We start from the raw sequence: 52,700 nt of genomic DNA, 5'->3' as shown, positions 1-52,700 counted from the left end.
ACGCTCGACAAATAAGAAAGTCGTACCGCTCGGATTGGGGGCAGGTGCAATTGATGCAGGATTAAACGACTATGTTGCTGCACATTACAAAGCACATCACATGAGCTGGCTGCACAGTTTCTGGGGAGTCGGAGCCACTATTGGCCCAATCATCATGGCCCAGTATATTGCAGGGGGAAACTCCTGGAGCAATGGGTATTTTGCCATTGCTGGAATACAATTTGTGCTGGCAATCATCCTTTTGCTGACTTTTCCTTTATGGAATAAAGGAAAGAATAATAATAAAGCTCTAAGTGAAGAGGCGGAAGAATCAGAAGCGAGATTGGATCATGCCGAAAATGTAAAACCGCTCCAAATCAAAGGAGTTAAATTAGCTTTAATTTCTTTCTTGTTTTATTGCAGTGCTGAAGCCACCATGGGACTTTGGGGAAGCAGCTTTCTGGTAAGTGTGAAGGATCTGCCGGCAGCGATTGCTGCCCAATGGGTTTCCTTTTATTTCGCAGGCATTACAATTGGCAGATTTATTACTGGCTTCATTACGTTTAAAGTGAATAATCGTACTCTTATTCGGATGGGGCAAATTCTTGCACTTGCTGGTGCCATCATTCTTTGCCTGCCATTGCCATCCGATTTCGCGCTTGCAGGGTTTATTTTGGTTGGATTAGGATTGGCCCCGATCTTTCCGTGTATGCTGCACGAAACGCCAGCGCGTTTTGGGAAGAAGCATTCCCAGACTATCATGGGATATCAAATGGCTGTTGCGTATACAGGCAGTACCTTTATGCCGCCTGTTCTAGGCTTCATTGCCTCTCATTCAACAATTGGGATTTTTCCGATATGTATTGTTCTTCTTGCTGCAGCAATGTTCTTAAGCTCTGAAAAACTGAATCGCCTGCTGAATAAGAAAGAGATTAAAAGCTCAGCAGATGCAACCCTTTCACACAATTAGATAACGTTGAAAGAAGGAATTTAAATTGAAAACAGAAAAAGAGAAAATGCTGGCTGGAGAAATGTATGATCCTGCCGATCCGATATTATTAAAGGAACGTGAAGAAGCAAGACGAAAGGTCAGAATTTATAATCAAACTCTGGAGACTGAAGGAGAGAAAAGGACAAAATTATTAAAGGAAATGCTCGGTTCAACTGGAAAAAACGTATATATGGAGCCAAATATCAGATTTGATTATGGCTATAATACGCATGTAGGAGAAAACTTTTTTGCGAACTTCGACTGCACCATCTTAGATGTCTGTGAAGTGCGTTTTGGAGATAATTGCATGCTTGCACCCGGAGTACAAATTTATACGGCAACACACCCGCTTCATGCTGCTGAACGCAATTCAGGCAGAGAATATGCTAAGCCGATCCTGTTTGGAAATAATGTATGGATTGGCGGAAGTGCCGTAATTAATCCAGGTTTAACAATTGGGAACAATGTTGTGATCGCATCAGGTGCGGTTGTTACGAAAGATTTGCCTGATAATGTAGTAGTTGGCGGAAATCCAGCTAAGATAATTAAACAAATTGAGCTTTAATTCTCCTCAGCATCCATAAAATGAAAAGCCATTTCACCCATTGTAGATTTGGCCTTTTTTATGTTTCAGTGCAGGGAATCTGACTTTATTTTTCAAGCTTCCGTTATTCTTAACTACAGTGGCTTCTTGCATGAATATGAGGGGGAATAGCTCATTAGAAGCTATTGCAATGTGAATCTCCCTAACACGAATAATATTGCTCACCTAAGATAAAACTTTTAAATAAAACATTGGAGGAAAGACATGAGAGAAAAGAAAGAAAAGCCGCTCGAGGATATCCAAAAAAATGCTCAGGATTTATATGAGATAAGCAATACAGAATACGGACTTGAATCAGTTGCTGAAGGCTGTGATTTTGCTGAGGGGGAAAAGGATAAACCTCTCCAGTGTGACGGGTTATAGTGTCAGCCGCTTGGAAAACTTCCTGAAAATGAAACTGACATTTATTTGGCTTTATAAAAAAGAAGGAGGCGAACCCCCTCCACGATTTAGGGGGATCGCCAATAGGTTATTCATCCTTCTTTTGTTTTTTTGCCACAATTGTCCGCAGTTCGTTAATGTCCTCATCAGACAGGGAGTCTTCCTGGATGAATTGGACTAGCATGGATTTCACCGTTCCGCCATAGATTCGCTTGATAAAGGATTGAGCTTCAGCCCGCTGGCATTCATCCTGTGAATAGAGCGGGAAAAAGGTATAGATTTTCTGGTTTTTATTTACGCCGACTACATTCTTATGGACAAGCCTATCCAGAAGAGTACGGATTGTTTTGGGCTTCCAGTCTGTACTCTCTTGTAAGGATAGAATGACTTCATTAGCCGTTTTGGGTGCGCCGTGCCAAAGAACTGTCATGACTTCCCACTCGGATTCTGAGATGCTGGGAATCCTATCAGTCATATTAGCGCCCTCCTTCTTTAGTGAGATGAACCAATTAATAAATGCCTTTCTGCTTCAAAATGGATAATGTAATTTCAGCTGCTTTACTTCCATTAGAGTCATCTTCATTCTGTATATTTGTAGCAAAAAAGTATGTGTCCTGCCCTGACTCAACATATCCAATGAACCATCCATTGATGTTTTTTCCATTTACAGTGCCTGTACCTGTTTTCCCTGAAAGGAGGGCTCCCTCTTTTCTCTCTAGTTTAATGGAATCCTTCACTGTTTGGATATTCTTTTCTTTAAATCCAAATTGATTTGCATAAAATTTTTTAAGCAGCTGAACTTGTTCCACTGGAGAAATTTTAAGGGAAGATTCCAGCCAATATTCCTCAATCCCACCGGATAGATCACGATTCCCGTACCTGATTCGGTCTAAAAAAGTTTGAATCCTACCGGGCTGCACCTGCTGGTCTAATGACTGAAAATACCATGTAACGGAATTTCTTATTGCAGAAGTTAAATCCTGATCCGCATTCCAGGAATCAATAGGATACTGAAGTCCGTTCCATTTGGCCGACGAGTTTTCAACCGTTATGGTGCCTGATTCTAAACCAAGCAGAGCACTATAAATCTTATAAGTGGAATTTGGTGAAACCCTTAATGTGCTTTTATTCGGATTATGAATAAGATATTGGTCTGCTTCTTTATCATACAACACAAAGCTTCCATCAAACCCTGCAAAATAATTGCCTAAATCCTCATAAATAATGTTATCATCCTTAAAATTATAGCTGCTATTTTCATGAGCCATTACAGAGATAAATGGAGCTTGGCCTGCAATAAATATCCCCGCAAAAAGGAGTACTGCCGCACTTTTCCATCTCAGCAGTTTTGATTCCGGTTTAAAACAGGCAATTTTTTCGATTCTCGTTTTGATCTGTTTCTTTGACCCGTTTAAATGGTTTGCCAAATCGACAGTCACTGCCCTTGAGGCTTTATGGGCAAAATGAATAATGCTGTTTCCATACTCCATATAAGCCTTCTCATCCAAAGAATTTAAAACCTTAGCATCACAGGCGATTTCGCGATCCAGCCTCATTCTCCTAATAGCAAGCCAAACTAGAGGATTAAACCAATATAAAACTTGAAGAATCACCATAAAATAATTGACTGCAAAATCTTTATTTTTATAGTGGCTCAGTTCATGTAAAAAGATAAATTCTATATCCTTTTCAGAAAGCCACTCGCCAAAATGGCGGGGAAGCACCACATAAGTCTTTAAAAGGCCAAACGTCATTGGGGTTTTAACGAGAGATGACTCTCCGACAATAATACATCCAGTAATCTTCAGTTTGTGTTTGCAGTCCTCGAATAATGATAAAAGCCCGTTATTTCTCAGGTTGTTTGTGTGTTTCTTTATTTTACTGATCTTAAGCATTGCGAGCAGCGTAAATACAGTTAAAATAGCCACTCCGGAAATCCAAATAAAGAATAAAGCATTATTTAATAATGTTAAATCATAGCGTTCTACCGAGACGGTTATGTCCTCCATCCAATTATTTTGCCTTAATGGAACCTCTGCAGATGGCGCAGTTTGGGGTTGAAGGCTGCTATTGCTATTCCAAAAGGATAATGAATCCGCAAATGGCATGAATTGTAATGGAATAAGAGGCAGTGGCAGAGCAAGCAATACTAGAAACCAAAGATTATAGTGAGCTTGGGCTGTTAAATGTTTCTTTAAAAGTCTTTTTAATAGAAGAATGACTCCGATTGTAAAAGAAGACACCAGCAGACATTCCAAAAAAACAGATAAGAACTGTGAGCTTGTTATCATCCTCAGACCTTCCTTCTAAAATTTTACATCTAGTTTTAATTCCCTGGATAAAATGAAAACCAATCCTGCTAGCATTCTATTTTTACTTTATAAAATCATGTGATCTTGTGAAACACCATAATATCATGGTTTTCTAAAGGTTGACAAAATAAGATTACAAATGTAGTATTGTATTACGATTGTAGTCTATATATGTTGTTTAAAAGTAAAAATCTTAAAATTATTATGGAGAGAGGTAATAAACATGAGGAAACAATATCATTCTATTTTTAGTAAGAATAGGTTAAAAGCAGTCTGGCTGGTCAGTTTGGTTCTGCTTCTTGCCCTGACTGGCTGTGCAAATGGCAATTATCAATCAGATGTCAGTGCGGCAGAAAACTCCAAAAAAGCTTCTGTAAATACAAACCAAAAATTTAAACAGCTGGAGAAGGAGTATGACGCACGGCTTGGAGTGTATGCATATGACACAGGAACGAAAAAGACAATTACTTACAGGTCTGATGAAAGGTTTGCTTACGCATCTACATTCAAGCCGATAGCAGCTGCAATATTGCTGGAGAAAAAATCACTGGAGGAAATGGATGAAATCATTACATACACAAGTGATGACCTGGTTACATATTCTCCGGTTACAGAAAAGCATGTAAAGACTGGCATGACTTTAAGGGAACTCTGTGAAGCAGCAATCCGCTATAGTGACAATACAGCAGGCAACTTAATTTTAGAGGAATTAGGAGGGCCTGAAGGATTCGAAGCAGCTTTAAAGGAAATGGGAGATACTGTCACAAAGCCTGAGCGCTTCGAGACGGATCTGAATGAGGCAGAGCCAGGGGACATCCGGGATACAAGTACACCTGAAGCACTTGCAGCAAGCCTTCAGAAAGTTTTAATTGGCGATTTTCTGACTGAAGAAAAGCGGAACATTTTAACCGATTGGATGAGGGGTAACGTTACTGGGGATCCATTAATCCGTGCTGGTGTGCCAAGCGGCTGGGAGGTAGCTGATAAGAGCGGTGCAGCAGGCTTCGGAACACGTAATGACATTGCGATTGTGTGGCCGCCGAACAGAGAGCCGATTATCATGACGATCCTGTCCAGCCGGGATTCAAAAGATGCCGAATATGATAACGCTCTGATTGCAGAGGCAGCGGAGATGACAATAAAGGCTTTGGATTAAAACATTTACCAGCTGGGAAGATTCCCCCCCCCCGCCGAAAAATGTGATAGGGTATTTTTATTCAGTTTCAAATAGCCGTTTTGTAAAAAAACATAAGAATAAAGGCTGGTTTTTGTTAACATGATCTTTATTTAGCCATAAAAATAATCACACACCCCTTAAACATTCCTTTTCTAGAATATGGTTGAATACATATTTTAGATAGGAGATGGAGAGCATGAACAAAAAATTAATAATCGGTACAGGGTTGGCTTTTTCACTGCTATTCAGCCCAATCAGCCAGGCGTTCGCAGCAGGACCGGCAACAGGGGAAAGGAAACAAGTGGAAAATATAGCGCACCGCGGTGCCACAGGGTATGCACCGGAGAATACGGTAGCCGGCTTTGATCTGGCCGTTAATATGAAAGCCGATTATATCGAAATTGATGTTCAAAGAAGCAAAGATGGTGAATTAGTGGTAATCCACGATACAACTGTGGATCGTACAACAGATGGAACAGGAAAAGTGGGGGATTTAACGTTTGACTATTTAAAAAGTCTTGATGCCGGCAGCTGGAAAGGGGAACAATTTGCGGGGGAACCGATCCCGACATTTGAAGAGATTCTGGATCGCTACCATGGTAAGGTTGGAATATTAATAGAATTGAAGGCTCCAGAGCTTTATCCCGGCATTGAAGAACAAGTGGCAGATGCATTAAAAGAACGAAATCTTGATAAGCCGCAAAATGAAAAAATCATTATCCAGTCTTTTAACTTCGACTCTATGAAAACAATGGATCAGCTTCTTCCTAAAGTCCCCATTGGTGTATTGACCTCTAACCGTGCCGATACTACAGCGGAAGCTTTACAGGAATTTTCAGCTTACGCAGATTGGTTCAATCCAAGCTATGGAATTGTCACCGAAGAATTAGTAAATCAGGTTCACTCTCTTGGCATGCAAATTGGGTCATGGACAGTGCGCAGCCAGGAAACTGCCGACTTCCTGTTCGAAATGGAAGTTGACGCCATCATTACTGATTATCCGGATTATGTTGATCCTAGAAACTAATATCAGGAAAAGGAGCAGCTGCCGCTCCTTTTTTTTATCTGGAATTTATTTGCTGAATAAGGAGAGGGATTATTTGTATTTCTATGGAATATAAACGTTATCCTTTTTCAGAGGTGAAGATAATGAACATAAGAAAAGCCGTTTTAGATGATTCAAAGGGTATTGCGAAAGTACATGTTGATAGCTGGAGATCAACCTATAGAAATATTATTCCTGATGCATTTTTTGGAGAAGCTATCATATGACAGGCGTATGGAATTATGGAATGAGAATATTATAAAAGAGGGAAATTATGTGTTTGTCGCAGAAAATAGCGATGGTGAAATCATCGGATTTGCTGATTGCGGCAAGAGAGATAGTAATCATATTACCGAGTCTGGTGATTTAACTGCGATTTATCTCCTAGAGGAATATCAGGGTAAGGGAGTTGGCAAGAGGCTCTTAAGGAAGGTTTTTCTGCAATTTGAAGAACTTGGCTTCAATAGGATTTTTGTGGAGGTATTAGAAGACAATAAAACCTGCTATTTCTATGAGTATTATGGTGCAGAATTAAATAAAGCAAAAAAGATTACTATTGGAGGTGCTGAATTGAATCTTCTTATATATGAATGGAATAACATTAGGGATGTATTAATTAAATAGTAATCCAGGAAACCCGTCATATGACGGGTTTTTATTTACTCTCATGTTCTATTTGATTTTTAAAATAATAATATTATTTTACCAAACTAAATAAAAAACAAGCGTCATACAAAAACTGGAATGACATCGCTTACACAAAATTTTCAATAATTTAAATTGACTGAAAAGTATAATTGTATTATTATTCTAACAATATATATATTTTTCGCAACACGAATGAATAGGTATTCATCTTAGAGAAGGGGATGGGAATTATGTCACAGTTATTAGCTTTGGTTATTCTATTACTTATTTTATTTATTGGAGATCTGGTTGCGGTTCGCACAAAGGCGTGGGTGCCATCCATTTTCGTCTGTGCCGTACTGTTCCTTGCAGGTTATTGGACATTCTTTCCTCAGGATATCGTAGCATTGGCAGGGGTTCCGCCGGTTGTGGCTACGATGATGATGTACTTATTGATTACCAATATGGGAACATTGCTATCGATTCAGGAATTGAAAAATCAGTGGAAGACGATTGTGATTGCTTTATCAGGGATTTTGGGAATTATCGCAGTGTTATTAGGAATCGGAACATTTATTTTTGGTTTTAAGACAGTAGTTGTAGCCATCCCTCCTTTAGTTGGCGGTGTGGTATCTGCCCTGATCATGTCGGAAGGAGCGAAAGAGGCGGGCCTTGCTTCTTTATCGGTCTTTGCGATCGTGATTTATGTTATGCAGGGATTTGCGGGATATCCGCTTACTTCCGTTGTCCTGAAAAAAGAAGGAAAGCGGCTTTTACAGCAGTACCGAAGCGGAAAGCTTGCTTTTAAGGCACAGGGCATGGCAGCTGAAGAAACGGCTGCAGCAGCAGAGGCAGTTCCAAAACCTGAGCTTAAGCTTTTTAAAAATATGCCGGAGAAATATAATACAGATTTCTTCAAATTTTTAAGATTGGCTGTTGTATCCTACCTTGCTTATCTGACATCGACACTGCTTGCTCCAGTTGCCAGTGTCAGTCCATTTGTCCTTTGCCTATTGTTCGGGGTTATTGCTACAAGTATTGGCTTCCTTGAAAAGCAGGTACTGCAGAAAGCAAACGGCTTTGGCTTTGCGATCATGGCCCTGATGCTCTTTATTTTTGACGGGTTAAAGCAGGCTACACCAGGGATGATGCTTGAGATTATTTATCCGCTGGCAGGAAGCATTATTCTAGGCGTAATGGGAATGTATATCTTCTCATTCATCGCAGGGAAAATTTTAAAGGTGAGCAAGGAAATGGCCTTCGCTGTTTCGCTGACAGCACTATATGGTTTCCCGGCTGACTATATTATTACGAACGAAGTAATTAAATCTTTAACGGAAGATGAAAAAGAGAGGGAAATGCTGACGAGCAATATGCTGCCGCCTATGCTTGTCGGGGGATTCATCACCGTTACCATTGTGTCGGTGGTATTGGCCGGAATTTTTGTCGGACTATTATAAGAAAGGGATTGGATCGAAATGAGTGAAGTTCAAACAGGGAAAAATGTGAATCTGGAAAAAGTACAGGCGCGGATCGAAAATCATATTGACACCTTAAGCACTTTTACAGCGACTCCAGGCAGAGGAACAACCAGGCTGACGTATAGCCAGGAGGATCTGCTTGCACGGCAGTATATTAAGGCGGAAATGGAGAAAGCGGGCTTGACTGTCCGGGAAGATGGATTGGGCAATATCTTTGGTAAGCTTGAGGGGTCCCTAAAAGATGCACCAAGTGTTCTGATCGGCTCTCACTTTGATTCAGTCCCGAATGGGGGATCCTATGATGGACCTGCAGGAGTTGTAGCAGGTCTTGAAGTGGCTGCACTTTTGACTGAGATTGGATTAACGCCAAAATATCCGTTGGAGGTTATAGCCCTTATCGAAGAGGAAGGCTCCAGATTCGGCGGCGGCTTAATGGGGTCACGCGGAATGGCCGGTTTGCTGAGTGAGGAAGACTTCAAATCTTTGAAGGATAAAGGTGGCATTACGACCGTTGAAGCCATGGAGAAAATCGGGCTAGATCCTTCTCTTCCGAAAGCAAGAAGCCAGGAGTCAGTAAAGGCTTATCTGGAATTGCACATTGAACAGGGCCCTATATTAGAAGAAAAGAATATCCCAATCGGGGTAGTCGAAGCGATTGTCGGCTTAACGCAATTGGAAGTAACTGTAAAAGGGCAGGCCGGTCACGCAGGGACCACTCCAATGGACAGGCGGTCTGACGCGCTGGTTGCGGCTGCCGGGATGATAACTCAATTTCCCGGGCTGGCTGCGGCTGAAGGAGAAGGGACCGTAGTGACAACCGGGCAATTGCAGGTATATCCAAACGGAGCCAATGTGATTCCGGATCAAACGGTCTTTTCTGTAGATATTCGCTCCGGCAAGGAGGAACATGTCCAGAATGTCGTTCAAAAAGTGAAAGAATTAGCAGATTCCTATTGTGATAGCGGAGTAGAAATAACTGTCGAACAGCTTTTATATATTCAGCCAAAAGAGATGAATAAAGAGATTGTCACCCTGTTAAAGGAGAAAAGCAGTGAACTTGGTTTCACTTCATACCCCATGAATAGCGGCGCCGGGCACGATGCAATGGTTTTCGCTGATTACACAAGTACTGGGATGCTGTTTATTCCAAGTAAGAACGGTTTGAGCCATTGTCCGGAAGAATGGTCTGATTCCCGGCATATTGCCGAAGCTGTCCAAATCCTGTTTGAGGCAGCAATAGAGCTAACGGAGGCGGAATAAGCAATGATTCATAACGGTCTAAAAGAATTGATTGGGGCATATAGTGATGAATTAACGGAACTGCGCAGAAAATTGCATCGTGAACCAGAGGTGTCATGGGAGGAATACAAAACCACGCAATTTATATGTGAGTATCTTAATGGTCTGGACATCCCCTTTAAAAGAACGGAACCAACTGGTGTCATTGCTGAAATAGCAGGCGTGAAGCCTGGAAAGACGGTAGCTTTAAGGGGAGACATGGATGCGCTGCAGGTGGAGGAATTGAATAAGAATCTTCCTTATGCATCTCTGGAAACTGGCAAAATGCATGCATGCGGGCATGATGCCCATACCGCCATGCTGCTGATTGCCGCCAAGGCATTAAATGAGATAAAAGAAGAATTGCCGGGAACTGTCCGGCTTTTGTTCCAGCCAGCTGAAGAGGTAGCGGAAGGGGCAAAGATGATGGTGGAACAGGGAGCGATGGAAGGCGTGGACAATGTCTTTGGCATCCACATCTGGTCGCAAATGCCGACACATAAAGTCTCCTGTACACCCGGGCCATCCTTCGCATCAGCTGATATATTCAAGGTGACATTCAAAGGGAAAGGCGGGCATGGGGCGATGCCGCATGATTGCATTGATGCCGCTATAGTGGCATCTTCCTTTGTCATGAATGTGCAGAGTGTTGTGTCCAGAACCATTGATGCCCAGCATCCTTCCGTCCTCACCATCGGAAAAATGGTGGTCGGCACAAGGTTCAACATCATCGCTGAAAATGCCGTTATTGAGGGAACAGTCCGCTGTTTCAATCCTGAAACAAGGGACTATATAGAAAAGCAGCTTCAGCACTATGCTGAAAACACGGCAGCTATCTACGGTGCAAAAGCAGAGGTGGAGTACGTCCGGGGGTCGCAAGCGGTAATCAATGATGAATACAGTGCACAATTAGTACAAGAAGTTGCATCTGAAGCTTTTGGAGAAAATGTTCTATTTAATGAAAAGCCCACAATGGGGGCTGAAGATTTCAGTTTCTTCCTGGACAAAGCACCTGGCAGCTTCGCCCTCATTGGCAGCGGCAATCCTGAAAAAGACACAGAGTGGGCTCACCACCATGGCAAATTCAATATTGACGAAGACGCCTTATCGACAGGTGCAGAGCTATATGCACAATATGCCTGGGCATACTTGAACGAATAAGAGTAAAGCTGATCTTAAAGAAAAATCCGTTCCTCGTATTTGGAGGAGCGGATTTATTTTTGATAAGTTTCAGAACTTCTTATAAATTTTAAAAGCCACGGCAGGAAAAAGGCATAAGCAATGAAGTGTACAGGGGTTGACCACCAAGTATTCCAGCGTTTCATTAATCCTACCTTAACGGTGAGCCACTCCAGGATGAGAGATAAGATGACAAATAAAATAACCCAGAACCATTTGCTTTCGTTTTTGTAAAAGTTCAAATAGATGACTGATAAACAAGAGGGGATGATACCAAAAAGTAAAAGCTCAGGCAGTCCTTCTTTTTGCGGGTCACCGATGTCAAAAAGATCTAATGGAACGGCTATTGTGATATCAACCATCCATACGATATAACCGATTAGACCAAAGATTATGTATATTTCCTTCCAGCATATTCTTTTCTTTGACATGAAAATCACAATCGAAATTAGAACCAAACCAAGAATGGCAGGATACCACCAGCCTTGAGTTAAAGCGAAATCTGGCTGCTCCATCTTATTCCCTCCATTGTCTTAGAATTGGTTAGAATAATCGTCTTTATTCAATAGTAAAGGAGGGATCTGAAAAAATAATGGAAACTCAAAAATCCGCTTTCAATTCCAGGCGGTTTTACTTTCACGCAGCTGGTTAAACAGGAAAATATAAAAAAAGAAAGCAGTTAATAAACTCTGCTCCCCATCGATAAAAAATTGACTGTGACCAAGTGGTGGGAATAAGTGTTAGTCGATGGAACTCTAATATTTGTGCAGGTAATTCGGCGGAATGGAATTTAGGGGCAGTGGCCTTAAGATTACTTTAATATCAGTGGGCATTTCAAAATCCTGCTGTGCTTGTTTTAAATAATGATACATAGCTTTCCCGCCTGCGGAATTGGCAGAGTGAACAGTTATGCGATCCGCAAATAACTGTTTTTGAACCATTAAATGAACAAGCATAAGACCATTTCTCGATTTACTTACTAAATCATGGTCTAAAGACAAGTGGTCAATTTCAAAGGTCTGAAGCAAATGGATACACTCATCAATGGTCTCAACTAATACATGACCATCAGGCGCTTTCCGATAATCATCCAGGAATACGCTTATTTTCTCCAATTTTATCCCCCTTTCGAAGGGGTGACTAAGAAAAGTCAAGTTGACCCTAAGGGTTTGATTCACCTTTCATTGTAACATACATATGTAAGTAAAGATACCGAAGAGGGATTAATTGGAAGAAAATTGACTACGGTTTTAAAAAAGAGTGTCCGCAGGTATTTGCTTTCAAGTCTGGCAGCAGAGGTTTCCTTCGCCCTTTTCAAGAGCTGATTTTAAACTGTCCAGTACACCTGACCAGGCCATTTGATGCCAATTAATTGCTTCAATCCAATCATCGTGACCTTTAAATCCCCTATGTTCAACTATCACCTTTGCTGAATTTTCATTGATTGCCTGAAAACTGACATGAACAGTTGTTAATTCATCCTCATTATTCATTAAATCCTCAAATTGGTCTGGGCCTTTCCATGTGAACTCAAGCTCATTTTCAGTAGTAAGCTTAGTGATTTTACATCCCTTCGTATTCATGCCCGTACTATTTCCGGGAATAAAATAAAGCTCATAAGTTCCGCCTTCCTTAGCTTCTACTTTCGCTTCAGGTGCAAACCATTCAGATACCCTATCAGAGATTGTCCAAGCGAGCCATACCAGATTGAGTGGTGAATTGATTGTTGTCTCATTAATAATGGCTTTCTCAATTGCAGTGGTTTTCAAAATAATCCCCCCAAGTGTAAAATTATTACATTTAAATAATAACATTATTTTGAAAATTAAGATATTGTTAACTGAAGAAAATTCGGAGAGATAGATTATTTGTAAAAGAGGAAAGCCCAAAAGGAATAAATTCCTTCTGAGCTTGAAAGATTTATCTGCCGCCGTTTGTTTCATTAATAAACCGCTCAATTACTTCCTCAATGCTCATCACACAGATATTTCCCTCTTTACGTTTTCTCAGTGACAGGGATTGCTGCTCCATTTCTTTATCACCAATCACCAGCATGTAGGGAACTTTCTGTTTTGCGGCTTCCCTGATCTTGAGTCCCATTTTCTCTGTTCTAAAGTCGGCTTCAGCACGGATGCCTGCTTCTTCCAATTGTGATTTCACATAGTCTGCATATTCAGCATGCGAGTCAGAGATTGGAATGATCTTTGCTTGAACGGGTGACAGCCACAGTGGGAAATCGCCTGCAAAATGTTCAATTAGAATAGCCATGAAACGTTCAACTGAACCAAAGATTGCCCTGTGAATCATAATGGGAAGGTGAAGTTTGTTATCTTCACCAACATATGCACAATTAAACTTTTGCGGCATTTGAAAATCAAGCTGGACAGTACCGCATTGCCAGCTTCTGCCGAGCAATTCCAATATATGGAAGTCAATTTTCGGCCCGTAAAACGCCCCATCACCAGGATTAATCTGATAGTTTACTCCTTTGTTTTTCAAAACAGATTCCAAAGCTCCTTCAGCACGTTCCCACATTTCTTGTGATCCCATGTATTCCTCCGGGCGTGTTGAAAGTTCAACTTTATAGTCAAAACCGAAATGGGAGTAGAACTCATCAATTAGGACAAGTATTTTATCAATCTCGGCTTCAATCTGATCAGCCATCACAAATAAATGGGCGTCATCTTGAGTGAACGACCGGACTCTTAACAGTCCATTCAAAGAACCTGAGAGTTCGTGTCTGTGGACTAATCCCAGCTCCGCATAGCGGAGAGGCAATTCCCGGTAGCTTCTCCGTTTGCTATTGAAAACCAATATCGCACCCGGGCAGTTCATGGGCTTTATCGCATAATTTTGCTCATCCACATTTGAGAAATACATATTTTCATGATAATGATCCCAATGGCCGGATTGTTCCCAAAGTTCCTGTTTCATCATAATCGGTGTCTTAATTTCCTGATAGCCTGCCCGCTGGTGTTTTCGTCTCCAATAACTTTCAAGTTCATTTCGCATCACCATTCCATTTGGCAGGAAAAAAGGCATTCCTGGGGCTTCCTCCATGGATGTGAAAAGCTCCAGCTCTTGACCTAACTTTCTATGATTTATTTTTTCTGCTTCCATTTCAATTCCTCCTGATTTTTAGTTATAAAAAAAGACCACACTCCTCCCAAACATAGGGACGAGTGTGGTCGTGGTGCCACCCTAATTCCATAAAGCAATCGAAAGACTGTTTTATGCTCAAAAAGATAACGGATTCCCCGATTATGGATACTCTGATATAGATCATTTCCCCATAATAGCTCCAAGGCGGTAAATCATTCCCTTTTCTTCAGGGCTTGCAGCCGGTGACCCTGATCTCTGGAAAGAAAATAAAGAATGATTCATGTCCTTATCAACGCTAATTATATAGTTTTAATTAAAATAAAAAGCCGCACTCATCCCTGCAAAAGGGACGAGTGCGGCCGTGGTTCCACCCTAATTCCATAAAGCATGCCGAAAGACTGCTTTATGCTTAAAAAGATAACGGATTCCCCGATTATGGATACTCTGGTATAGATCATTTCCCCATAATAGCTCCAAGGCGGTAAGTCATTCCCTTTTCTTCAGGGCTTGCAGCCAAATGGCCCTGATCTCTGGAAAGAAAACAAAGAAAGATTCGTATCCTTATCATAGCTCATATTAATATTTTTACTGATTTTATTACACATTTTGGAAAAGGTCAAGAGGGTTAATAAAACTTTTAGACTCTAATGAAACAACCCCGATTCCTTTGATTTTTTAATCAGCGCTTTTGTTTTTCTGCTTAATGGCTCTTTCAGGAAGGTTCCAATTAATAGTGCAATGAAACCGAATAGCGTCAGGACCAGAAGGTCTCTGTAAACTCTTTCCCAAACAATGCCTCCAACAGCTTCTCTCATTAAATCAATGGCATAAGAGAAGGGCAGGAAGGGGTGGATGGTTTGGAAAAATTCAGGAAGCAAGGCGGTCGGATAGGTTCCGCCAGCACCCGCAATCTGAAGCACCAGCAAGACAATCGCCATGGCTTTTCCTACATCGCCAAATACAGATACTAATGTATAAACAATTAATATAAACACTAAACTGCTTATCAGTCCAAACAGGATAAACCATACTGGTTCAGCTGCATCCACTCCGAGAATTAAGATATTCCCTATTGTCACTACGAGGGCAGCTGCTTTAGTGCTGTTCCGATAGTCTCAATATTCTGAAGTGAACCCGCTATCTGCTCTTTGATTTGATTGCTAATTTCCTTTCCCTGGTCCAGGTTCAAATCAGAGGATAGAACCGAAGAGATAAAATTGTTCACCTTTACAGCCATATTCTTGACCTTCTCCAGATTCTCCTGAATTTGGGGTTCCATTGCATTCAGACGATTCTCAGCCTCATTTATAAATTTCATCGTTTCATTAATGGTCTGCAGACCGCTGCCTGTTGCGCGTTTGGCATCAGGAATGAGTGCTTGTGCCTTATCAATCATTTTTTTTGCATTTTCCGCATCAGACAGGGAGCTGCTTAATAAGGAATGAATATCAGGAAGCTTTTCCTCTATCTGAAAAACATACTCTTCGAACCGCTTTATATCCGGGAGGTCTCTTTCAATCTCCAGACCCAATTCATTAAACTTCTCAAAAATAGTGCCGTTAACGGTTGAGATGAAATTGCTTGTAACCGTATCGACTATCCCGCCTGCACCTTTTTCTGTGATTTTAGGTGCAATGGCATTGACTTTTTCATTCACATAATACTCGATTTTCGCTTTTTCGGGCTGGTCTTCAATGACGGTTCCCAGCTTCTGGGAGAAATTATCCGGAATCACAATGACAGCAAAATAGTCGCCGTATTCCACCTTATCCATCGCGTCTTTACGGTTATCAAAGTGCCAGTCCATATCATCGTTCTTCTTTAATTCCTTGACGATGTCATCTCCAATATGTATTTCCTTATCACGAACCACTGCTCCGGCATCTTCATTCACGATTCCTACTGGAAGCTGATCCGTTTGACTATAGGGATCCCATGAAGCCTCGATGTTAAACCAGGCATATAAAGAAGGCAGTAACGTCAAGCCTCCGATTAATACTGCCGCAACCCAATTAGTAAAAATACTTCTAATATCCATTTTGTAAATTTTCCACATGCTGTTCAGTCCAATCTGCTTGTCTTCCTATAGATTTTGTGAATAATCCATTAAATATATTCAGGACCGCTGTTAACAACAATTTTATACCTTTAAAAAAACCGGGTAAAAACAGAAGGGGGAGGGAAATTCAATTAGGGGCTAAAGGAGCAGGCTCATTCGGACAAGAGGAGAAGAAACCTGAGCGAACGAGTCCGGACTTGGCGCTCCTTCAGACAGGGGGGAGCTGCGAGCGAACAAGTCCGATTTTTGGTGCTCATTCAGAAAGTTAAATGATCCAGCTTCCCTGCTTAAGAACTCATTACTTTTATAAAATCTTCAATAAATCCCTGATAATTAAAATCCAGAAAAATATTTTTATTCTTTTCAGAAGGCTTGGAACTGACTCTGAAATCAGCAATGGAAGTACCTCTTCCTTCATCCGCTGTTAGTATTTTCACATCTCTTCTAATAGAACGTCCCATTTCCGGGTTGACCATGAGGAAGAGAGTTACAACATCATGTAATGGAGCACCGTTAATTCCAGGAATAAGTTTTTTATAGGCTTCTATATAATATTCCATCACTTCATCCATAATTTGAATCACTGGATTGTCAGTCATTTCCTGAATCATTTTAATATGCTCCATTGTGATGATAGCTTTGTTCGTGACGTTAAGCGGAACTACATAGATGTTATCTAAATTTGCCAATACTAGCTGAGAAGAGATAGGGTCACCATAAAAATTGGCTTCTGCTGAGGGTGTTACATTACCAGGAACCAGAAAAGCCCCACCCATTATAAAAAATTCTTTAATGTTGTCTGAAATATTTTCCCCTAATATAAATAGTGCAGCTAATGAGGTATTTCTCCCCACATCTACTATAGTTACGTCCTGGTTCTCCCTTATAATGGTGTAGAGCTCCGAGAAATTGGTCAGTTCCCCTTTTGCATCCTCTGGAGGCCGTATAGGGCCCAATCCCTCCTCTCCATGAATTTCAGGATAGAACCTGGGAATTTCCCCTGATGAAGGGCTATTAGCTCCTCCGATAATAGGGATATCCGGTCTGCCGGCCAGTTTGAGCAAATAGGCGATGTTATCTGTTGCCTGTTCTTTTGTAACGTTCCCATAACTCGATACGATAGCTAGCACATTTATGCTTGGATTAAGAAGGGCATATATGATGGCAATGGAATCATCAATCCCTGGGTCAGCAAACAAAATGATGTTTTTCATTTTCTATTCCCCCAATACTAAATATCCATTTCTATAACATATCAAATAGGGAAGCGGGTTATGTCATTAAGGTGGTTAACTTTAGGTGAAAAAGCTGTCAGGGCAGGTCTGATAATATTTGCAGAGGCTTTCAACATGATATTGACAAACATTTCAAAAAAATATATGATAAAAATCCTGCCAATTTTACATTGGCCTAAGGGGACTGTGAAAAGTTCATTCTTCTTTGAAAAGGATGGGTAACTATGAATAAAGAGCAATTGATGGAAAGTGCACGCAGTATGAAGGAGAAAGCCTATGCTCCCTATTCCAAATTTCCGGTTGGAGCAGCATTATTGCTAAAAGACGGCACTGTCATTAATGGAGTGAATGTGGAAAATGTTTCGTTAGGTGCAACGAATTGTGCCGAGAGAACAGCTATTTTCACTGCAATTGCGAACGGTTACAAAAAAGGTGATTTTCAAGCTATTGCTGTAGCGGGCGATACGGCAGATTTTCTTCCGCCATGCAGCATCTGCAGACAAGTGTTAGCCGAGTTCTGTATGCCGGATATGCCAGTTTACTTAACGAATGAGAAAAAAGAAATCTTAGAATTGACATTAAAGGATTTATTGCCGTATGCATTTACGGATTTAGAGATGTAAAATAAATGGAGGGCAAGCTTTGAGAGATATTCATCAAAGCTTGCCCTCTTATTTTCTCGTGAACTAGTCTTCACCTGCAATAACCACTCTGTTTCTTCCCTCGTGCTTTGCCTTATATAACGCTTGGTCAGTTCTGTTCATTAATTCCGAAAAGCTGCCGGCTGCAGCGGGAAAGCTGCCGATTCCCATCGATACAGTGATTGGGTTTCCGGATGGGCTTGTGGTGCATTCAGTTGTTTTCCTTATCCGTTCTGCAACGATTTCGGTAATGTGAATACCGGTTTCGGGAAGGATAATTAAAAATTCTTCCCCGCCAATGCGGAAGCACAAATCACTTGCCCTCGTTTCCTTCTTAACCAATTCAGACAGAAATTTCAACACTTCATCTCCAACTTGATGCCCAAATTGGTCGTTTACAGCTTTAAAATGGTCAATATCAAATAAGATGATTGAGTATATATCAAAATCATTAATCTTTTTTTCTAAAAAGCGGCGATTATAGAAGCCAGTCAGCGGATCCAGATTCGATTCACTCTCCGCATCAGTCAGTTTTGTCTGATAAAAATCAACAGCTACTAATATAGCACGCTTCAATTCCTTTAACTCATAATACCAGCCGGGAATGTAGGGCGCAGGGCTCGATGGTTCTGTGGTAACCTGCTTTGCGTAAGAAGCTAAATTCCTGATGGGGTTCACTATTTTTTTCATCATGATCAGGGTCAGGACAAAAACAAACATCATAAATGGAATGGCTATCAGGGTAACTTGCTTGGCCATTTCCATGGCTGGCTTCATCACAGACTTTTTAGGAGTCTGGGATATAATTCCCCATTTACTTGTTGAGGTAGCAGAGGCATATCCGGCAAACATGGATATACCTTTGGTATTCGTGACTTCCTGATTTCCGTTCTTTCCTTCTAAAACTTGCTGTACAACTTTGTTTTCTTTCACATTATCGTTAATTCTATTTTTATCCGGGTGATATATAATATTTCCTTCAGAATCAACCACATACACATATGAATCGTTTTCATGCTTGGGATGCTGCCCCAGAACCTTGATCAGACTGTTTTCTTCATGTAAATAGATAGTTCCGGCAAGAAATCCCCCATATGATCCATTATCATCAAAAACAGGGACAGAAATAAGCATTATTAATTTTCCGGTCACACCTACATATGGCTTTGATATTAAAGGAACTTTCTTTTCCAGAGCTTCATTTGCACCGACACTGTTCAGTTTAGTCCCCTCTAAAGCCATATCAGGTGCAGATGCTGCAATACGACCAGTTTTGTCCACAAAAAATATAGAATTAAAAAAGGTAGTCGACTGCAAAATAAATTCTAACTCCTCATGGATTGCATGGGAATCTGCAGTCAAATAATCCTCATTTTTTGCTTCCATCGTCAGATTTTTAATCATATTTCCAAATAAAGAATCCGTTGTAGCTGCCAGTTTTTGAGCATAATATTGATTCTCTATTAAATAATTTTTCTCCAGGTTGTTCTTGCTTACCACTGCACTTGAAATGATACTTCCGGCTAAGGTGCCGAGCATAGCAAAAGCCAGTAAACTCAAAATAAGCCACTGGATGCTTAATCTAATAGGTTTTTTCATATCTCTTCACCAATAAAAAAAGTGCTATTTATAGTACAAATAACCTAATAGAATATACCATATGACTTTTGAGCCTCACAACATTCAATAAGCAGGATTTCCAGGGTGGAGATTGTGGAAGCAGCTCTTTTCTATAGAACTAGCGGGAGTAATAAGAAGGATTTTCCAATAATTTATAGAAATCATTTTCGGCAGAAGAATTTAAATATAAATTTATCAGAGCATGTAGTATAACACCTGCTTACTATGCAAGAGGGCCCATTCAGTGATTTTACGAGCAAGGTCTTCTTGTGTGAGGAGGTGATGACATGGAAGAAAAGGATAAAAATCAAGTGAATAAAAAAGCGACGTGGACAATTTGGGGTTTAGCATTTGGTGCAGGTGTGGGGGCAATATTGGGAATCGCAGCATACAATCAGCAGTGGCTGGGTTGAGTAAAGGGGTTTAAGAACGGGGGTTCCCACATCTAAAAGTGTAGGAACCATTTTATTTTATCTATCCATATCTATAGCAAATGTTTCCTTAAGTCCCTTCATTCCATGAGGGGTTATTTTGATGGCGCGGGTTTTAGGGATGCGCTGTATCCAATTTCGTTCCAGAAGTTTCTCCAGGATGGCATTCCCCAGTGCGCCTGCAAGATGATGGCGTCTTTCGCTCCAGTCCAGACATTTATGGGAAAAAGAGCGGCGCTTCTTTTTCAATGAGGTCAGGTCTATTTGCATGGAGTGAAAAAATGCTTTTCCATCTTCCGTAATATTAAATGTATCATCTTCTTCTGTAATAAATCCTTTTCTTTTTAACGATTCAGTTAGCTGCACACCTAAATTTCCAGCGAGATGATCATAGCACGTCCTGGCAAAGCGGATCGCTTTATCTTCAGAGGCATGTTTAAAAGATTTAATTTCTGCAGCAGGCGCAATAGATAGAAAGGATTCCATCACTTGGGCAACTTCTTGATTCATGATGCCATAATATCGGTGCCTTCCCTGTTTTTCTGCTGAAACCACTTGAGCATCCAGCATTTTTTTGAGATGAAAGCTGGCCGTTTGCGGTTTAATCCGGGCCATATGGGCCAGTTCATTTACAGTGTGATACCGGCCATCCAATAAGGCGGTTAGTATGGCTGCCCGACTTGGTTCACTGACCAAAGAAGCGACTTTTGCTACATTTGAATTCATATTCATATCTTATTCCTCCATGTAATCCATATTTCGATGATAATTGAAATATTTACCCCTTACAATGATATTCGTAAAAAAGTTCAGGAGGAAACTGCAATGAAAAAGGAAGAAAACCAAATAATCACCAAGTCGATTCAGCCTAAAATCTTATATTATGGAACTCCAGTGATATTGTTAACAACACTTAATGAAGATGGGACATCCAACATCAGCCCCTTATCCTCGTCATGGGCATTAGGGGAATGCATTGTCCTTGGAATCGGGGAAGGGGGAAAAGCATTGGATAACCTTCGCAGTCATCCTGAATGTGTTGTAAACGTTCCTCATCCTGGCCTTTGGGAGAATGTAGAAGCTTTAGCCCCGCTGACAGGCAAGAACCCATTACCGGAATATAAAAGGATCAATTCATTCCGTTTTGAAAAAGATAAATTCTCAGCAGCCTCCCTTACGAAGAAGGAAGCAGAAATTGTAAAGCCCTTTAGAATCCTGGAATGTCCACTTCAGATCGAGAGCAGGGTGGAGCACATTCGAGTTCCGGAACATGACTCTCACTTTGCCATTGTGGAAGTAACGGCATTAAAGGTCCATGCGCATACATCCATCCTTAAGGATGATCATCATGTGAACCCTCATGAATGGAGTCCCCTCATTTATAATTTCAGGCACTACTATGGACTGGGCGAACATCTTGGGAAAACATTTCGGGCATAGTTCTATGGAAATTAATCACTTTTGCTAACTGTTTAGAAATATTTCATACATATTTTAGAAAGTTTTAAGATTTATGTGATATAGTTCTTTTAATTTCTTAATCTGGATAATAGGTTTATAAAACTATCTTGAATGCTAAGAATAAGGTATGATCTGATGAAAATTTTTATAACAGAGTGAGTGAAACAGATGTCCATTAAAATGAGGTTTCTGCTGTCTTATATTGGAGTGATTCTTTTTTCAATCACTTTATTATTGGCAGCAGGTTTTTTAATTATTTTTGCCATAACAGGTGATGTAAGATCTATAGAGCATCTTTATAAAAAATCGTATATACAAAAACCTTTAACAACAGTTGAAGAAAGTGTGTTTCTCGATTTAAAGCTTTTTGCTAAGAATAATCCGAACCAGCTCCTTAATGAAAAGGAGCTCAAAAAGATTGAGCAGGAGGATATCGGGATAGTTGTTAGAAAGGGTACCAAAGTCGAGTACGCTTCCCCTGCTCTTAACAAGCAGGCATTGGTTAAATCTCTTCCGGGGTTTGAAGAAACAAACATTAACACGCGAGACACCATTAAACTCAACGACGATTTATTTACGTATGTGAAGTTTGATTTTTATTTTCCGGATAAGAGGGAAGGAAGTGTTTTCGTATTAAGAAAGGCCAGTTCCTCTGCTGAACTCATTCGAGAATTGTTCCCTATTTTATCCGGACTTTTACTGTTCCTGTTTATTATGATTATTGGTATATTGAATTTTTTAGTTTCACGAAGCATTATTAAACCTATCTCATTTCTTAAAGAAGGTGCCGAAAGAATTAAATCAGGAGATTTAAATTTTGAAATCAAGGCGACTTCAAATGATGAAATCGGACAGTTAAACAGGGCGTTTGAGGAAATGAGAATAAAGCTAAAAGAATCGATAAGCCTCCAGCTTCGGTACGAAGAAAATCGAAAAGAGCTTCTGACCAATATTTCTCATGATTTGAAGACACCTATCACTTCGATTATTGGATATGTAGAGGGGATTAAAGATGGTGTAGCCAATACCCCTCAGAAGATGGAAAAGTATTTGTCGACTGTGTACTTAAAAGCAATGGACATGGATTCATTAATTGATGAGCTGTTCCTATTTTCCAAGCTGGATTTAAAAAAAGAACCATTCCACTTTGAGACTATCGAACTGGATAAATATATGAAAGACTATGCAGAAGAACTTTATTTGGATTTACTTCAGCAAGGAATCCATATGGAGCTTCATCTTTTGAATAAACCAATCTGCGTGAAAGCGGATAGAGAGAAATTGAAACGAGTATTGGCCAACTTAATAAGCAATTGTGTTAAATATATGAACAAAGACAGGAAGAAGATTTCTATTTCTCTTCATGAACGATTAGGCGATGTAATTGTTAAAGTAGAAGATAATGGGCAAGGGATAGAACCCTCTGCCTTGCCAAATATTTTTGAACGTTTTTACCGTGCTGAACAATCAAGAAGTTCCGAGACAGGCGGAAGCGGCTTAGGACTTGCGATCGCGAAACAAATAATTTTGGAGCATAGAGGGGAAATCTGGGCTTCAAGCAAGATAGGTAAAGGTACAAGTATATTCTTTTCCCTAAAGAAAGGTGAAAAAATATGAAAAAAATATTGCTTATTGAAGATGACGTTAGTATTGCAGAATTGCAAAGAGATTATTTAGAAATAAATAAGTTTCGTGTCGATATTCAACATTCTGGTGATGAAGGACTCCAGCAGGCTCTTCAAGAGCACTATTATTTAATTATTTTAGACATCATGCTTCCAGGAGTAAATGGGTTTGAAATATGTAAACAGATACGCGCAGTTAAAAACATTCCTATCTTGTTTGTGTCAGCTAAAAAGGAGGATATCGATAAAATTCGGGGTCTCGGTTTAGGGGCGGACGATTATATTACCAAGCCTTTTAGTCCGAGTGAGCTGGTAGCCAGAGTGAAAGCACATCTTGAGCGATATGAGCGTTTAGCTGGAAAGCAAACTCAAACAAATACAATTTTCGTTCATGGAATATCAATTGATAAGTCAGCGCGCAAAGTTTATATTGACGGAGAAGAAACTCCGTTTACAACAAAGGAATTTGATTTATTAGTATTTCTTGTCATGCATCCAAATCAAGTATTGAGCAAAGAACAGCTTTATGAAAAGATTTGGGGGCTGGAGTCAGCTGCAGATGTTTCAACAGTCACCGTTCATATCAGAAAAATACGAGGGAAAATAGAAGGAGACCCTGCACAGCCGAAATTCTTGGAAACCGTTTGGGGAGCCGGTTATCGATTCAATGTTTAATTTATTTTATGTGTTTATTTAGACCCGTCACAAAGGTGGCGGTTATTTTTTTATAAATATGAAGAAAATTTAAGATTAAGTTTATCTTTCTTTAAGAATTTATTTAGAGGGAGTTTACATTTTGGTACTAACATAATAGAGGCAGTAACTAATCAGAGTCATTTTATTTAAAGAAGATAGGCAGGTGAAGCAGTTGCGGGGTTGGCTAACAATAGTGATTGGAGGCTTGATCCTCCTTCAAGGCTGTGTCTCGGATAATAATGCAGATACAAAAACACAGGAAAAAGAGGTAAGGGAAGATATGGATATGAGTGAATTATTGCTTCAAGCTGCAGAGCGCAGAGAAACAGAAACAATAAAGAGATTGATAGAGGAAGGTGCTGGTCTAAATAAGAAGGACTCAGACGGACGAACTGCTGCAATGATTGCAGCTTACAATAATGATGTCGAAACCGCTAAAGTCATGATTAAAGCGGGGGCAGACGTCAACATTCAGGATAACATGAAAAACAACCCTTTCTTATATGCCGGTGCAGAAGGGTATGTTGAGATTCTAAAGCTTACGATCGAAGCAGGTGCTGATCCGGCGATAGTGAACCGTTATGGTGGAACTGCATTGATTCCTGCTTCCGAACATGGCCATATAGATGCCATCAAGGAGCTTCTGTCCAAGACAGATATTGATGTAAATCATGTAAATGATCTCGGCTGGACAGCTTTATTGGAAGCAATTATTTTGAATGATGGAAATGTAATACAGCAGCAAACTGTGCAATTGCTAATCGACCACGGGGCGGATGTGAATATTCCGGATGGAAATAATGTAACTCCTCTGCAGCATGCACGTGAGAAAGGATTTAAAGAGATTGAACGTATTTTGTTAACAGCAGGAGCAAAATAGGCCTGTAATTATTAAGACCCACCAAAAATGAGAATGAGGTGTCATAAAAATGAACAAAAAGGCAAAAGCAATAACATCAATCCTTCTTGGATTTACATTAGTAGCAACGGGGTGCAGCGCTGGTGCAAACGCCCAGGAAAATCATAGTAAGCAGAAGCAGGAACAAGCGGTTAAAGAGACTAAAAAGAATCAATTAACCAAGGGACAGGAAATGGCTAACATTCTCAGCAGCACAAATTGGCAAGGTACAAGAGTGTATGACAAAAATAAGAACGACTTAACAAAAGAGAATGCAAACTTCATTGGTCTTGCGAAATATGATGTGAAATCAGGAAGATATGAATTTTTCGATGTGGAGACGCGCGAAAGCCGCGGCGATAAGGGAACGTTCTTTATCACCAACGATGGGAAGAAGAGAATATTAATTTCAGAAACAATGAATTATCAAGCTGTTGTTGAAATGACAAAACTAAATAAAGATATTTTTACTTATAAAAGAATGGGAAAAGATGCTAATGGCAACGACGTAGAGGTATTCGTTGAACATGTTCCATATAAAGAAAATGAGCTTTCTTTTACTGATCCGGACAAGCAGCTGGATGCTGTTACGGGAGATATTGTTAAAGACATAGATGGAGATAAAATTTTAGGCAGCACCCTCTGGAACGGAACAAAGGTATTAGATGAAGACGGCAATGATGTAACAAAGTATAATACGATGTTTATAAGTCTGGCAAAATTTGATGACAAGACTAATAAATATGAATTTTTCAATCTTGAAACAGGTGAATCCCGCGGTGATTTTGGCTACTTTGATATTGTGAACGAAAATAAAATAAGAGCCCATGTTTCAATTGGAGCTAATAAGTATGGTGCAGCGCTTGAACTTACCGAACTTAATAAGAATAAATTTACGTATAAAAGAACGGGTAAAGACAAAGATGGCAAAGATATAACGGTGTTTGTTGAACATGAACCTTATAAGGGTGATTTTAAACCGAAATTCACTAAATAATAAACATCAAAAAGGAATGGATTTTCCGTTCCTTTTTGTTTACTTTAAACATAAACTTTTCTTATTGGAAACCATTAGTATGTTTAAGAAAAAGCATACCAATGCAATGAAAGAAGGAAATACTAAAGAAGAAATGAATGAAATTAAAGATAGATATAAATAGATTTAATGGGGGATGCTATGTCAAAGTATATTAGTATTTTTTTCTTATTTGCAATCGTAAGTGTCTTACTCTTTTTTATATTTGGTTCAGTATTCATGGGTGGAGGCAACCCGGCAGTAGAAGCGGTTTATATATTTGGAACAATAGTTGTATTACTGCTATCGTTTATAACATCACAGCTTTTCTATTTAATAGATTTGTTTAAGAACCGGTAATTCCCTGTCTTTATGACTATACAAATATATTGAAGAAAAGTATCATTTTTTGGGGAGTATGCTGAGGAGAGTTGCTATGTGTATATAGTTAATAAGACAATCAATGCAATAAAGTCCGATCGGTTAGATAATCATGGATTCTTTTAACTGGAAGAATAACTATTAGATTGAGGTGTCATGAATGATATTAGTCAGTTCTTGTTTAGCAGGGTTGGAAGTGAGATATAACGGCACTCATTGCTTAAATCAAAAGATCCGTCAAATGCTGGACCAGAAGCAGGCAATCACTGTTTGTCCTGAGGTGCTTGGAGGTTTTTCAACACCAAGAGAACCTGCTGAAATAATAGATGGTGATGGAGCAGATGTTCTTGATGGCAAAGCTAAGGTAATTGAAAAATCAGGCAGAGATGTTACGGATTTGTACATAAAAGGAGCCTATATTACGCTAAGAAAAGCCCAAGAACTGCAAGTTACCACAGTGGTGCTAAAAGAGTATAGCCCCTCCTGTGGAAGTTCAATGATTTATAACGGCGAGTTTAAGGGCAACAAAATACCTGGAGATGGAGTTACGTCTGCCTTGCTTAAAAGGAATGGCATTAACGTAGTATCAGAAGAATGTTTGGCTGATTTACTTGGATGACGGAGCTCCTGGTTAGTTCCGATTACTATATTGCTGTCTTTAATGTTTAAGTTGAAAGCCTGAACCATTCTCATGCTTTGCTAAAATGCAGGCAGAGTCTAAACGGCTGAAGCAGGTTATGCTGAGCAAAAGATTTGGCCTAGTTATTTAACCAAGACCGGCTTGCCAAGTTCATCAAATGCATGCTTAAAGTCAAATGCGAAAGAAGCAGGCCCATGCTGGATATAAAAATCATATCTTTTGAAAGCTTCCTTCCAGGATACATCCGATAACATATCTGTCCACCAAACCACATAGTTTGGCTGTCTCTCTGGAAGAGGCCCAAACCACTTATTCCTGTCCAGCAATGCCTGCCTATGAAGGCCAGAATAAGTAAACTGATATAAAGACTGAAGGTTTTTCCATACTGTTAAGGTGAGAATGGGGGTACCCTCTCCTTTAATCGTTTCTTCAGGGAACTTCGCTCTATTTGGTGAGAATTCTTTTATGAGGTGCCCGGTTTTAGCAGCCTCTCGCATGACTTCATTTCCCGCTTCAAAAAACTCCCTGGAGGCAGGGTGTTCTTCTGAATGCTTCAGCCGTCCAACCGTCAAAATAGCCACAAATGCCAAGTTAATTCCTCCATTATCTTTTTTACCTACATATATTCTATAAGGACTGGACCAATACCTGGGAGACGGGATAATAATTTAATGGCTGTTGCCAGATATACAGTTCTCAAGCAAGTTTAAGAATGGGCATTTAAAATTGTAAGGTTATTTTACTTCCCTTAATCCTTTCCCTGAAAGAATATCCTGAATACCTTCCTCACAAACGCCATATGAACGCCAGGAACACGTTTCGCAAACAGTTTGTATATCTGAGGGAAGTGCATACTTTTGGATGCTCGACTCAATGTCCTTCCAATACAGGATTTGCCCAATTTTAAGTCCCAGTTTTTCTAAAATAATGGCATCTCTTGCGTAAATATCGTCGTGTTCACAGTGGTATTCACCTGAGTTGGGATACTTTTCACACAGCTGATCTGGCCCTTTTACAAGCTGTACCCATGTCCTGGGATTGTCTCTCAAGGCTTGATGCAAACGTGTCATATTTTCCACGTATTCCTGGGAATAGCCCATTCCCCGATATCCCAGTAGGCAAAAAAGATGATGGCCCCGAAGCTTATACATAAAATCACCCCAATTTAACTTTTATGTTTGAATGTTAACTAAATATAAACATAGTTAACATACTTGTTTATCATAACATTTAAAATTGGTCAGCTGAGGGTCTTTTTAGCTAACCTGGTTTACAGCCTTTCGGGGCAGGCTGTTTAAAATGGAAAATAAACTCCTGTAAATATTGAATTGCCTTTGACAAGTTGATATATTAACTTATATATATGGAATCAATGATGTGATCAAGTAAATAAGGATTGTGAAACAGAAAATATAGCCTGGGCTGAAAGCTATATCACCTCTCCTTATTGAACCCTGCCACGGAGATGTTAGTAAAGCTAACCGGGTCGTTTCGTTACAAACGTACAGAGGACTTTATATTGTGATTAAAGTCGAACTAAGGTGGTACCACGTCTATTAGCGTAAAGACGTCCTTTTGATGGACTCTTTATGCTTTTTTTATTTTTTAAATCACTTTTCAGGAGGAAGAGAAGATGTCTCAAAAACCAAACCACTTTACAAAATGGTATCTTGATACAATTCAAAAAGCTGAATTATTTGATTACACCCCAGTTCGCGGCTGTATTGCCTTTAAGCCGGATGGATATGAAATATGGGAACATATTCAGGCAGAAATGGATAAGCGGTTCAAAGAAACCGGTCACCGCAATGCATATTTCCCTATGTTAATTCCAGAAGCCTTTTTTCAAAAGGAGAAGGATCACATTGAAGGGTTCTCACCAGAACTTCCGTGGGTAACAGAAGCTGCCGGAGAGAAACTGGAGGAACGTCTGGCACTGCGTCCAACTTCTGAAACCATGATCGGACATTTGTATTCAGATTGGATTAAGAGTTATCGGGATTTGCCATTATTAATCAATCAATGGGCAAATGTATTCCGCTGGGAGAAGAAAACTCTTCCATTTATCCGCACTTCTGAATTTTTATGGCAGGAAGGCCATACGGCTCATGTGGATGAAGAAGATGCGCGTAAGGAAACCATGCAAATGCTGGCCATTTATAAAGAAGTTGTAGAAGGATTACTTGCGATTCCGGTTTATGATGGACAAAAGACACCATCAGAACGCTTTGCCGGTGCGATTGATACTTTTTCCATTGAAGCGATGATGAAAGATGGAAAAGCTGTGCAGGCAGGTACCTCACACTACTTAGGTACAAAATTTGCGGAAGCTTTCGATATCAAATATTTGAATAAAGAAAATAAACATACCTATGTCCATACTACATCCTGGGGTACGTCTACACGGTTAATTGGCTCCGTCATCATGGTTCATGGAGATGAGCAAGGTCTTGTGCTGCCTCCAAAAATAGCACCGACTCAAGTTGTGCTGATTCCAGTCGGGCCATGGAAAAAGAACCCTGCCATTATGGAGAAGCTGGACGAAATCTTTGCCGCACTAAAGGCAGAAGGAATTCGTGTCCGTCTTGATGATTCAGATCAATCACCAGGCTATAAATTTAATGAGTGGGAACTAAAAGGCGTACCTGTGCGAATTGAACTTGGCCCGCGTGATTTAGACCAAAATCATGGCTTGATGAAAGCACGTGATCTAGACGAGAAAGTTTCCGTACCATTAGAATCCATTGTAGACAGCATTAAAAAAGAGCTTGAAACCATGCAGAATCGTCTATTCGAAAAAGCAAAAGCATTCCGCTCGGAGAATTCGCACACACATATCGATACAATGGAACAGTTAGAAAAGCACATAGCAGAATCCGAATTAAATGACACCATTCCTGGCTGGATTTTAGCTGGCTGGTGCGGAGAAGACGCCTGTGAAGAAAGTGTAAAAGAAAAAACAAAATTCACAACAAGGAACATACCGTTCAACCCTCCGGCAACTAAGCACACATGCATCCATTGTGGTAAAGAAGCGAAGCATACGGTTTGGTTTGCGCGAGCGTATTAAACTGAGAATGTGAAATATAACTTGATCTTTCAGGGTCAATTATTTTAAGGTCCGCCTCACTCAGGCGGCCTTTTTTTATGAACGTCCAGGTTTCACAGTAAAGCATTTAAAAAAGTAACGTTAACATATTTTATTAAACTGATTAGTATGTTAAAATCTAAAATGTCTAAAAATTTAGATAACGTTCTTGGACAATGTTTTAATTTAGGAGGCAGATATTATGACAAACAAATATATTGGCGTGAAAATACTAAGAGGAACAGGACTAAAATAATTTTAAAGGTATTGAAAGGGGAAAATCATTTGAATCAAACCTTATTAATTATTGATGCCCAACAAGAGTTAATTGATGGGAATCTGGAAGAAAGTAAAGTTTTTAATAAAGAGCAGCTTATTGGGAATATCAATTTAGTGATTGAAAAAGCAAAGCAATGCAGTGTTCCAGTTGTATTTGTTAGGGATATAGATGTTGCTGAAGGGAAAGGCAAGGGATTTCAGGTTCACGAAGAAATTAATGTGCCTGAGGAGACAAAGTTTTTTGATAAAGCTGCAACGAATTCTTTTCATGGAACAGGACTGCTGGATCACCTAAAATCTCAAAAGGTGAAGCATGTTGTTATAATGGGGTGTAAAACCCAGCACTGTATAGACAGTGCAGTTAGAACCGCAACTATTAGTGGGTTTGATGTCACATTAGTAGGTGATGGACATTCAACAACGGACAGCGATGCCTTAAGTGCAGAACAAATTATCAAGCATCATAATGATACTCTTCATGGCCATTACAATGTGGAACATTTTTCAGTTGTCAGAAATGCTGGGGAAGACTTGTTTCATCCTATACATGATTCATATAGGTAAATTGAAATTATAGTATAGCATTAGATTCCCAATTTCCTCTAAGAAATTGGGATATTTTATTTGTGAAAGATACATATTCATGATAGGTCGTTTTTTTTAAACATTATTTTAAAGAAAATTCCGGAAAAACATATCGTGATGCTGTACAGGAAAAAAGAAACAAGGATCCGTCGTATAAGAATCAACTAGTCTCTCAATTTGAATATAATCAGTTCAGTTCACCAGAGATTACTTTGCGGACGCAATAAACAAAGGCAGTAATCGAGAAGAAGCCATTAAAGCCTGGAATGAATTAAAAAAACTGCCAGGAAGCAACAAATACAGAGGATGATTTACATAAAATAGGTTTGAAGTTAATCAATTAATTTTTGTTAATGCAGGATGGAGTTTGATTGGCAGGGATTGGTGTGGTTGAAAAGATTTGGGGCAATAACTAATTGGGGATAGATTACCTAATGGAAGTTTCATAAGGGAGGTATCCAAATGAAGATCCGGCTTACTAAATTTAGCGACAATTGGGCACACATGTTTCAAAAAGAGGCTCAATTTCTAAAAACTATCTTTGAAGATGACATTATAAAATGTGAACATTTTGGCAGCACTTCGGTCCGGGGGATGAAGGCAAAGCCTGTAATCGATATGATGTGTATTGTGAAAGACATCAAGAAGATAGATGAATTTAATGAAAAAATGAAAAACCTGGGATATGAGGCTGCTGGTGAATGGGGAATTACAGGCAGAAGATTATTTCGAAAAGGCGGAGAAACCCGATCTCTCATTTGCATTTCTATCAATTCGATAACCCCCAAATAGAACGGCACCTTGTATTAAGGGATTATCTGCGGTCCCATCCTGCTGAAGCAGCAAGGTACACTAAATTTAAGGAAGAATTAGCAAAAAGGTTTGATGACACGAGTGAGTATAGCCAAGCAAAAAATACATTTGTGAAGGAAATGGAGCAGAAGGCACTTGCTTGGTTTGCGGAAGAAGAAAATTAAATGTAGAGGAATAGCAATATGATCTCATTTCTTCACAAATATGCCATTAGGTTAAAAGGATTTTTAATCACAGCCAATGTGCTTAACAAACTTTTGGTATGCTTTTGCAGTAATCATTGAAATCAAATAAATGCTTATGAAAGAAGCAACAGATACGAAGAGTATATATATTGCTGTATAAGGTATTGGATTATCCATATTGAAAAAGGCAAATATAGTTATTAACAATGAAAGTCCTATTGCTTTTGCGGTGTGTTTATTTTGGGTGCTCATAAAATCCTCCTTTCGATTAAGCTCAATAACTGCCTGTTAGTTAAATAATATATATCTATATATTAACATATAATTCCATAAATTTTCTTTGGAAGGATTTATCTTTAAAATACCGAATAAAATTAGAAAGTCTTATATTTAGGAGAATACTATGGGGTATGTAATGGAGTTTAGAAAGGTAGTTGGAAGCCGCCAGATCGTAAAATGATTAAGGATTATATTAATTCCATATAGAAAGGAGTTCCCAGGAGGAGCTCTTTTTTCTTCGCTGAAAAACAGGGGTTTTGGGATAATTTTCTATATGGAACATGGTAAGATTAAGTTGGAAGGAGTGAGCGCAGAAAAAATAATTTTTGAATGTTTGATGATACTGAAGGTTATATTCAAAAATTGAAAAGTATAAATTTCGTTCATAAATATTAAAAGGAAGTTTGAAAATGCAAAAAAACAAGAAGTTTTTGGCAGTATTGCTAATAGTAGCATTGTCAGGTGTACTGACTGCTTGTGCAGACTCATTTGAAGAGTCGAGCAGCCAGCCAGCTAGCAACAGCTCCGCTCAAGATAAAGATGGCGGCTCAATGGATAAGGATTCTGCAGATTCAGAGGGGAAGGAAGCAAAAAACTCTTCTGGCAGCAGTGATACCACACAGCTCAGTGAACAAGAAGATACAGACAATTCATCCGCAGTCTCAAATGATGGAGAGTCAGCTGAGTCAGGCAATGATCAAAGTGAAAATCTTGAAAGTAATAAAGATGAATATCTCAAGAAACTAAACAAAATGGAAGAAGCGGACAAATACGCAGAAGCCAAGACAACCACGGCAGAATTGGTGGAACAAGAGGCGGAAAGATATAGAACTTGGGATGAGGAATTAAACAAAATTTATGGTCTGTTAGAAGAGCAGCTTGATAAAGGACAGATGGACCAACTAAGAGAAGATCAGCGGAACTGGATCCAACAAAGAGATGAAACTGCGAAAAAGTCTTCTCTAAAATACAAAGGCGGATCGATGGAGCCATTGGAATATGTAGCTACACAAGCAAGTCTTACAAGAGAGAGGTGTTATTTGTTAGTTGCAAAGTATATGAAGTAAGTCAACACTGACGAGTTTGTTGATTCTTCAATTTGAACTAAAATAATGAGTGAAAGAGCTGTAGATCCAATTGGGAATGGCAGCTCTTTTTCTTCTTCGACAGACGGTGCAGTGTAATGTAGTGAAATTTTATGGATTACTGGATTTAACTCAGAGAAGGGGTTATAAGGTTGGAATGTAAAGAGATCACTAAATATTACTTGATTAATGCTTTTACAAAAGAAGAGTTTAAGGGCAATCCCGCATCTGTTGTTTTACTGACAGCAGACAAATCTGAAGCGTGGATGAAGTCATTTGCAAAAGAAATTAAACAGCCAATTACAGCTTTTATTTCGTTAACAAATAATAATGCATACCAGCTTAGATGGTTTACCCCCACTCAAGAAATAGATTTATGCGGACATGGAACATTGGGGGCTGCCCATGTTTTGTGGAGTGAGGGTATTGTAAGGGAAACAGCAATCAATTTTCATACTAAATCAGGCATTCTTAAAACTGAATTGTCAGGGCATCAGATTATGATGAGATTGAAGATAAAAGAATCCTGTCCAATCGATGTAAGTGTTAAACTTCAACAGGTTTTTAATTTCCCTATCAAAGCTGCTGCCTGGGCAGAGGATCGGTATATTATTGAATTTGAGAATGAAAATATAATTCATAATGTCGAACCAGATTATGAATTAATAAAGGAGCTAAATGGCCCGGGAATCATAATTACCAGCCGGGGATTGGGGAAGTATGATTTTGTTTCAAGATACTTCGCTCCCAAGATTGGAATTAAAGAAGACTTTGTTACTGGTTCAGCACACTGTGCATTAGCCTCTTATTGGAGTAAGCTTCTTAACAAAGCAGATTTTACCGCTTATCAGGATTCAGAGCGTGGGGGTGAAATAAAATTAAGAGTGGTAGAGGACACTGTTGAACTGATAGGGGAATGTGTAACTCTTTTAAGGGGACAGATATGTATTGGCGGAGAAAATAATATAGTTGCTTAATAGATAATTCCTCATTGTTGAACCATCCTTGGTAAGGTGTTGTTCACATAAACATCAATTGTGGATCAAGTTTTTTTCAGAGGGAGTCGAAGTGGGCTTGTTACATAGGTTTGATAATTTTTTCACTGAATATGAAACCTTCAGCACAAAAGGCGGAATAAAGTAAAAATTGAAACTATTTAAAGTTTCAACCGTATATTTAAGTAAAAGGATGTGTGGAGTTGAAGCATCTAACTATCGGAATCGTTTTATCAATAAAGCCTTTTTAACCAGGGGGATTGAACCTATGTGGTGGCTATTGATTTTTATTGTTGGAAATATACTATTTGCTTTATTTATTGATTGGAGACGCAAGAAAAACAATAATAACCCTCCCGTCCCAACAAATCCTAACGCAAAACCAGGAGAAAGTTCAAATTATATGATGGGAGATAATAAAGACACAGGAGGATTTCAGTAATTTTATGAACTAATTGTTCGTTGCTCCAGGTACCTGTAGGTGAACAAGTAAGTCATTGAAAGTTTAGGGGTGAATTTATGGAGAAATTCATAGTGAAAACAGGGATATATTCATTTATTGTCTCCTTTTTCTTATTGGTGGCCTTTATGAAGCGGATAGAAAGCACAACTGATGCCGGTGGTATGACTTCAAGTGTTATAACACCTTATCCTGAGTTCTTTTTTACTATTTTTCGATATTCTGTAATCACTTCTATCATTGCAGTTCTCATTGCAATTGCTTATTTGTTTTCAATAAAGAAAAATGAATAACATACGCAGGCTGCTAATCCAGGCGGCTTTTTTTTGAACAAAACTGCTAAAGAAAATCCTGATAATATTATGGCGAACCTTTCTTTTTGATGCTGATTTTGTTGATCAGATCTTTTATGAAAAACAGACAGAAGCGGAACCGGAACCGGCACTTATCCGCAAAAGGGTAAGTGCCTTTATTCTAAAAAATTTATAGAAAAATGAAACCTATATCTAACTCATTCGTCTTAGCATTAAAGTGAAAATGGGGTGGGGAGTGTGTGAGAAAGGTCAGGGATGAAGGCCCATTTGAAGATCGTGATGCTTGGCTGGAGTTTATTATGGATGAGTATGGTGAACGGCTCACAAAGCTGGCTTATAACTATGTGAAGGACTGGAAGCTGGCGGAAGATATTGTTCAGGATGTATTTATAGCGTGCTACAAAAATTATGACAAACTCGGTGAAGTGATCTCCTTTAAATCATGGATTTATCGGTTGGCTATTAATAAATCAAAGGATGTCTTGAAGAGTTACGCGTTTCGAAAAGTAGTAATGAATTCAAGCCTGTTTACTCTATTTTCTTCAAAAGAATTGTCGCCGGAAAAGGATCTGCTAAAGCGCAGCGAGAAAGAATTTCTTTCCTTGTGTGTATTGTCATTGCCTGTGAAGTACCGGGAAGCCGTTACGCTTTATTACTATGAAGAATGTTCGATTGAAGAGATCCAAGGAATATTAGGCGTGAACCACAATACGATCAAAACCAGACTGAGCAGAGGCAGGCTGAAACTGAAAAATATGATGGAGAGGTGGGGATATAATGGAGAGCAAGCTTAAGCAGCTGCGGAGGGCGATGGACTCGACGACTCACAAAGGTGACCACTTTACGGAATTTCAAAAAATGAATATTAGAAAAGCCGTCCATACAGATAGAAGAGTGAAGCCAAACAGACCCAATAAATTCGTTATATTCGCTATTTCCACTTTTGCCATCTGTCTCCTGGCATTCATCGTTTCAACTGAAATTTTGGTCAGGCAAAATCCAGAAAAGATAAATGGCGGCACGAATAATGAATGGAAAATACGGCATGAATATAAGGTGAATCAAAATATAAAATTTAGCATACTACCCGATCCTAATCTGAAGGCGGGAACACCTTATGGCAATATTTTTAGTTTCGCAGAGCCTTTTGACACTTATAAAGGAAAAGAAATTTCTATTTCTGCCCTTCATAAAGAAACAGGTGAGAGAATACAAGTTTTGCCTCATCAAGAAGTAACAGAACCTTCTCCTGGATACCCAAGCTTGCAGAGGTTCACGACTACATTCACACTTCCTTATGAGGGCATGTGGAAGTATGAAGTGTATCTGGATGGCAAAGCCTATGGGGATGTTGTTGTCAGTGTGGCTGAAAAAGCAAAAGACGCCGCTATTACTTTGCCAAAGGACATACCTGATTTTGTTCAAGTAAGCGATTTTGACAATATTGATTGGGAGAGAAAAGCTGTGGAGTTCGGTGACAGGGGCATTATCGGAAATGAAAACAAGTCCGGTGTAATTGGCGCTGACATGCCAAGTTTAAACGGCCAAAAGTGGATGTGGCATCTTTGGGGAGTAGAAGATGCAGATCTGACGATAGTTGGTTTTCATAAAGAATCGCAAACTGTCCATAAAGTATTAAATGGAATGGGATGGACCATTCGTGCTTATGGTCCAAACAACGGGGCAGATGCACATACACCATCGTCTGTTAAATTTCCTAAAAAGGGGGAATGGGCCATTTTGCTTTATGTGGATGGGGAGTTATTTGATCAATTGATTTATGATATAGATGAATGATTATGCTTCTAATCTTACACTTCAGCAGCTGCTTGATCTTAATAGCAATTGAATTAACAGTTCAGTTGAAAGTTTTAATTTATTGGAGGTCTTTTATGAAACCGCGGATATCAGTTATCACATTAGGTGTAGATGATTTGGAAAGGTCCTTACATTTCTATCAGAATGGTCTTGGGCTCCCGACACAGGGCATAGTAGGAAGAGAATTCGAGCATGGTGCTGTTGCGTTTTTTGATCTGCAATCAGGATTAAAACTGGCAATTTGGAACCGTAAAGATATCGCTCATGACACAAGCATAAACCAGACAGGAAAAAGCCCAACTGAATTTACGATTGGGCATAATGTTGGGAGTAAAGAAGAGGTAAATACGGTAATGGAACAGGCTGAAAGTGCGGGTGCGGTTATTACGGTTCAAGCTCACGACACCTTTTGGGGTGGATATTCTGGGTACTTCCAAGATCCAGATGGACACCTGTGGGAAGTGGTTTGGAATCCTGCCTGGGAACTTACAGAATAAGTCCATAGAATGTCTTTTACAAAATAGGTACAAGAGCTGAAGATCAAGCTTGTCGATCGTCAGCTCTTTTTTTCATCCAGCCCTCTTATTCTGAAAAAGCTTTTGAATAATGGACTACCCCTGTAGCATTTTTAAGAGCATTCTCTGCCAATTCCAGAGCCATGAACACTTCGTCAGGTACTTCAAACGGGGCATGGATATTCCAAAGGCTGGCTGGCTTAAAGCCGAACTTTGGATAGTAATCCTTATGGCCCAGAACGATTATGGATTGATATCCGGACGCTTTAGCCTTGTTAAGTGCAGCTCGAATTAATTGACTGCCGATGCCTTTTCCCTGATAACCGGGAGCAACAGAAACGGGGGCAAGTGCCAGAGAATCTGCAGCCTTCTCACAATCAGCTATTGTAATTTTTGATAGAAGTATATGACCCACAACTTCCTTAGCCTGAGTTAACGCTACTAAAGAAAGCTCCGGAATAAATGCGTCCGAATTTCTGATTCTTTTAACAAGGAGATGTTCTGTCTTGTCGCTGTATTCTTCATTTAAAAAAGCTTCCTTAATCATTTCTTCCGTGGAATGATAGTCTGCAGGGAGTTCTTGCCGAATTAAAATATCCATTTATAGTCTCCTGTTCTTTAAGTGATTTATAAAGTTCGATATAAATGGCACTTTCTCATGCAGGCAGCCATGTAGAAAGTGTTACTCCTCCAGCTCTAAACATAAGTTCAACAAACAAAAACCTCCAATTTGGGATGTTTTCATTTTATTAAGTTATCGGGCAATGGTCAACGGTATCAGCACTCGTAAAAACGCCTTAAAGGAGATATTGATTTTATATTGAATATGTAGGTAATGAGCTTTATAAAGAGGTGATTTCAGTGCTTTTTCATTATCATTTTTGGACTCCGCATGTGGAAGAAACAGAAAAGTTTTACGTGAATAATGGCTTTAGGATATATCAGCGTATCGGAAAATGCCAGGGGGACTTCCAGAAATTTGATCCTCCCTTAGTATGGGATGATTTCCGGAAGAAGAATATTCTTTTTCGTATAATTGAAGCAAGAAAAGGGAGCATAAATATCACTTTTGGATATGGAAACAAGATTATATTTGACCATATAGGCTTTTTGGTATCTGAAAAGGAACAAGAACTTATATGCCTAAATGCAGATAATATGAATTGGACTGTTGATAGGGGGGAACGAAGAACGTTTATTACAACCCCTTATTCTTTTAGGATAGAACTTCAAACAAACAAAGATATAGTAGATTCGATGACTGATAACATAAAAATAGAAGAATTAAGATTAGAAACAAAGAAAAAGGGGTTAGAAGATGATCTTTCTGTTTTGTTTGGAAAGCCTGTCAGCTCAATCAAGTCGGTAATTGGTGGGACAGTTACAATCAGGGAAGCTGATTTAAAGGGTTTCTCAACGAAACCATTAGTGGATCCTAATGATGTAAGGATTTTGAATTGAAGTTTTTGTATTAACTGTGTAAGAGGGAGAACTTATGAAATTCTATTGGTTTCTAGTCTTATTATTCTTTTGCACCTGGGTTATAGAATCTTTTCTATTTCCCGAACCAAGCTGGTGGACTATTTTTTCATCGGATCGTTCAACGCACACCCCTCTAATAGAGCAGCTTTCCATAATTAAAGTATTTTTCTTCACGATAACTTTTATAGGCTTAGCTTACTTATTGCATTTTATATTTCAAAAACGCAGGTAAAAGATTTTCATGCGAGTAAGTGCTGATCAAATGAATACTTCCTGATTTAATAAAGGGGGATACACCGTGGGCAGAACAGTTACTTTCTCATTTAGCAGTGCCCGGTATGAGGGTGCTAAGGCGACTGAGACATTCACTTTTGAAAAATTGGGTCTTGACGAGAGTCGGGATGATAATGCTTTGGAAAAAGAAATAGACGAAATCTTTCATGCTTGGGTATGGGATAAACTCAATATTTCTTTTAGTATAATTACTGAAGAAGAAAAAGATGAGTTGTGATGATTTTGATATATCGGACATAGGATAATAAAAATTGGACCATCATCTTTGTTCTTTCTTGAACATTCTGTGACAATCGCTAAATTATCACCTGATTATAGTATCAGGTATTATATTTATCACTATTCAATTAACCCCATTCGCACAATAATGGAGAAGAAATAATTCGACGATGAAATGGGGTATTCTTTTGAGATTTCCACAATTAAGAATTGGTCATATGAAGCCTAAATTTCCAATCATGCAGGGTGGTATGGGCGTAGGCATATCTTTAAGTGGCCTGTCGTCAGCTGTTGCGAATGCCGGAGGGATTGGAACTATTTCCGGAACAGGAATCAGCATCGAAGATTTAAGATTACATATTAGAAAGGCTAAGGCATCTCTCAAGGGTGAGGGCTATATTGGGGTGAATGTTCTTTTTGCCATGAATGATTTTGCTGAAAAAATGAAAGCGGCGATTGAGGAAAAGGCTGATTTCATTATTTCAGGTGCTGGGATATCACGAGATATGTACAGCTGGGGCAAAGAATCTGGCACACCGGTCATCTCGATTGTTTCATCTGCAAGGCTGGCAAAAATGTCAGAACGGCTTGGTGCTTCTGCTGTTGTGGTAGAGGGCAATGAAGCGGGAGGGCATTTAGGGACTGAAAGACCGCTGTTCGATATTTTACAGGAAGTCGTGGAAGCCGTTAAGATTCCTGTCATTGCTGCTGGAGGGATCATGACAGGAAGAGATATCGCTCATGCCATTCATATCGGTGCTTCCGGTGTTCAGATGGGAACAAGATTTGTCGCAAGTCACGAATGTGATGCACCATTATCCTTTAAAGAAAAGTATGTCCATGCCAAACAGGAAGATATCGTCATGGTGCAGACCACCGTAGGACTGGATGGCCGTGCCATTAAGAACCGCTTTACAGAGCAGATATCTGACAATAAAAAGGTGAAAATAACGAAATGCATCGATTGCCTGAAAAACTGCTCTTATCGCTTTTGCACAATGGATTCCTTGATAACTTCCATGGATGGGGACTGTGAGAATGGTCTCGTATTTGCAGGGGCAAGAGTCCATGAAATTAACGAAATCCTGCCTGTTCAGACGATCATCAATAACCTTAGAACGGAATATGAAGCTTGTGTATAATTTCATAATGGTGAATTGCTTCAAGTCTGGCTGCCAAATAGGCGGCTTTTTTGATTTAAAGGGTGTTTAGATGATGAAGGAATAAATCATTAAATATAGAATATCTTTTGAATGGAATAAGTGTAAAGAATGGATCGATGAATGGGAGAAGAAATATGGAGAAAAAGGGTCGTAATCATGAAAAGGCAGAGTAATTCAAATTCTTTAATCCTCGTAATCCACGAAATCTATGGAATTAATCAGCATATAAAGAGTTTTTGCGAATTACTATTAAAGCAGGGTTTTGATTTGATTTGCCCAAATTTATCAGAGCGAGAGAGACCTTTTGAATATACTCAAGAGGAAGCCGCTTATCGTCATTTTATGGAACATGTAGGATTCTCCAGCGCTGCCCGAAAAATTAAAGATTTATTATTAGATGTTAAAGATGAATACGAAAAAATATATATCATTGGATTTAGTATAGGTGCAACTGTTGCCTGGCTTTGCAGTGAAGAAGATTGTGTGGATGGAATAGTTGGATACTACGGTTCAAGGGTTAGGGATTATTTAGAGTTAACACCACAGTGTCCTGTAATGCTATTCTTTCCGCAAGATGAGCAGTCTTTAAATGTTGACGAGTTACTATTAGCTTTAGAAAAAAAGAAAATTGAAGTACATAAATTTACAGGAAAACATGGATTCAGTGATCCTTATTCCTCTAGATATGATGCAAAGTCAGACCAAGAAGCATTTAGCAAAACGATGGATTTTTTATTGCATGTTGATTGAGTATTATAAAGCTAAAGGTGAGTGTTATCTAGGGGAATTTTAATAAAAGGTTTACAGGCTCGTTCAATATTCTTAATACAAAGCTGCTAATTTAGATATAGCGGGGATAGCATGAGTGGCTATCATTGTATTTGGCGCAGGCGGAGCCAAATACTTTTTTTGTTTTGCTTGTACAAAGGTTGATTATTATACAAAGTGAAAGAGCTGAAAGTTCATTGATTCCAGCTTTTTTTAGTGTTTTAAAGTGACCATTTAGTTTGCTTCCGGTAATACTTAACTATTTACAAAAATTATCTTGAAATAATATAATGATCTAGTGATCTATGCTTAATCTTATTTTAAGAACGGGGGACCCAATATTTACAGCGGAGTTTCCGCTTGGGGTGAATCCTATCGATGGAAGGGCTTACTGTTTCCACAGTCCTAACCCGAAAGCTAACCTCGTCAGCGTTTAAGGAAACATAAGAGAATATGAAATAGTGTGAATTGACAAAATCCGCATTTTTGTCGATTTTCTTTTTTATCAGGATCATCTTTGTTTCCCTTGCCTGCGCAGCACGTATAAAACTAAACAAGAAGGTAGGGTAATTGATGAAAAAAATTAAATTAAGTTTAGCCACTCAAATTTTTATCGGTCTTATTTTAGGGATCGCTGTTGGCGGTATTTTCTATGGGAGTGAAGCGGCGCAAAGTGTCCTTCAGCCGTTTGGCGATCTTTTTATCCGCTTAATTAAAATGATTGTTGTTCCCATTGTACTATCAACAATAATTGTTGCTATTGCGGGTGTTGGAGACATAAAGTCCGTTGGTAAGCTTGGCGGGAAATCATTGGCTTATTTTATCGGCATGACCATGGTTGCCATTGTGGTTGGCCTCATTGCAGGTAATGTGATTCAGCCTGGTGCCGGCCTGAATATGGACAGCCTGCAGCAAAGCGATATTTCAAGCTATGTTGAAACCAATGAAGAGCAAGAGGGCAAGTCGATAGCGGATACCTTTTTGCATATAGTCCCAACAAACCCGGTACAGGCGATGGTGGAAGGCGATATGCTGGCGATCATCTTCTTTGCCGTTGTATTTGGACTTGGAATTGCAGCAATTGGGGATAAGGGAAAGCCGGTATTGAGATTCTTCGAAGGTACTGCCAAGGCGATGTTCTATGTGACAAACCTATTTATGAAGTATGCACCAATCGGGGTATTTGCCTTAATTGGTGTAACGATCTCCAAGTATGGCTTTGCCTCACTGATTCCATTGGGCAAGCTGGCGCTTACTGTATATGGATCCATGATTTTCTTTGTTCTTGTTGTGTTAGGAGTTATGGCCAAAGTTGTCGGGTTCAGCATCTTTAAATTACTGAAGATGATTAAAGAAGAATTAATTTTGGCCTTTTCAACTGCAAGTTCTGAAACAGTGCTTCCAAGAATTATGGACAAAATGGAGAAGGCGGGAAGCCCGAAACATATTGCTTCATTCGTAATTCCAACAGGCTACTCTTTTAACCTGGACGGATCGGTTTTATATCAGGCCATTGCCTCTTTATTTATTGCACAAATGTTTGGCATAGAATTAAGCATAGGGCAGCAAATCACATTAATGTTAGTACTGATGGTTACATCAAAAGGAATGGCGGGCGTGCCAGGCGTATCCTTTGTCGTGCTGCTGGCTACATTCAGCACAATTGGATTGCCTGCAGAAGGCCTTGCCTTTATTGCCGGCATCGACCGTATCCTTGATATGGGCCGAACAGCCGTTAACGTGGTGGGGAATTCACTTGCGGCGATTGTTATTGCAAAGTGGGAAGGTCAATTTAACCCTCCAGCAGAAGAAAGATTTGAGCAGCAAGCTTCATAATAGATTGGAAAACACTAACAAATGGCAACGTATTTGTTAGTGTTTTTTTTTGTTTTTTGTGGCATTCCATAAAGAGGGAAAGGCGGAGCAGGTTCGGACAGAAAAGCGGGAAACCGACGAGAATGAGTCCGAAGGTGGTTTATGTAAAGTTAATAATGCTCCACTTTTATCAAATAGCCCTTAATGGTCATAATTATATTATAATGGAGTAAAAACTAGGAGGAGTTAACTTGACAATGGGAAATATGGAGCTGTCACCAGAACAGCGTGATGAACTGCTGGAAACTCTGAAAGCGCGTTTTGAAAAAAACATGCATCGCCATGAAGGTGTGGAGTGGGCTGATGTACAAGATAAGCTCGAAGCCAATCCTGAAAAATTGTGGTCACTCAATGAAATGGAAGGAACTGAAGGTGAACCGGATGTCGTCCGCCATGATCAAGAGACCGGCGAATACATATTTTATGATTGTTCAGCTGAAAGTCCAAAAGGCCGCAGAAGTGTCTGTTACGACCGTGAAGCGCTGGATGCACGGAAAAAACACAAGCCGGAAAACAGCGCTATGGATTTGGCAGCTGCCATGGGCATTGAGCTTTTAACAGAAGAGCAATACCGGGAGCTTCAGGAGCTTGAACATGTAGATAAGAAAACCTCCAGCTGGGTGCAAACTCCTGAGAATGTCAGAAAACTTGGCGGGGCTATCTTTTGTGACCGCCGCTACGACACTGTTTTTGTGTATCACAATGGAGCCGATTCCTACTATGGTGCAAGGGGTTTCCGCGGCTCGCTGAGGGTTTAGATTCGAGGAATAAAAGATAAAAGGGCAGTAGTGCACTCAGACTGATTGAGGCGTTGATCCTGGAAGGGATTAACGCTATTTTTGTGGAACTACCTTAATAAGCAGATAATGAATCCATATTAAAAATTACACAATAGAGGTAATCACCCATGATTTATGGTAGATTTTGTTTTTATCAATTTTTTTTATTTTCCATACTTTTTGTTATTAACATCAACTTTGATAAATACATCAGCAAACCCTTTACACGTGTTGATTTAATTGCCATATGTATAAGTGTGCCTGTCCTAATCATTCTTTTTATCGTTGTAAGTAAGTTATACAGCCGATTCGAGGTTATTAGTTTGCGAAATAAAATATTCATTTCAATACCTATCTTTATCATATCAGTACTATTTATAGGGTTTCTTGAGCAACTGTACTTCTAACTGATTTTTAACATCTGAGGGTGTTTTTAATACCCCTTGATGCTTAAATACGTATTGAAAGGTCTGAAATGGAGTGGAACTATTTTGAGTAATGAAAACCATTCAAAATTGGAAAAATGGCGAGCAAAATATGGAGCATTATTTATTGCGTCAGGTTGTTTATTTAGTTTAATCAACAGCTGGGATAAGAATTGGATTCTTACCGGTATATTGGGATTAGGTGTTTTAATTTGTGGAACAATAGGGATTTTTGATATAGAGCGCGGGATGCAGGAAAAATATAAAAATGAGTAATTTTTTCTGTTTTAAATAGCTGCCATAAGGCAGCTTTCGATTTTTGATGTAAAGAGCCTTCAGTGGGGCCATATGTTCTTGCCCGGAGATCTGACACAATGGCCTGGCCGCTGATAACCAGAGCTATAGCAGTTATAATCAGATATAACTAATTAGAAAGGGAGATTCATAATGAAAAAGCAATACCTGTTATTTTCGTTAATAGTACTTTTTTTATTATTGGCTGGTTGTTCAAACAGTGACCAGTCTAAAAATACAGGAAAGGAGAAGCAGGAAGAAACTGGAGAAAAAGTGGAATTGACTATTTCGGCAGCAGCAAGCCTGCAGGATGCCTTGACAGATATTGAAGCAAGCTTCGAAAAAGAGCATCCGAATATGCTAGTAAACTTTAATTTTGGAGCATCTGGCTCTCTTCAGCAGCAAATTTCTCAGGGAGCACCTGCTGATCTTTTCTTTTCAGCTGCAGAGGATAAATTTGATAAATTAGTACGGGACGGACTTATTGAAGAAAAGAATGGAATTGATTTAGTTGGAAATGAACTTGTTCTGGTGGTGCCGAAAGAATCAGCAAAGGGAATTAAATCATTTAATGATCTTACTGAAGCAGATAGATTGTCTATCGGCACTCCAGAGTCTGTTCCTGCAGGGAAATATGCGAAGGAGTCTTTAGAAAATATGGGTATTTGGAAAAGCTTAGAAGAAAAAGTGGTGTATGCCAAAGACGTTCGGCAAGTACTTACATATGTAGAGACAAATAATGTGGATGCTGGAATTGTTTATAAAACGGATGCATTAATATCTGAAAAAGTTAACATTGTGGACACGGCAGATGAAAACACTCATGATGCCATTATTTATCCTTTAGGTGTGGTTAAGGATACAAGACATCCAGAGGAAGCCAAGTTATTCTATGATTATCTTCAAAATGAAAATTCAATGAGTATTTTTGAAAAGTATGGGTTTAAAGGTCTTAAATAAGTTAAATAGTCACCAGTTGTAATGGCTGCCGAGTTACCAGGAAAAACACAAACGATCCCAGCCAGATTAAATTAGAAGGCATTCCTTTTGCGGGATGTCTATTTTTATTGCAGGAGAGCTGGAATTCGCATAAAACATCAGATGACAGTATGAGGCAAAAAGAGAGCTGCCAAAAGTGGCAGCTAAAAAACGCTAAGCGGCTAGCCGATATCAAAATGACCATCCTTTGAAAATCGTCCCGCAGGTTATTTTACAATCTGTTCCCAAGTAATATTGAAAGCCAGCTTCCAAAAAATGCCCAGGCAAATAATCGCAAGCCCCAAATACAGATAGATTCCATACGGCAATAGAGTGCTGGCGAAATGAAGGCCGGCAAATAAGGCTACAATCAGCATCAATCCAAATATAATGGCACTATTGCCGTTTTGATTGTACTCATCAAAAGACTCCGAAAAGGGCAGGGTTTTCTTTAGAACCATAAAACAAATGACCGCATATAGACAGGCACTGATAAATACAGCGACAAGATCAGGCAGAATTTTTGCCCCGAACAGGAAAAGGAATAGTGCACTTAGAAGCAAGTAAACTGGCAAATATAACTTAAAGATAAATGCCTTGATGGTACCGCTGAACACCGGCTTTAGCTGTTTGAGTGGAGCAACCCGGTAAATAAAGGCACCCTTATATTTTCCTGAATACTTTAGAAGAATCATGATGGTCGGAATGATGATCAAACTAAAATAAATCGTTAAATAGGACTTGCTGTCAGATAGCTGTGCAAAATCTTCACGAAGAGTATTCATGATAAAAATAAACGGAATTACGATGGAAAAACCCAGAGACGGATAAGCCTTCAGCTTAAAGTCCCGTTCATTCCTCATCATGCTGCCGGCAAATCGGAAAACGGCTCTTTCTTCAGGTGAGCGGCAAATGGTGCTGAGAAGGAATTGTCCCGCTTTACTCCGTTTCGTTTCTTTGGCTTTTCCATGATAAGCAAGCTTTTGCAGGTTTTGCTCGAAGGTGCTGGTAAATTTCATATAAATCCAGATGGACAGGATCGGAACAATGAGTTCTAATGCTGAAAAGATGAGATAAAACGGCTGGAATGTGCCCTTCATCATCATTTCGATATTTGCCCCAAACCACATTGGAAAGATGAATATCTGCCACCACTTTGGCTGAAGCGAAACCGTTAAGTCAATTAACTCAAAAGAGCGAATAAGCAATTGATAGCCAACCATGATCATAAGGGACAGCCCAATTTGGACATAGTTGATGAGATCTTTTAATTTTTCCCCGTCAAAAAATCGCAATATCGATAAATAGATCAGTGCGGTTAAACCAACAACCAATAAATCAATCAGGATGATGTTTACGGCAGCAATCAGGAAAAATAAGAGCCCATTTTTGATAAGTCCCACTATCAAAGGGATTCCCGTAAGCGCAATGGTAAGGAAAGAAAGATAAATCGTAACATGAACCATTTTTGCCGTGCTGATCGTTTTTCGGTCGACCGGCTTTGGAAACAGGATGTTGCGGTCCCGGATATCCAGTAAAACCGAAGAGAAATCAGAAATCATGGAGGTCATAACGAAAAAGGTGAAAATCCCATAAAATAGGCTCATCTGGAAAAGATAATTGTCTCCCATTAGCACAAATGGAATCAAAAACAGCCCAAACAATACGTAAATCCATAAAGATTTTATGTACTGATTGTTCTTTTCTTTGTTGTCTTTTTTTGCATTCTGCGAGAAAATGGTGGGCACACGCCGTCCATCCATCGTTAGCTTTACTTGCAGGAGTCTTCTCATTATCTTGTAATCTACACCAAAGCTGTTGAAAATCCGCTCAAAACGATCCAATAGTTTAAGAGTGCGATAGTCCTGCATCCCTACATCTCCCTTACGATCGAAACAAATCTTGCACCAAGTTCCTTATGTTCACTGAATCCCGTAAGCTGGTTGAAAATCTGTTCAAGTGAACCTTCCGTATTTTGCTGCCTTAACTCTTCAAAGGTGCCATCAGCAGCAATTCTGCCGGCATGCAGGAGAATAATGCGGCTGCTTATTTTTTCGACCACATCCATAATGTGAGAAGAATAAAAGATCGTTTTTCCCTGTTCAGCAAGCTGTGCCATAATTTCTTTGAATATCATGACACTATTTGCATCCAGGCCATTGATGGGCTCATCAAAGAACAGAAGTTCCGGATTATGCAGTAAGCTCGAGATAATGAGAAGCTTTTGGCGCATTCCTTTTGAATAAGAAGCGATCCGGGAATGGTAGACTTCCCCTATGCCGAATAGTTCCATCAGGCTTTTTGCCTTATCACTGGCGAGGTCCGAATCGAGACCATACAATTCGCCAACAAAGGTCAAATATTCCTGGCCGGTCAAAATATCGTATACTTCAGCGATTTCCGGCACGTATCCGATTTTTCTTTTATAATCGATATTTCCATCCGAAATATCCTGGCCAAAGATTTTGACCTGTCCTGAATAGTCATCTTCAATGCCAAGCATGATTTTGACAGTGGTGCTTTTTCCAGCGCCGTTCGGGCCGATATACCCGATGATTTCCCCGCTTTTTACCTGAAAAGATACACCATTCAGCACGGACTTCGGACCATATTTCTTTCTCAAATCACTAATCTCTAATATAACTTCCCCCATCACCTTAACCCCATTTCTAAAATATTCCATTAATTCTAGTGTAACATTAGATTTGTTGTTTGCTAAAGGGGGATTTGGGAATTCCTTTTTTATTAATTGCGATGTAAAGCTGAGGGGATAAGAATTCAAGGTTAATGGAGCAGGGAGTATCCTCGCAGGCTAAAAGCCAGGTTAGTGGAAGCACATCGTTGGCTGCTTCCACTATTTACGTTTACATATTGTCTTTATGGTACAGCGAATTCAGTTCTTCACTTACTGCACTGAAGGCATTCCCATCAAGGTCAAAGAAATCAAACCCTTTCATCATCCCATAATCATGAATGCCTGTTGTTTCCACTCCATTTTGTTTCAACCGATCGTAAGCTTGCTGGATGTTATCTACTTCGAAATTATAATAGACGTTTTTATTTTTCCCTTTGACAGTAAATTCTGTTGGCTGAGGCTTTTCTACCTTTATTAAAGCAAGACCTGTGGTGTCAGTCTTAAAAACATAGCCCACACCATGATCAGCCCCGTTTTCCTGCCACTCATCTACTTTCGTTAGACCAAGGTTTACTTCATACCATTTTTTTGACCTTTCCAAATCCGTAACCGGAATAAAAATACTGCCGACCTTAAACATGCAAGATCACACTCCTTATTTTTTGTTCCTATACAAACGATTATAATAAAAGAAAAGTTACAAAATAATGAAAATATTTTATTGGAGGAAAAATGATTACTGAATCTTTAACTGTTGAGGAAATTTCTTTGAGGCTATATAAATATTGTTTATCCTTAACATCCTCAGAATGGCTGGCCGAGGATCTAACCCAGGAGACAATGATTAAATGGATCAGAATAAGAGAAAAAGAGCCAGACCGGGTGATGAACATAACTTATTTGTACACCATTGCCAGAAATATTTATATTGATGAAAAGCGCAAGAAAAGTGAAATTCTGACGGACCCTCATGAATTATTCGCGAAAAGCTGGGATTTTACGGAGTGGGACAGTTTAGTAGAAATCTTATATTGTACACTTCCACTCCGTCAGGCAATGCTAATAACGTTAAAAGATGTGTTCCAATATACCTCTGAAGAAATCGCCGCAATGCTGAGAGTCAGTAATGAATCCATTAAAACAGCCCTTCACCGGGCAAGAAATTCATTGAAGAAAAGTACTTCACTAGTTACTGGAAAACAGCCATTCAATGACAATTTATTAAAAGAATTTTCATTAGCCATTAAAAACCAGCAGCCGTTAAAGATATTTTACTATTATCGACTGCTGCAGACAGAACATTTCAAGGTAATTGCCAATAGAGAGACGGGTTTCCATGCCATTTTTATTTCAGATCCTGATGGAAATATTCTTCAGATATTATCAAGATAGTGTATAGCTATAGAAGGTAAGGGGAGAAAAAAGTGATACCGACTTTAGAGACTAATAGATTGAAGCTGAGAGAAATCTTGAAAGAAGATGCTGAGAGTATATTTGCTTGTTTTTCAAATGACAATGTGACTCGTTACTATGGGCAGGAAACATTAGAAAAGATGGAACAAGCTGAAGCATTTATTGACTTTTTTGCAAATAGCTGCAGGGAGAAAAAAGGAATGCGCTGGGGAATTGAACTTAAAGGGAAGAAAGGAATAATAGGGACTGTTGGCTTCAATGCATTGTCTCTCAAACATAGGCGGGCAGAAATAGGATATGAGATACATCCTGAACATTGGAGAAAAGGCTATACTTTCGAAGCTGTATCGAAAGTTATTCAATATGGATTTGAGGAGCTGGAACTTACTCGTATTGGGGCAGTTGTATTTATGGATAATAAGGCATCTAATAAACTGCTGACTAAAGCCGGGTTTCAAAAAGAGGGTATTCTAAGAGATTATATGCAGCAAAATGGAGAAGCACACGATACCTATGTATATTCAATTCTTAAAGATAAAAGGTAGACTCTGTATAGGAGAATTAAGGTAAAACCTTGCCAGGCAGTTGGCTTATTATGAAGAAGAGTTATATAACATTTGAGGTGGCTTTGATGAAAACTTACGCAGTTGAGGATTTACCAAAAAATAAAATAATAGAATTTTTTAAACTGCATTGGGGAAGCCCGGAAATGGTTACATCCAGTGGGATTCATGATTGCAGTGCACTGGATGGTTTTGCTGTTATAAATGAAGAAGACAAAATCTTTGGCTTAATTACTTACCTAATTATAGATAATGAATGCGAAATTATATCCTTAGATAGTATGGAAGAAGGGAAGGGGATAGGTACATCGTTAGTTCAAGAAGTAGAAAATCTTGCTATCAAGAAAAATTGTAAAATCGTTAAACTTATAACAACAAACGATAATTTATTAGCATTAAAATTTTATCAGAAACGAGGATTTATCCTGTCCCAAATTATTCTAAATGCGGTTGAGAAAGCAAGGAAGGTAAAACCCGAGATACCCTTAATTGGAAATGATGGTATTCCAATCAGAGATGAAATTGAATTGATAAAGGTATTGAACTAATGGGTGCTTATGCAAAATTAGCTGCTAATATAGCAGCTTTTTCTTTTTAAACAAAGGAGTTGAAAGAGTACAGTATCAAAATCGTAATGATTACTATTTACAAATCGTAATGATTACGATAAAATATTCCCTAAGTAAAGGGGGAATAACATTGTTAAAAAGATTCGCAGGTTTACTTAGTTTATTTATAGTCATCTTTACGCTGGCTGCGTGTGGAGGAAAAGCTGCAAACAGCAGTGAAAGTGAGAGGGAACCAAAAGGATCCAGCAAAGAGTTAAAGATTTATACAACCGTATATCCTCTTCAGTTTTTTGCTGAACAAATCGCAGGAGATCAAGCTTCTGTGGAGTCTATTCTGCCACCGGGATCAGACTCGCATACATATGAACCAACCACCAGCGATATGATAAAAATATCTGAATCTGATGCTTTTATTTATAATGGGGCAGGTTTGGAATCATACGCAAACAAAATCTCGGAAACTATTCAATCTGATGACGTCAAGGTACTTGAAGCATCAAAAGAAATTATCTTGGAAAAGCATGTACATGACCATGAAGGAGAGGATGGCGGCCATGAGCATGAAGAAGAAGGCAGTCATGAGGACGAACATGCTGGACATAATCATGGGGATCAAGATCCTCACGTTTGGCTGGATCCTATTCGATCTATTCAACTGGCAGAGCATATAAAAGATTTATTAGTTGAATTAAAACCTGAGCAAGAAGAGATTTTTAACCAAAACTTTGAGGAGCTGAAAGGGAAGCTCGAAAACTTAGACCGGGACTTCCGTACACAACTTGGAAATTTACCTGAAAATAAAATTATTGTATCTCATGCTGCTTATGGCTATTGGGAGAAAAGCTATGGGATCGAGCAAATCGCAGTATCCGGTTTAAGCCCTGCTAATGAGCCCTCACATAAAGAGGTGCAAAACATCATTAAGACTGCTGAAAAGCATGGTTTGAAGCATGTATTTTTTGAACAGAATATAACTCCAAAAGTGGCAGACATAGTTAGGAAGGAAATTGATGCAGAGGCTTTACGTATACACAATTTATCGGTTTTAACAGAAGAAGATATAAAGAATAATGAGGACTACTTTACGCTCATGCAGCACAACTTAGAAGAACTGACAAAAGCTTTATCAGTACCATCATCCAAGGGATCATCTGAAACAAATGAGGAGGATGAACACGATCATGGCCATACTCATTCACATAATGAAGAAACAGCAAAAATTTATGAAGGATATTTTGAAAACAGTCAAGTGAAGGATCGATCCTTATCCGACTGGGAAGGTGACTGGCAGTCAGTATACCCATATCTTCAAGATGGCACCCTTGACGAAGTATTTGCTCATAAAGCAGAGCATGGGGGTGAGATGACAGCTAAAGAATATAAGGAATATTATAATGAAGGATACCAAACAAATGTTGGACGAATTCAGATACAGGGGAATAAGGTAACGTTTTTCAAAAACGGAGAAGAATATTCTGGGGAGTATATCTACGATGGGTATGAAATTCTAACATATGATGCGGGAAATAGAGGGGTTAGATATGTATTTAAACTAGAAGCAAAAGCTGAAGGTCTTCCTCAATATATTCAGTTTAGTGATCATAGCATCTATCCGACAGAAGCTAGTCACTATCACCTGTATTGGGGTGACGACCGGGAAAAATTGCTGGATGAAGTTACCCATTGGCCTACGTACTATCCATCTGACATGGATGGCCATGACATTGCCCATGAAATGATGGAGCACTAAACTAAGAAGGCTTGTAACTTCAGAATCAGGGGTGCTAAGGGTCAAAAGCTGCTCATCAGGCAGCTTTTTTCTTTTTAAACGAAAGGGTGAGATTAGCATTCCTGTAGATCGTTATTTCTGAGCTTTGAAAAAAATAGGGCTCCTCAGTAAGATATGAGTAAGACACGACTCTAACTCAAACTTAGGAGGAACCCTTACTATGAAGTTTAAAATGCAGGA

At 39.3% G+C, this 52,700-nt stretch carries 56 protein-coding genes, 2 pseudogenes, 1 riboswitch and 1 other annotated feature; of the genes and pseudogenes, 40 read left to right on the top strand and 18 right to left on the bottom strand.

Annotated elements, in window-relative coordinates:
• The 3 genes from ACEQ1T_RS18845 to ACEQ1T_RS18835 all read left to right on the top strand — a co-directional run.
• The coding region (locus ACEQ1T_RS18845; RefSeq protein ID WP_370224224.1) for a sugar MFS transporter at positions 1-949 on the top strand (949 nt) is incomplete at its 5' end.
• 25 nt (positions 950-974) lie between these two features.
• Complete coding sequence (locus ACEQ1T_RS18840; RefSeq protein WP_370224221.1) at positions 975-1,535, top strand: sugar O-acetyltransferase; 561 nt, start codon at positions 975-977, stop codon at positions 1,533-1,535.
• A 243-nt stretch (positions 1,536-1,778) separates the two neighbouring features.
• Positions 1,779-1,937, top strand: coding sequence for a hypothetical protein (locus ACEQ1T_RS18835; protein WP_206845043.1), 159 nt, complete (start codon positions 1,779-1,781; stop codon positions 1,935-1,937).
• Positions 1,938-2,043: 106 nt separating this feature from the next.
• Here ACEQ1T_RS18835 and blaI read toward each other — a convergent pair whose 3' ends face one another.
• Positions 2,044-2,430, bottom strand: a complete 387-nt coding sequence (blaI, locus tag ACEQ1T_RS18830; protein ID WP_370224219.1) for a penicillinase repressor BlaI — start codon at positions 2,428-2,430, stop codon at positions 2,044-2,046.
• A gap of 34 nt (positions 2,431-2,464) precedes the next feature.
• Complete coding sequence (locus tag ACEQ1T_RS18825) at positions 2,465-4,246, bottom strand: BlaR1 family beta-lactam sensor/signal transducer (protein ID WP_370224216.1); 1,782 nt, start codon at positions 4,244-4,246, stop codon at positions 2,465-2,467.
• Positions 4,247-4,490: 244 nt separating this feature from the next.
• Here ACEQ1T_RS18825 and bla point away from each other — a divergent pair, with 244 nt between their 5' ends.
• From bla to ACEQ1T_RS18795, 6 genes and pseudogenes are all read left to right on the top strand, one after another.
• A complete protein-coding gene (gene bla / locus ACEQ1T_RS18820) occupies positions 4,491-5,423 on the top strand; it encodes a class A beta-lactamase (protein ID WP_370224214.1) in 933 nt (310 codons plus the stop codon).
• Between the two features lie 217 nt (positions 5,424-5,640).
• Complete coding sequence (locus ACEQ1T_RS18815; protein ID WP_370224211.1) at positions 5,641-6,471, top strand: glycerophosphodiester phosphodiesterase; 831 nt, start codon at positions 5,641-5,643, stop codon at positions 6,469-6,471.
• A gap of 122 nt (positions 6,472-6,593) precedes the next feature.
• Positions 6,594-7,113 (top strand): annotated as a pseudogene (locus ACEQ1T_RS18810) (N-acetyltransferase family protein).
• 254 nt (positions 7,114-7,367) lie between these two features.
• Positions 7,368-8,576: a hypothetical protein gene (locus ACEQ1T_RS18805; protein ID WP_370224208.1), complete on the top strand. Its 1,209-nt coding sequence runs from the start codon at positions 7,368-7,370 to the stop codon at positions 8,574-8,576.
• Between the two features lie 18 nt (positions 8,577-8,594).
• The gene (locus tag ACEQ1T_RS18800; protein WP_370224207.1) at positions 8,595-9,857 is read left to right on the top strand and encodes a Zn-dependent hydrolase; all 1,263 of its coding nucleotides are present in this window, start codon (positions 8,595-8,597) and stop codon (positions 9,855-9,857) included.
• 6 nt (positions 9,858-9,863) lie between these two features.
• Positions 9,864-11,036, top strand: coding sequence for a M20 family metallopeptidase (locus tag ACEQ1T_RS18795; protein ID WP_370224234.1), 1,173 nt, complete (start codon positions 9,864-9,866; stop codon positions 11,034-11,036).
• A 53-nt stretch (positions 11,037-11,089) separates the two neighbouring features.
• Here the strand turns inward: ACEQ1T_RS18795 and ACEQ1T_RS18790 are convergent, their stop codons facing one another.
• The 7 genes from ACEQ1T_RS18790 to ACEQ1T_RS18760 all read right to left on the bottom strand — a co-directional run bounded on the left by ACEQ1T_RS18790 (position 11,090) and on the right by ACEQ1T_RS18760 (position 17,429).
• Positions 11,090-11,569 (bottom strand): hypothetical protein, encoded by a 480-nt coding sequence (locus ACEQ1T_RS18790; protein ID WP_370224205.1) that lies wholly within the window; start codon positions 11,567-11,569, stop codon positions 11,090-11,092.
• Positions 11,570-11,809: 240 nt separating this feature from the next.
• Positions 11,810-12,169, bottom strand: a complete 360-nt coding sequence (locus ACEQ1T_RS18785) for a cyclic-phosphate processing receiver domain-containing protein (protein ID WP_370224203.1) — start codon at positions 12,167-12,169, stop codon at positions 11,810-11,812.
• A 165-nt stretch (positions 12,170-12,334) separates the two neighbouring features.
• Positions 12,335-12,823 carry an SRPBCC domain-containing protein gene (locus tag ACEQ1T_RS18780; RefSeq protein ID WP_370224201.1) on the bottom strand — a complete coding sequence of 163 codons (489 nt, stop codon included), beginning with the start codon at positions 12,821-12,823 and terminating at the stop codon, positions 12,335-12,337.
• A 151-nt stretch (positions 12,824-12,974) separates the two neighbouring features.
• The gene (gene thrS, locus ACEQ1T_RS18775) at positions 12,975-14,174 is read right to left on the bottom strand and encodes a threonine--tRNA ligase (protein ID WP_370224199.1); all 1,200 of its coding nucleotides are present in this window, start codon (positions 14,172-14,174) and stop codon (positions 12,975-12,977) included.
• A gap of 626 nt (positions 14,175-14,800) precedes the next feature.
• Positions 14,801-15,235: a YhgE/Pip family protein gene (locus tag ACEQ1T_RS18770; RefSeq protein WP_370224197.1), complete on the bottom strand. Its 435-nt coding sequence runs from the start codon at positions 15,233-15,235 to the stop codon at positions 14,801-14,803.
• Positions 15,235-16,212, bottom strand: a complete 978-nt coding sequence (locus tag ACEQ1T_RS18765; RefSeq protein ID WP_370224195.1) for a YhgE/Pip domain-containing protein — start codon at positions 16,210-16,212, stop codon at positions 15,235-15,237. The genes ACEQ1T_RS18770 and ACEQ1T_RS18765 overlap by 1 nt, the downstream gene beginning before the upstream one ends.
• 290 nt (positions 16,213-16,502) lie before the next feature.
• Positions 16,503-17,429 carry a nucleoside hydrolase gene (locus tag ACEQ1T_RS18760; protein ID WP_206845017.1) on the bottom strand — a complete coding sequence of 309 codons (927 nt, stop codon included), beginning with the start codon at positions 17,427-17,429 and terminating at the stop codon, positions 16,503-16,505.
• 245 nt (positions 17,430-17,674) lie between these two features.
• Here ACEQ1T_RS18760 and ACEQ1T_RS18755 point away from each other — a divergent pair, with 245 nt between their 5' ends.
• Entirely contained in the window at positions 17,675-18,073 is a 399-nt protein-coding gene (locus tag ACEQ1T_RS18755) for a cytidine deaminase (protein ID WP_206845013.1), read from the top strand.
• Between the two features lie 63 nt (positions 18,074-18,136).
• On the opposite strand, the gene ACEQ1T_RS18750 is transcribed toward ACEQ1T_RS18755, so the two are convergent.
• On the bottom strand, positions 18,137-19,690 hold the full coding sequence (locus tag ACEQ1T_RS18750; protein WP_370224193.1) for a diguanylate cyclase: 1,554 nt from the start codon (positions 19,688-19,690) through the stop codon (positions 18,137-18,139).
• 308 nt (positions 19,691-19,998) lie between these two features.
• Here ACEQ1T_RS18750 and ACEQ1T_RS18745 point away from each other — a divergent pair, with 308 nt between their 5' ends.
• Complete coding sequence (locus ACEQ1T_RS18745) at positions 19,999-20,124, top strand: hypothetical protein (RefSeq protein ID WP_280516126.1); 126 nt, start codon at positions 19,999-20,001, stop codon at positions 20,122-20,124.
• A 57-nt stretch (positions 20,125-20,181) separates the two neighbouring features.
• Here ACEQ1T_RS18745 and ACEQ1T_RS18740 read toward each other — a convergent pair whose 3' ends face one another.
• Positions 20,182-20,874, bottom strand: coding sequence for a helix-turn-helix transcriptional regulator (locus ACEQ1T_RS18740; RefSeq protein ID WP_206845011.1), 693 nt, complete (start codon positions 20,872-20,874; stop codon positions 20,182-20,184).
• Positions 20,875-20,967: 93 nt separating this feature from the next.
• On the opposite strand from ACEQ1T_RS18740, the gene ACEQ1T_RS18735 reads away from it, so the two are divergent.
• The 7 genes from ACEQ1T_RS18735 (at position 20,968) to ACEQ1T_RS18705 (ending at position 26,837) form a co-directional block, all read left to right on the top strand.
• Positions 20,968-21,582 (top strand): flavin reductase family protein, encoded by a 615-nt coding sequence (locus ACEQ1T_RS18735; protein WP_206845010.1) that lies wholly within the window; start codon positions 20,968-20,970, stop codon positions 21,580-21,582.
• Positions 21,583-21,771: 189 nt separating this feature from the next.
• Positions 21,772-23,220 carry an ATP-binding protein gene (locus tag ACEQ1T_RS18730; protein WP_370224192.1) on the top strand — a complete coding sequence of 483 codons (1,449 nt, stop codon included), beginning with the start codon at positions 21,772-21,774 and terminating at the stop codon, positions 23,218-23,220.
• Entirely contained in the window at positions 23,217-23,903 is a 687-nt protein-coding gene (locus tag ACEQ1T_RS18725) for a response regulator transcription factor (protein ID WP_370224191.1), read from the top strand. Before ACEQ1T_RS18730 ends, ACEQ1T_RS18725 begins: the two co-directional genes overlap by 4 nt.
• 193 nt (positions 23,904-24,096) lie before the next feature.
• The gene (locus tag ACEQ1T_RS18720; RefSeq protein WP_370224232.1) at positions 24,097-24,804 is read left to right on the top strand and encodes an ankyrin repeat domain-containing protein; all 708 of its coding nucleotides are present in this window, start codon (positions 24,097-24,099) and stop codon (positions 24,802-24,804) included.
• Between the two features lie 49 nt (positions 24,805-24,853).
• Positions 24,854-25,819: a DUF4822 domain-containing protein gene (locus ACEQ1T_RS18715; protein WP_370224188.1), complete on the top strand. Its 966-nt coding sequence runs from the start codon at positions 24,854-24,856 to the stop codon at positions 25,817-25,819.
• 180 nt (positions 25,820-25,999) lie between these two features.
• Positions 26,000-26,197 (top strand): hypothetical protein, encoded by a 198-nt coding sequence (locus ACEQ1T_RS18710; protein WP_370224187.1) that lies wholly within the window; start codon positions 26,000-26,002, stop codon positions 26,195-26,197.
• A 181-nt stretch (positions 26,198-26,378) separates the two neighbouring features.
• Entirely contained in the window at positions 26,379-26,837 is a 459-nt protein-coding gene (locus ACEQ1T_RS18705) for a DUF523 domain-containing protein (RefSeq protein WP_370224186.1), read from the top strand.
• A gap of 143 nt (positions 26,838-26,980) precedes the next feature.
• On the opposite strand, the gene ACEQ1T_RS18700 is transcribed toward ACEQ1T_RS18705, so the two are convergent.
• Together ACEQ1T_RS18700 and ACEQ1T_RS18695 are read right to left on the bottom strand one after the other, a co-directional pair.
• Entirely contained in the window at positions 26,981-27,439 is a 459-nt protein-coding gene (locus ACEQ1T_RS18700) for a DUF3291 domain-containing protein (protein WP_312886300.1), read from the bottom strand.
• A 153-nt stretch (positions 27,440-27,592) separates the two neighbouring features.
• Positions 27,593-28,009, bottom strand: a complete 417-nt coding sequence (locus ACEQ1T_RS18695) for a DUF1284 domain-containing protein (protein ID WP_370224185.1) — start codon at positions 28,007-28,009, stop codon at positions 27,593-27,595.
• A 212-nt stretch (positions 28,010-28,221) separates the two neighbouring features.
• Positions 28,222-28,436, top strand: a binding site (T-box leader).
• Between the two features lie 55 nt (positions 28,437-28,491).
• On the opposite strand from ACEQ1T_RS18695, the gene proS reads away from it, so the two are divergent.
• The 3 genes and pseudogenes from proS to ACEQ1T_RS18680 all read left to right on the top strand — a co-directional run bounded on the left by proS (position 28,492) and on the right by ACEQ1T_RS18680 (position 31,787).
• A complete protein-coding gene (gene proS / locus ACEQ1T_RS18690; protein WP_370224183.1) occupies positions 28,492-29,928 on the top strand; it encodes a proline--tRNA ligase in 1,437 nt (478 codons plus the stop codon).
• Positions 29,929-30,231: 303 nt separating this feature from the next.
• Positions 30,232-30,789: a cysteine hydrolase family protein gene (locus ACEQ1T_RS18685; protein ID WP_370224230.1), complete on the top strand. Its 558-nt coding sequence runs from the start codon at positions 30,232-30,234 to the stop codon at positions 30,787-30,789.
• Between the two features lie 483 nt (positions 30,790-31,272).
• Positions 31,273-31,787: pseudogene (locus ACEQ1T_RS18680) on the top strand (GrpB family protein).
• A gap of 63 nt (positions 31,788-31,850) precedes the next feature.
• On the opposite strand, the gene ACEQ1T_RS18675 reads toward ACEQ1T_RS18680, so the two are convergent.
• Complete coding sequence (locus tag ACEQ1T_RS18675) at positions 31,851-32,060, bottom strand: hypothetical protein (RefSeq protein ID WP_370224181.1); 210 nt, start codon at positions 32,058-32,060, stop codon at positions 31,851-31,853.
• A 437-nt stretch (positions 32,061-32,497) separates the two neighbouring features.
• Here ACEQ1T_RS18675 and ACEQ1T_RS18670 point away from each other — a divergent pair, with 437 nt between their 5' ends.
• The 7 genes from ACEQ1T_RS18670 to ACEQ1T_RS18640 all read left to right on the top strand — a co-directional run bounded on the left by ACEQ1T_RS18670 (position 32,498) and on the right by ACEQ1T_RS18640 (position 37,256).
• The gene (locus tag ACEQ1T_RS18670; RefSeq protein WP_370224180.1) at positions 32,498-33,154 is read left to right on the top strand and encodes a lysozyme inhibitor LprI family protein; all 657 of its coding nucleotides are present in this window, start codon (positions 32,498-32,500) and stop codon (positions 33,152-33,154) included.
• A 170-nt stretch (positions 33,155-33,324) separates the two neighbouring features.
• Entirely contained in the window at positions 33,325-34,149 is an 825-nt protein-coding gene (locus ACEQ1T_RS18665; RefSeq protein WP_370224178.1) for a PhzF family phenazine biosynthesis protein, read from the top strand.
• 286 nt (positions 34,150-34,435) lie between these two features.
• A complete protein-coding gene (locus ACEQ1T_RS18660; protein WP_370224176.1) occupies positions 34,436-34,609 on the top strand; it encodes a hypothetical protein in 174 nt (57 codons plus the stop codon).
• 77 nt (positions 34,610-34,686) lie between these two features.
• Positions 34,687-34,920, top strand: coding sequence for a hypothetical protein (locus ACEQ1T_RS18655; RefSeq protein WP_370224173.1), 234 nt, complete (start codon positions 34,687-34,689; stop codon positions 34,918-34,920).
• Positions 34,921-35,180: 260 nt separating this feature from the next.
• Positions 35,181-35,735 (top strand): sigma-70 family RNA polymerase sigma factor, encoded by a 555-nt coding sequence (locus ACEQ1T_RS18650; protein WP_206844980.1) that lies wholly within the window; start codon positions 35,181-35,183, stop codon positions 35,733-35,735.
• Entirely contained in the window at positions 35,719-36,738 is a 1,020-nt protein-coding gene (locus ACEQ1T_RS18645) for a hypothetical protein (RefSeq protein WP_370224170.1), read from the top strand. The genes ACEQ1T_RS18650 and ACEQ1T_RS18645 overlap by 17 nt, the downstream gene beginning before the upstream one ends.
• A gap of 95 nt (positions 36,739-36,833) precedes the next feature.
• Positions 36,834-37,256 carry a VOC family protein gene (locus tag ACEQ1T_RS18640; RefSeq protein WP_370224168.1) on the top strand — a complete coding sequence of 141 codons (423 nt, stop codon included), beginning with the start codon at positions 36,834-36,836 and terminating at the stop codon, positions 37,254-37,256.
• 85 nt (positions 37,257-37,341) lie between these two features.
• Here ACEQ1T_RS18640 and ACEQ1T_RS18635 read toward each other — a convergent pair whose 3' ends face one another.
• A complete protein-coding gene (locus tag ACEQ1T_RS18635) occupies positions 37,342-37,875 on the bottom strand; it encodes a GNAT family N-acetyltransferase (RefSeq protein ID WP_370224166.1) in 534 nt (177 codons plus the stop codon).
• 260 nt (positions 37,876-38,135) lie between these two features.
• Here ACEQ1T_RS18635 and ACEQ1T_RS18630 point away from each other — a divergent pair, with 260 nt between their 5' ends.
• The 8 genes from ACEQ1T_RS18630 (at position 38,136) to modA (ending at position 45,533) form a co-directional block, all read left to right on the top strand.
• A complete protein-coding gene (locus ACEQ1T_RS18630; protein WP_370224164.1) occupies positions 38,136-38,735 on the top strand; it encodes a hypothetical protein in 600 nt (199 codons plus the stop codon).
• Between the two features lie 319 nt (positions 38,736-39,054).
• Positions 39,055-39,267: a hypothetical protein gene (locus ACEQ1T_RS18625; protein ID WP_370224162.1), complete on the top strand. Its 213-nt coding sequence runs from the start codon at positions 39,055-39,057 to the stop codon at positions 39,265-39,267.
• Between the two features lie 172 nt (positions 39,268-39,439).
• Entirely contained in the window at positions 39,440-40,411 is a 972-nt protein-coding gene (locus tag ACEQ1T_RS18620; RefSeq protein ID WP_370224160.1) for an NAD(P)H-dependent flavin oxidoreductase, read from the top strand.
• A gap of 174 nt (positions 40,412-40,585) precedes the next feature.
• Complete coding sequence (locus ACEQ1T_RS18615) at positions 40,586-41,182, top strand: dienelactone hydrolase family protein (RefSeq protein WP_370224228.1); 597 nt, start codon at positions 40,586-40,588, stop codon at positions 41,180-41,182.
• Positions 41,183-41,496: 314 nt separating this feature from the next.
• Positions 41,497-41,647, top strand: a riboswitch (cyclic di-AMP (ydaO/yuaA leader).
• Between the two features lie 126 nt (positions 41,648-41,773).
• Entirely contained in the window at positions 41,774-43,036 is a 1,263-nt protein-coding gene (locus ACEQ1T_RS18610) for a cation:dicarboxylate symporter family transporter (RefSeq protein WP_370224159.1), read from the top strand.
• A 236-nt stretch (positions 43,037-43,272) separates the two neighbouring features.
• Complete coding sequence (locus ACEQ1T_RS18605; protein ID WP_370224227.1) at positions 43,273-43,833, top strand: DUF4256 domain-containing protein; 561 nt, start codon at positions 43,273-43,275, stop codon at positions 43,831-43,833.
• 512 nt (positions 43,834-44,345) lie between these two features.
• Positions 44,346-44,555, top strand: a complete 210-nt coding sequence (locus ACEQ1T_RS18600; RefSeq protein WP_370224157.1) for a hypothetical protein — start codon at positions 44,346-44,348, stop codon at positions 44,553-44,555.
• A 171-nt stretch (positions 44,556-44,726) separates the two neighbouring features.
• Positions 44,727-45,533 carry a molybdate ABC transporter substrate-binding protein gene (gene modA / locus ACEQ1T_RS18595; protein ID WP_370224155.1) on the top strand — a complete coding sequence of 269 codons (807 nt, stop codon included), beginning with the start codon at positions 44,727-44,729 and terminating at the stop codon, positions 45,531-45,533.
• A 245-nt stretch (positions 45,534-45,778) separates the two neighbouring features.
• Here modA and ACEQ1T_RS18590 read toward each other — a convergent pair whose 3' ends face one another.
• The 3 genes from ACEQ1T_RS18590 to ACEQ1T_RS18580 form a co-directional block, all read right to left on the bottom strand.
• Positions 45,779-47,422, bottom strand: coding sequence for a hypothetical protein (locus tag ACEQ1T_RS18590; protein ID WP_370224152.1), 1,644 nt, complete (start codon positions 47,420-47,422; stop codon positions 45,779-45,781).
• A gap of 2 nt (positions 47,423-47,424) precedes the next feature.
• Positions 47,425-48,204, bottom strand: coding sequence for an ABC transporter ATP-binding protein (locus ACEQ1T_RS18585; protein ID WP_206844959.1), 780 nt, complete (start codon positions 48,202-48,204; stop codon positions 47,425-47,427).
• 211 nt (positions 48,205-48,415) lie between these two features.
• A complete protein-coding gene (locus tag ACEQ1T_RS18580) occupies positions 48,416-48,826 on the bottom strand; it encodes a VOC family protein (protein WP_370224150.1) in 411 nt (136 codons plus the stop codon).
• A 92-nt stretch (positions 48,827-48,918) separates the two neighbouring features.
• Here ACEQ1T_RS18580 and ACEQ1T_RS18575 point away from each other — a divergent pair, with 92 nt between their 5' ends.
• The 4 genes from ACEQ1T_RS18575 to ACEQ1T_RS18560 all read left to right on the top strand — a co-directional run bounded on the left by ACEQ1T_RS18575 (position 48,919) and on the right by ACEQ1T_RS18560 (position 52,481).
• Positions 48,919-49,578 (top strand): RNA polymerase sigma factor, encoded by a 660-nt coding sequence (locus tag ACEQ1T_RS18575; protein ID WP_206844955.1) that lies wholly within the window; start codon positions 48,919-48,921, stop codon positions 49,576-49,578.
• 32 nt (positions 49,579-49,610) lie between these two features.
• Positions 49,611-50,144 carry a GNAT family N-acetyltransferase gene (locus ACEQ1T_RS18570; protein ID WP_206844954.1) on the top strand — a complete coding sequence of 178 codons (534 nt, stop codon included), beginning with the start codon at positions 49,611-49,613 and terminating at the stop codon, positions 50,142-50,144.
• A gap of 86 nt (positions 50,145-50,230) precedes the next feature.
• Positions 50,231-50,710 (top strand): GNAT family N-acetyltransferase, encoded by a 480-nt coding sequence (locus tag ACEQ1T_RS18565; RefSeq protein WP_370224149.1) that lies wholly within the window; start codon positions 50,231-50,233, stop codon positions 50,708-50,710.
• A gap of 151 nt (positions 50,711-50,861) precedes the next feature.
• Positions 50,862-52,481, top strand: coding sequence for a metal ABC transporter solute-binding protein, Zn/Mn family (locus ACEQ1T_RS18560; RefSeq protein WP_370224146.1), 1,620 nt, complete (start codon positions 50,862-50,864; stop codon positions 52,479-52,481).
• The last annotated feature ends 219 nt before the right edge of the window (positions 52,482-52,700 follow it).

This window comes from Cytobacillus sp., from assembly GCF_964223445.1.
Taxonomy (GTDB): domain Bacteria; phylum Bacillota; class Bacilli; order Bacillales; family Cytobacillaceae; genus Cytobacillus.
The sequence above is the reverse complement of the archived record's forward strand: the minus strand, read 5'-3'. Positions and strand labels throughout refer to the sequence as shown.

What these genes read in the sequence shown, in the direction of transcription:
- ACEQ1T_RS18745 (WP_280516126.1), top strand. Translation starts at nt 19,999, where the DNA reads ATGGAAGAAAAGGATAAAAATCAAGTGAATAAAAAAGCGACGTGGACA.
- ACEQ1T_RS18730 (WP_370224192.1), top strand. Translation starts at nt 21,772, where the DNA reads ATGTCCATTAAAATGAGGTTTCTGCTGTCTTATATTGGAGTGATTCTT.
- ACEQ1T_RS18735 (WP_206845010.1), top strand. Translation starts at nt 20,968, where the DNA reads ATGAAAAAGGAAGAAAACCAAATAATCACCAAGTCGATTCAGCCTAAA.
- ACEQ1T_RS18585 (WP_206844959.1), bottom strand. Translation starts at nt 48,204, where the DNA reads ATGGGGGAAGTTATATTAGAGATTAGTGATTTGAGAAAGAAATATGGT.
- ACEQ1T_RS18580 (WP_370224150.1), bottom strand. Translation starts at nt 48,826, where the DNA reads ATGTTTAAGGTCGGCAGTATTTTTATTCCGGTTACGGATTTGGAAAGG.
- ACEQ1T_RS18645 (WP_370224170.1), top strand. Translation starts at nt 35,719, where the DNA reads ATGGAGAGCAAGCTTAAGCAGCTGCGGAGGGCGATGGACTCGACGACT.
- thrS (WP_370224199.1), bottom strand. Translation starts at nt 14,174, where the DNA reads ATGGAAGCAGAAAAAATAAATCATAGAAAGTTAGGTCAAGAGCTGGAG.
- bla (WP_370224214.1), top strand. Translation starts at nt 4,491, where the DNA reads ATGAGGAAACAATATCATTCTATTTTTAGTAAGAATAGGTTAAAAGCA.
- ACEQ1T_RS18725 (WP_370224191.1), top strand. Translation starts at nt 23,217, where the DNA reads ATGAAAAAAATATTGCTTATTGAAGATGACGTTAGTATTGCAGAATTG.
- proS (WP_370224183.1), top strand. Translation starts at nt 28,492, where the DNA reads ATGTCTCAAAAACCAAACCACTTTACAAAATGGTATCTTGATACAATT.
- ACEQ1T_RS18805 (WP_370224208.1), top strand. Translation starts at nt 7,368, where the DNA reads ATGTCACAGTTATTAGCTTTGGTTATTCTATTACTTATTTTATTTATT.
- ACEQ1T_RS18815 (WP_370224211.1), top strand. Translation starts at nt 5,641, where the DNA reads ATGAACAAAAAATTAATAATCGGTACAGGGTTGGCTTTTTCACTGCTA.
- ACEQ1T_RS18715 (WP_370224188.1), top strand. Translation starts at nt 24,854, where the DNA reads ATGAACAAAAAGGCAAAAGCAATAACATCAATCCTTCTTGGATTTACA.
- ACEQ1T_RS18655 (WP_370224173.1), top strand. Translation starts at nt 34,687, where the DNA reads ATGGAGAAATTCATAGTGAAAACAGGGATATATTCATTTATTGTCTCC.
- ACEQ1T_RS18740 (WP_206845011.1), bottom strand. Translation starts at nt 20,874, where the DNA reads ATGAATATGAATTCAAATGTAGCAAAAGTCGCTTCTTTGGTCAGTGAA.
- blaI (WP_370224219.1), bottom strand. Translation starts at nt 2,430, where the DNA reads ATGACTGATAGGATTCCCAGCATCTCAGAATCCGAGTGGGAAGTCATG.
- ACEQ1T_RS18670 (WP_370224180.1), top strand. Translation starts at nt 32,498, where the DNA reads ATGCAAAAAAACAAGAAGTTTTTGGCAGTATTGCTAATAGTAGCATTG.
- ACEQ1T_RS18620 (WP_370224160.1), top strand. Translation starts at nt 39,440, where the DNA reads ATGAAATGGGGTATTCTTTTGAGATTTCCACAATTAAGAATTGGTCAT.
- ACEQ1T_RS18710 (WP_370224187.1), top strand. Translation starts at nt 26,000, where the DNA reads ATGTCAAAGTATATTAGTATTTTTTTCTTATTTGCAATCGTAAGTGTC.
- ACEQ1T_RS18640 (WP_370224168.1), top strand. Translation starts at nt 36,834, where the DNA reads ATGAAACCGCGGATATCAGTTATCACATTAGGTGTAGATGATTTGGAA.
- ACEQ1T_RS18605 (WP_370224227.1), top strand. Translation starts at nt 43,273, where the DNA reads ATGGGAAATATGGAGCTGTCACCAGAACAGCGTGATGAACTGCTGGAA.
- ACEQ1T_RS18790 (WP_370224205.1), bottom strand. Translation starts at nt 11,569, where the DNA reads ATGGAGCAGCCAGATTTCGCTTTAACTCAAGGCTGGTGGTATCCTGCC.
- ACEQ1T_RS18590 (WP_370224152.1), bottom strand. Translation starts at nt 47,422, where the DNA reads ATGCAGGACTATCGCACTCTTAAACTATTGGATCGTTTTGAGCGGATT.
- ACEQ1T_RS18575 (WP_206844955.1), top strand. Translation starts at nt 48,919, where the DNA reads ATGATTACTGAATCTTTAACTGTTGAGGAAATTTCTTTGAGGCTATAT.
- ACEQ1T_RS18765 (WP_370224195.1), bottom strand. Translation starts at nt 16,212, where the DNA reads ATGTGGAAAATTTACAAAATGGATATTAGAAGTATTTTTACTAATTGG.
- ACEQ1T_RS18610 (WP_370224159.1), top strand. Translation starts at nt 41,774, where the DNA reads ATGAAAAAAATTAAATTAAGTTTAGCCACTCAAATTTTTATCGGTCTT.
- ACEQ1T_RS18705 (WP_370224186.1), top strand. Translation starts at nt 26,379, where the DNA reads ATGATATTAGTCAGTTCTTGTTTAGCAGGGTTGGAAGTGAGATATAAC.
- ACEQ1T_RS18750 (WP_370224193.1), bottom strand. Translation starts at nt 19,690, where the DNA reads ATGAAAAAACCTATTAGATTAAGCATCCAGTGGCTTATTTTGAGTTTA.
- ACEQ1T_RS18565 (WP_370224149.1), top strand. Translation starts at nt 50,231, where the DNA reads ATGAAAACTTACGCAGTTGAGGATTTACCAAAAAATAAAATAATAGAA.
- ACEQ1T_RS18675 (WP_370224181.1), bottom strand. Translation starts at nt 32,060, where the DNA reads ATGAGCACCCAAAATAAACACACCGCAAAAGCAATAGGACTTTCATTG.
- ACEQ1T_RS18825 (WP_370224216.1), bottom strand. Translation starts at nt 4,246, where the DNA reads ATGATAACAAGCTCACAGTTCTTATCTGTTTTTTTGGAATGTCTGCTG.
- ACEQ1T_RS18660 (WP_370224176.1), top strand. Translation starts at nt 34,436, where the DNA reads ATGTGGTGGCTATTGATTTTTATTGTTGGAAATATACTATTTGCTTTA.
- modA (WP_370224155.1), top strand. Translation starts at nt 44,727, where the DNA reads ATGAAAAAGCAATACCTGTTATTTTCGTTAATAGTACTTTTTTTATTA.
- ACEQ1T_RS18695 (WP_370224185.1), bottom strand. Translation starts at nt 28,009, where the DNA reads ATGTATAAGCTTCGGGGCCATCATCTTTTTTGCCTACTGGGATATCGG.
- ACEQ1T_RS18760 (WP_206845017.1), bottom strand. Translation starts at nt 17,429, where the DNA reads ATGAAAAACATCATTTTGTTTGCTGACCCAGGGATTGATGATTCCATT.
- ACEQ1T_RS18635 (WP_370224166.1), bottom strand. Translation starts at nt 37,875, where the DNA reads ATGGATATTTTAATTCGGCAAGAACTCCCTGCAGACTATCATTCCACG.
- ACEQ1T_RS18835 (WP_206845043.1), top strand. Translation starts at nt 1,779, where the DNA reads ATGAGAGAAAAGAAAGAAAAGCCGCTCGAGGATATCCAAAAAAATGCT.
- ACEQ1T_RS18755 (WP_206845013.1), top strand. Translation starts at nt 17,675, where the DNA reads ATGAATAAAGAGCAATTGATGGAAAGTGCACGCAGTATGAAGGAGAAA.
- ACEQ1T_RS18800 (WP_370224207.1), top strand. Translation starts at nt 8,595, where the DNA reads ATGAGTGAAGTTCAAACAGGGAAAAATGTGAATCTGGAAAAAGTACAG.